The organism is Asticcacaulis sp. P2_C5 (assembly GCF_056404555.1).
In genome coordinates this window covers 1-44,736 of record NZ_JBFUDU010000023.1, presented here as the reverse complement: position 1 = coordinate 44,736, position 44,736 = coordinate 1, and the positions used below count along the sequence as shown (strand labels likewise).

The window sequence follows — 44,736 nt, the reverse complement described above, 5'->3', positions numbered from 1 at the left end:
CGTTAAGCCTTCCTGGGCCGATGGTACTTCGTCTTAAGTCGCGGGAGAGTAGGTCGTCGCCAGGTCTATTAAGCTCAGTCAAAATACCCTTCACTTACATCTCAAAGACCGGGCGGCCCCTAAAGCCCTCCGGTCTTTTTAGTTTCCAGCTGGCTTTTGGCGCGGGGTGGAGCAGCCCGGTAGCTCGTCAGGCTCATAACCTGAAGGTCGTCAGTTCAAATCTGGCCCCCGCAACCAAAGCGGAACCGCGGAAACACAAAGCGCCCCGGATAATCCCCGGGGCTTTTTTGCGTCTCAACCAGCGCCAGGCTCGCGAATGACGTCGCGGGTGGCCTGTCCCCCGAAGCCTTGGCGAAGGGGGAAGCAGACCGGTAGCTCGTCATGGCCGCTCGCCGCGCGATCATAACCTGAAGGTCGTCAGTTCAAATCTGGCCCCCGCAACCAAAATACCAAACAAAATCAACCGCCAAGCCCAAAAGCCTGGCGGATTTTTTGTGCCTGGCTGACGCACGCCATGGAAGGTGACCTTCACGCATGTGATTTTGCATTGCAGCCGGTTAACCGCGTTTTTACTCCCCCCGTTAAGCAATGAAGATCATAATCCACAGGTCGGCGCGTAAACTCCGGCTTTTACAGGTGCGTACCATGAACGCTTTAAATGCAGCCGCCGCTGGCGTCACAAACGCCATGCAGATGTTCGACCGCTCCGCCGTAAGGATAGGCCAAAGTGCCGCGACGGACATCACTGACGTGGCCGAAGCAATGATTGGACAGAAACAAGCCGAAGTAGCGCTGGCAGCCAATATTGCTGTCATGAAAAGCGCCAAAGAGGCGACCGGGAATCTGCTCGACCTGCTGGTATAAAGTGCCGCTGGGTCACGCTTTGCCGATTCGTATCATTGCGGCGGCGCCTTACGACTTGATTCATCCGCCATCACGCGATTGATCATTTCGGGATCGCATTGTTCACCTTCAAGGAAACCTCGGATACCGCCCTGCCAGGCCCGCATGTCTGCAAGGAGATCTTGGAGGCACTCGACCCCACCTCGCCCGGCCGGCGAAATATGATACAATCATGCGCATCAAACCACAAATGCGGGCATGACCATGTCAAACGCGCAAGCTAAACCCGAGATCGATAACGACAAGATCGACGACACCGTATTGGCCCTGTTCTACCTGACTTTGGGCGGCGACGGCCGAGCCTGGAAAGGCGCCGATTGGGATGTGACCAACCGCCTTTACGAAAAGGGGCTGATTTATGATCCGGTTGGAAAGGCCAAGTCGGTACGTTTGACGGCTGAAGGGATCGAAGCCTCGCGCCGCCTATTTTATCAACTTTTCGCCAAGCCTGCCTAGCGGGTTGCGGCCTGGGCCGGCCCTGGTTCTGTTTGGGGAAATGGGCGGAATATCAGCGCCATTACGACCGCACACATGCCGATGGCGCATGCGCCGATATAGAGCCAGCTATAACTGGCTAAGGAGTCATAGATCAGCCCGCCCACCACAGGACCGGTCGCCATGCCGAGGCTGCCGGCCATGGCCGTGCCACCGATGACTGTGCCCATCATGCGCATGGGGAAGTTTTCCCGCGCCAAGACGGCGTAAAGCGGCATGACGCCGGCATAGATAAAGCCGAACAAGGCCGCAACCGCATAGAAGCCGACCAGATCCCGCACCAGAACATAGGCCAGGGCGCCGAACGCCTGGACCAGCAGGCCCGAGACCAGCACACGCTTGGCGCCAAATCGATCGCCCAGAAAGCCGAAGGCGACGCGGCCGCCCAGACCGGCAAGGCCTTCGACACTATAGATCGAAACCGCTGCGATCAGCGGGATGCCGCAACTGACGGCATAGCTGACTGTGTGGAAGATGGGCCCGGAATGGGTGGCGCAGCAGAAAAAATTGGTCAGGAGCAGGATGATAAACTGCGGCGACTTCACGGCCTGGGCCACGGTCATCCCCGAAGGCGGCGCGTCGTCGGTGACGGAGGCGACGTCCGGCGCATCGATAACGGGTGATCGGCGGACCAGAAATGCCGTGGGTATCATGATGATCGCCGACAGACCGGCGACGATCAACAAGGTGGTTCGCCAGTCGTGGGTCGTGATCAGCCATGCCACCAGCGGCGACATGGTCATCGGCGCCATCCCCATACCGGCGGAGACCAGCGATACGGCCAGGCTGCGTTGGGTATCAAACCATCCGGTGACGCACGCCATCATCGGCGCGAAGATGGCGGCGGTCGCGCCGCCGACTGCCAGCCCGAAGACAAGCTGGAACTCGATCAGCGATGTCGCCCGGCTGGCCAGGGCCAGGCTGGCGGCCAGGATGACCGATCCACCCAGCACGACAGGGCGGGCGCCAACCCGGTCGGACAGCGTGCCCCAGGCCATACTGCCAAAGGCCATGGCGAGGAATCCGATCGTCATGGCGGCGGAGATGCCGGTGACGGACCATCCGGTGTCCCGCGCTATGGGCTGCAGCAGGACCGGCAGGGAAAACATGGCGCCGATGGCGACGCAGCCGAGAAGGCCGCCCGCGGCAACAATGATCCAGCGATAGTGCGACCTGTCCATGCCACGTCTCCGTTCTAGCTTGTAACGCCATATATTGCACTGATACGGCCGCCTGAAAGCGGCAGGATCTGACGCAATTCCAGGCTGTGTCGACCATGCGCCTTGCCAAACAACGGCTTGCCGTCGCCTGCGATCAGCGGATAGATGATCAGCCGCAACTCATCGACCAGACCGGCGTCGATCAGGCTGGTGGTCACGCTGGCGCCACCCATCAGAAAGATATCTTTGCCCGCCTGTTGTTTGAGGGCGGCGATATCGTCAGCACTACGCAGGAAGGTCGTATTCGGCCACGCTGCCGTCTGCAGACTGTTTGACAGCACATAGTGGGGCGTTCGGGCGGCGAACTCGGCCCAGGCGCGTTCGTCGGCCGTTGGCGGCTGGCCGGTGATCCAGACGGGCGTGTCCGGCGCAGTCCGGATGGCGGTCCAATAGTTTTCATAGCCTGGATACATGCCACCGCCGATGACGCAGGCATCGATCTGGGGCATCAGACCATAGTCGTCCGACCAGGCTTCGACCCAGTCGGCATAGCCGTCGGGCCCTTCGAACTTTCCGTCCAGCGACAGCTTCATGGCGGCAATCAATTTGCGCATGACAAGTCTCCTCAGGCCGGCAGGCGTTGATCGTAGTCGGCCTTCAGACGCGCCCAGCCGTCCCAAAACGGCTGCGGCGTCCGACCGTACATGCGGTCGGCCAGGATATTGAGATGCATGTGCCAGCCGGCGCCGACCATGAGCAGCATGTTGCGGTTGGGCAGACGGTTATGGATCAGGGTTAGCAGAACCTCGTCGCCTTTCGGTTCCAGCTCGAACACGACATCGCCGCTGCCGCCCCAGCTGATGGCCAGCTTGCGTGGCGGATCGAATTGCGTGATTTGGCTCTGCATGCTGTGCGACTCGGAAAAGCCTTCTGGCCGCTGGCTGGGCGGATCGTTAAGGTCACCGTTGCGCCAGGTCAGTTCGAAAGATGCGCCGTCCTTCATTTCCATTTCACCAGACGCCAACCATTGGCGGCGTAATTCGCTTTGTGTGAGATAGTCCCAGACGCGCTCGATCGGGCCGGGCAACAGGCGCTGCATTTTCACTGTGGCGGGCTCGATCATGACGCCATAGGCATCGGGTGTTGTGACTTCGTTCATCAGTCGTCTCCTTCTGTCGACGGGTTTGCTGGAGGGGAGGTGGGGGGACGCTTGTCCGCTTCGCGCAGCAACCGTTCGAGGTTATCAAGGCGGGTGCTCCAGTAGCGCTCGTAAAAGCCCAGCCATTCATGGGCGCTGGATAGCGGTCCGGGCGCGAGGCGGCAGATGTGGGTCCGCCCCTGGACTTCGCGGCGAATTAGCCGGGCAGTCTCCAGCACCTTGATATGTTTCGACGCGGCGGCCAGCGACATGGCGAAGGGCTCGGCAAGCTGGCCTACAGTTCGTTCGCCGCCGCTTAGCTCGCGCAACATGCGCCGCCGTGTGGCATCGCCAAGGGCGTGGAAGACTGAGTCGAGCTGGGGTGTATCTAATTCAACCATGTGGTTGAATGTATATCCGAGCTCCTAAATAGTCAACCATTTGGTTGAATAATTTCCAGGACGTTGACACATTGGCAATCGGCTGCGATGGCGAAGCGGATAGAGCGCAATCCGATAAAGTGTGCAGCACTTTTCGGTTAAATTGCGCGTTAAAACAAAAAATTAGAGCGAAATGACGATTCTGCCTAAAGTCATTTCGCTCTAGAAGGAGACAGGTCATGGCGCAGCGCACAGTGTTTTTTCTGCCGGGTGCCGGTGCCGATCCAAATTTCTGGCGGCTGATCGGCGACCAGCTGCCTGCAGACTGGAACAAGGTTTATTTCGGTTGGCCCGGCCTGGGCGACCAGCCGCACGATCCGGCAGTGCAGTCCTTCGACGACCTCATCGCCCTGGTTGAGACGCGGTTGGGCGACGAACCCGTCGATCTGCTGGCCCAGTCGATGGGCGGCGCCATTGCCATGCACCTGGCACTGTTGCACCCTGGCCGCATTCGTCGGCTTGTCCTGGCAGTGACGGCCGGCGGCATGGATGTCGAGGCGCTTGGCGCCAGCGACTGGCGGCCGGGCTATGCGGAGGAATATCCGCGGGCGGCCACGTGGATCTATGACGTGCGGCCCAACTATGAATCCGCCTTGCCACAGATCACCCAACCGACTCTGCTGCTGTGGGGCACTTCCGATCCGATCAGTCCGCTCGCTGTCGGACAGCATTTGCATGGCCGGCTGCCGAACGCTGAACTACGGATCGTCGACGGCGGTGATCATGGCCTGGTCCACAACCGGGCGGATGAAGTGTTACCCCTGATCCGGACGCATCTGGAGCTCTGATGGCAACGGTCCGCTCTTGACCGAAGCCAAAAACCGCAGATTTCGCCGATTAACGCAGATTTTTCAGAGATCTATCGGACAAACACGGGAGGCAGGCAGGTGACGCACGTCGATCGCGTAGCGATCATTTGGAGACAGCCACACGCCAATCTTAGCCTGTGAGCACAGAAAAAATCTGCGTTAATCGGCGAAATCTGCGGTTATAAACCTTGCAGCCGACAGGACCACTCTGCTGAGGTTATCCGTGGACCTGACTTATCAGCTCGCGCGCCCTTAGGACCACCTCATCGAACAGGCCGGCATTGACATAGATCGACAGCAACAGTCCCAGCAGCGCGACCAGCAGGTGCAGCCACAGCCAGAAATGATTCAGCCGGAAAAAGCGAAGCATGTGGAATCGCTTGCGATGTGACGCCTGGGCATTGTCGAAGATGTTCTGCAAAGGCTCACCGGGCAGCAGGCGGTCGACATAGTCCTGCGACTCCTTGATGATCGCCATGTGCAGCGAATAGCGCTCATAATGCTTGGCGCAGAAGGCAGCGCCGAACAGGCCGATAAACATCAGGAACAGGGTCAGCGGCAGATCGGCCTGGGTCAGTTCGTGGCTGGTGATAAAGCCGATCACTGCCGCCGAGATGGCGATGATGGCCCCGGAAACCGTCGAGCGCTGGACCTCGTGGTGACGCGCCTGGCGCCAGCTTTCACGGCCATATTCGCGGACGGTCTCGCCCAGTTCGTGCTCTACATCCATGCCCAACCCCGTGTCGTAAGCTGAAGACAGGCTAGCACGAAATTATTCGCCTTACTGATTTTTCCCCAGCAACGCGTCCTTGATCGGTGCAACCCACTGGTTCTTATCCGAATTGAAGGCGGTGAAGCCTTCCGGACCTTCGTCAAAATACCAGAAGGCGCGGGCGAATCCGCGATCCGCCGCCGCCTTGCTCACCGTGGCCGTCCAGGCGGCGCGTTCGGTCATGCTTTTGTTGACCTTGCCGTAGGTGCCGTATTCGCCGAGCAGGATCGGCCGGTTATTGGCCTTTGACCAGGCCACGACCCGGTCAAAGTCGGCGTTGATAGCCGCGACCTCCTCCGGCTTGCCGGTCCAGTGAACGTCATGAGCGGCCTGGGCCTCGGCGCCGGCCCAACTGGCGCCCTGGTGGGTGAACATGAACGGCTGATAATAGTGGTAGGTGACGATCAGATGATGATCGTCGGCCGGAAGCTTAAGCAGGGGCAGGTCGTCGAGGCTGTTCCAGTGGGTTGGGCCGACGATGATATTGCGCGTCGGATTGGTCTCACGGACTATGGCGATGAGGTCGGGAATCCAGGCGTTCCAGATGACGTCGTCCAGCTTTTCGTGCGGCTCGTTCAGCAGCTCGAACATCACAAGGTTCGACGCATCCTTGTAGTGCGTCGACAACTCGTACCAGATGTTCGGCAGGATAATGGCGCAGGCGTCGGTATTCTTCGGGCAGTCGTCATAATCATGTTCGTCGATAATGACGTTAAGACCTTCGGCGACTGCCGCATCGACGATGCGGTCCAGCTTTTTAAACACCGCCGGATCGAGATGGCCCTCGGCGTCCATATGGGCGAAGGTGGTGATCGGGATGCGGATCGTGCGAAATCCGGCCGCCTTGATCTCATGGATCTGCGACAGGCGGAATCGGCTGGGCGCGTCGGCCCAGTAAGGATCCCAGCCGGCGGCGATGTTGATGCCCGGCCCCATATCCGCCACCTGGTCTTCGGGCGAGATCGGCACATAGGCTGCGGCCGGAGCGGCCGGCGTCGTTTGCGCCAGGGCATGGCCGGCGGAGGCAAGGAGCGCGCCGGCGAGGGCGGCGGCAATGAGATTACGCATTTACTGGGCTCCAGGCGGGACGAGGGCTTGCAGGATGGGCTGTACGAAGGCCTGCTTTTTGAAATCATACAGTATGAAGTCGCTGGAAAACTGCCAGTAGGCCCAGGCAAAGCCATGGGCTTCGGCGGAGCGGGCAACCGTCGATGTCCACTTGATGCGACTGTCCATCGGCGCCTTGTCATAGGCGCCAAATTCACCCAGCAGGATAGGGCGGTGGTTGGCGGTGGACCAGGCCTTCACGGCGTCGAAATCGGCATTGATCTGGGCGACTTCGGCATCGCTGCCGAAGGTGATGTCGTGGCCGGCAGTGATTTCCGGCGGTGCCCACGACGCGCCCTGATGGGTAAAGCGGAACGGATCGTAATAATGGAAGGTGACGATCAGATGGGCGTCGTCTTCCGGTAGCTTCAACTGGCCGAGATCGTTGCGGCTGTTCCAGTGCGTCGGGCCCACGATGACATTGCGTTCCGGATTGGTCTGGCGCACGGTCGCCAGGATCTTCGGATACAGGGCGTTCCAGGCGTCACCGTTCAGCGTGTCGTGCGGCTCGTTCAGCAGCTCGAATATCAACTTGCTGGAATAACCCTTGTAGCGCTCCGCCAGTTGCGACCAGACCTTGCCGAGCCGGTCACTGCACACCGTGGCGTCTTTCGAACAGGTTTCGAAATCATGCTCGTCAATAATGACGTTGAGGTCGTATTTCAGCGCGGTGTCGATGACCCAGTCGAGTTTCTTTAGCCACGCCGGGTTCAGTTCGCCGTCAGGGCCCATATGATCAAAGGTGAACAGCACCACGCGCACCGTCGAAAAACCGGCGTCATGAATGGCTTTGAAGTGCTCGTCCTTATAATTGCCCTGGCCGCCTTCGCGCCAATAGGGATCGTAGCCGATGATATTGACGCCGCGTCCCATGGCGGCGACCTGGGTCGTGGCGGAGATGGGGGTGAAGCCGGCGTCTTCGAAGGCGACGGCCTGTCCGGCAGTCAGGGCCAGGGCGCACGCAGTGAGCGCCACCGATACCAGGCGTTTCATCGAATTCTCCCGCTATTTATTATATCAATTTGGCCGAACCCTACCGCCTGCGAATGCGGATTACAAGATCAAGGCTGGGCCGCTGCGGGTGCATCCGTCAAGGCCTTGACCAGATCGTCCTCTGCCTCGAAACGGGCGCGGATCGGCAGATAGTGCACGCGTTCGCGCCATGGCTGTGACAGACGCACCCAATCCTTTTCCGTGGTCACCAAGGGCGCGGTCGCGGCCAAAGCGGTCAGTTCGGCCTCGCTCGGCGACACGTGGTCGGGAAAGCTGTAGAATGCCACCAATTCGATACCCAGGCTGTTCAGGGTCGCTTCGAACTTCCATGGCTTGGCGATGCCGGCAAAGGCGATGACCGGCACATCAAAAGCCGGCGCGGCGGTGTTCAGGCGGGCGACGAAGACCGGCTTTGTGCTCAGGGTTGCCAGCAGGGTCGGATCGGGCGCGCGCTCGTCGGGCATCCACAAGACGACCAAGTCTGCCCGGGCCAGGCCGTCGTGCAGGGGTTCGCGCATCGGGCCGTAGGGACAGATACCGCCGTCGCCGAACGGCCAGGCGTCGTTCGTCGTATCTCCGTCGACGACCAGGATATGGATATCCTTGGCGATCTTCAGGTTCTGATGAGCGTCGTCGACAACGACCACGGCCGCGTCAGTGGCCTCGATCGCCCGCAGCCCTTCGGCGCGATCCCGGGCGATCCAGAAGGGATGGCTTTGCGCCAGCATGACGGGTTCGTCGCCTACCTCAGACGCGGCGTATCGTGCCGGGTCGACGCGGACCGGTCCTTCGAGCGTTCCGCCATGGCCTTTCGACAAGCCGACCGCCTGCCGACCCAGCAGGCGCAACAGTTCGGCGACGATCGGCGTCTTGCCTGATCCGCCCAGGGTAACATTGCCGACGCTGAGGACCTTCAGGCGTGAACGGTAAGGTTTGCCCAACCTAGCGGCCTTGACGGCATTGACCAGAAGCCACAAGCGCGACAACGGCCACAGCGCGAAACGCCACCATGGCGCGCCTGCGGCGTCCCTGCGATACCACCAGCCGGGCGTTCGCATCGCCATGTCACTCGGCTCCAGGCAACAGGGGAGCAAGCGCATGCCAGACGATATCGAGCGTACCGGCTTCGCGCCGGCTGACCTCCACGGCGGCCTGGTCGGCGGCGGTCATGGCCGCGGGATGATCGGCCAGTTGATTGACCATAAACCCCAGTTCTTCCGGCCCCATGACGCGAAAAGCGGCGCCGGCGTCCAGCAGGTCGTCGAAAATGCCTTGCCAGTTGGCGATGTCCGGTCCGGTGATCACGGCCTTGCCGAGGCGCGCGGCTTCGAGCGGGTTGTGGCCGCCGATGCCGCTCAGCAAGCTGCCGCCCATGATGACGATATGAGCCAGGCTGAAGAACAACCCCAGCTCGCCCAGGGTGTCCGCCAGATAGACGTGCGTGGCCTCGGTCAGCGGGTCTTTCAAGGAACGCTGTGCGACATGCAGGCCCAGGGCTTCGAGATCGAGGCGGATTTCACCGGCCTTGATCGGGTGGCGTGGCACCAGAATCAGCAGATCGCCGTCACGGACCCGCCCTTCCAGCGTCTTGGCGATGATCGAATCCTCGCCGTAATGCGTGCTGGCGGCCAGGATCACCCTGCGTGTACCCAGAATGGACTGCATGGCCGCCAGCGACGCCTCGCTGACCGGCAAGGGCGCGCCCAGCGTTTTGAGATTGGCGCGGGCGCCGGGTACAACGCCAATGGCGCGCAAGCGTTCTTCGCTGGCGGCGTCCTGGGCCATCACCAGGGCATAGCCGCCAAGCAGGCGCTTGATCGAGGCAGAAAACATAGTCCAGCCGCGAAAAGTCTTGGCGGTGATGCGCGCGCTGAGCAGAACATGGGCAATGCTGCGCTCTGCCAGTGTACGCAGCAGGGTCGGCCAGATATCGCTTTCGATAAAGACGGCCAGGCTCGGGCGCCAGTGATCGAGGAAGGCCGTGACCGCCTGGGGCGTATCGACCGGCGCATATTGGTGGATAGCGCCGGCGGGCAGGCGCTTGGCCAGGATTTCGGCCGAGGTCGTTGTCCCGGTGGTCACCAGGACGGTTATGTCCGGTCGCTCGCGGCGCACTGTTTCGATCAGCGGCAGGGCGGATAGGCTTTCGCCGACGCTGACGCCATGAAACCAGACGACGGGGCCCTCGGGGCGGACATAATCCGTGCGCCCTAGCCGCTCGTTCAGGCGGGCCACGTCTTCCTTGCCCTGGGTGGCGCGCTTTTTCAGCAGCCCCGGCGCAAACCCGTGCATGGCACTCATTAGGCGACGATAGAGCGACAGGGTGAAGGTCATTTCTGTGCGCCAGCCAGGTCGTCGGCCCGGTCCGTCACGGCGTTCAACGCCGCTTCGGCCTCGAGGCGCAGGACCTCCAGCGTCTCGGCGGACGCCTCGGCCGGCACGCCGGGCAGGATCTTCCACACCATGGCGCCGCGTGTAAAGGGCAGGGGCAGGCGCATGCGATCCCAGCTGCCGAGGCGGAAATAGTTCCTGGTCGACTGGCCCAGGCAAACCAGCACGGCGCCTGTCATTTGCGACAGTTTGAGGCTGCCCTCGGTCATCACCCGGGCCGGACCGCGCGGGCCGTCCGGAGTCGTCGCCGAGCATTTGCCGTCGCGCAACCAGCGTAACATGTCGCGAAAGGCCTGGGCGCCGCCTTTGTTTTTGGTCGGATCGGACTTCTTGGCCGACGAGCCGCGGATGGTGTGGCGGCCAAAGGCGACGTTAACGCGGGCGATCATGTCGCCGAACTTGTTCTGCGAACTGAGCACGGCCACGGGCTGGGCGTGTTCGCGCGGCCAACTGGCGTGGCCGAAATGCAGGCGCTCGTGCCAGAACATCAGCACGACCGGCGTTTGCGATGCCCACAGCAACTCCATCTCCTGCGTGCCTTCCTTGTCCCAGCGCGTCGTAGCGTAGCAAAGCTTGAGATAGGCGATCAGGACGTCGGCAAACAGGTTGCGCATCCACGGATTGTCGGTCAGTTTCTTCTTGTCTATCATGCGGTCTGCCTCACGCGACCGCTGCCGTGTCGAACTGACCTGCGGCCAACCGGGCATAGAGGCCGCCGGCCCGCAACAGGCTGTCATGCGTCCCGTGCTGGACGATTTCGCCGTGATCCAGAACCAGGATCTGATCGGCATGCCGTACCGTCGACAGGCGGTGGGCGACGACAAAGGTGGTGCGGCCGCGCATCAAACGCTCAAGCGCTTCCTGGACCTTGATTTCCGACTGTGTGTCGAGTGCCGAGGTGGCTTCGTCGAGCAACAGCAGGGGCGCGTCCTTGAGGAAGGCGCGGGCGATGGCGATGCGCTGTTTCTGGCCGCCGGACAGGCGCGAGCCCGCCTCGCCGACGCGCGTGTCGTAACCCTGGGGCAGGGTGCGGATGAAGTCATCGGCCGCCGCATCGCTCGCCGCCTGGCGGATGGCCTCGTCGGTCGCCTGCGCATTGCCATAGGCGATATTGGCCCTGATGGTGTCATCGAAGAGGAACGGGTCCTGGGTGACCAGGGCGATCCGGCTGCGCAGGCTTGTCAGGGCGACATCGCGATGGCTGATCCCATCGAAGCGGATATCGCCACCGGACAGATCGTAGAAGCGCGGCAGCAGGTTGAGCAGGGTCGACTTTCCTGAGCCCGACGGACCGACCAGGGCGATACTTTCACCGGCGCGGGCGGTAAAGCTTACCGCTTTTAATACCGGCGCGTCACCATAAGCAAAGCTGGCCTTGTCGAAGGTGACGGTGGTGAAGTCGCGCGGCAGTTCGACGGCGCCGTTGCGATCGGTGATTTCGGGCTGGATATCAAGGGCTGTGAACAGCCGGCGCGCCGCGGTCATGCCCTGGCTCAATGTGCCTTGCAGGCCGGTCAACTGGCGCAGGTTCTGGCCGGCGGTCATCAGGGCGGCGATGAAGGCGAGGAAGGCGCCGACATCCATGGCGCCCGATTGCGCGCGCCAGCCGGCATAGGCGATCATGCCGGCCAGCAGAAAGCCGGTCAGCAGTTCGGTTGCCGGCGCGGCCATGGAACGGGCATTGGCGCCCTTGATCAGATGACCCTGGCGGCGTTCGATGACCGCGCCGACTCGCGCTTCCTCGAAGTTTTCCTGATTGGCGACCTTGACGATGCGGATACCGTCCAGGCTTTCCATGATGGCCGTGGACAGGCTGGAGGTTTCGGACATGGCACCCTGGGCAGCCTTGCGCGTGCGCTTGAGGTAGCGGCTCATAACCACGGAAATGACCGGGCCGGCCAGCAGCACGACCAGGGTCATGGGCCAGTCCTTGAGGAACATCACCGCCACACTACCGATAACGGTCAGGGCTGCCTGGATATATTGCACGATACCGGTGCTGGACGCTTCACGCACCAGGTCGGCGTCATAGAGGACTGATGACAGATATTCGCCGGAATGGGCCTTTTGCAGCCGACCCAGATCGGCATGGACGAGGCGCGAAAACAGCTGTGACTGGATGCGCCCGACCAGACCATTGCCCATCCGGTTGATCGTCGTCGTCAGACCGCGCTGCGCCACAAAGCGGACGAGCGCCGCCAGGATGATCACGCCCGGTACCGCCAGCATCGGGTGCCGGGCGGCGAAATCGGGCAGGCTTACCTTGCTGGACGTACCGAACAACAGGGCGACCGCGGGATCCAGCCAGTAGGCGATCAGGCCGGTTGCGGCGGCCACAAAGATGGCGCAGACGATCGCGAAACCGAGCAGGCTCTTTTGCGGTGCGAGATATTGCGTCCACATCCTGCCCATGAGGGCGCGGGCGCTCATTTCGGCCGGGGGCGTTGCGGGGTCGGACATCGGGCGGATTAGCTCTGGCAAAAGGCGGCTCAGCGGTTATATAGGCATTTCCTGAAATATGTCGCCTGTTTATGTGTTAACGGCGGTCCCGCAAGTCGAGCCACCTTTTGAAACTGTTCCCCAAGAAAGTTCACGACAAGCCGTTCCCTACAGATACCGCTTGGGAACGGTTCCTGACGACCCTGCACTTCCTGTGGGCCGATCACGCCTATCTGCGCCTTGGGTTCACCAATGCCCACTGGATCGGGCCGGACATGGTGCGGACCAATCAGCCGTGGCCGTTCCAACTGGCGCACTGGAAGAAGATGGGCGTGAAGACCGTCATAAACCTGCGCGGCGGACGTGGCTCTTTCTATTACGTCGAGAAATATGCCTGCGACCGGTTGGGCCTGGCCCTGGAAGACTTCGGCCTGACGTCGCGTTCCTTGCCGACGGCACAGGAAATCCGCGACGCCAAGGCCCTGTTCGACCGGATTCACTATCCGGCCTTGCTGCATTGCAAATCAGGCGCCGACCGGGCCGGCATGATGAGCGTCCTCTACTGTCATTTTCACCTGAAACAGCCGATCGAAGAGGCCAGCCAGCAGTTGTCGTTCAAATACCTGCATATGAAGGCAGGGATGACCGGCGTGCTGGACTATCTGTTTGAGGTCTATCTGCGTGACGTGGCGCCGACCGGCGTTTCGTTCTTCGACTGGACGCAGTCACCCGACTACGATCCGGACGCCTTGAAGGGATCGTTCAAGGCGACGTGGTGGGGCACCATGTTGACCGACAAGCTGCTGAAGCGCGAATAGGCTCAGTCGTCGGAAGAGGGGGCGTCCGAAAACATGGCGTCGATATCGCGCAGCCCGGAGAGGACTGTCACAATGTGCACGGTATCGCCTTCGTAGCGGAACAGGATAACATAAGCCTTGTAGGCGACGCTACGCAAACCGGGCTCCAGTTCATCGCGCGATCGTCCCAGTGTGCCGCCTAATACACTCAGGGTTTCACATTTATCGAGTAGTTGGTCGATAAATCGGTCGGCTGTAATTCGGCTTCCGCTTTCCGTGGCAATATATTCCGCTATATCGGCAAAATCGGTCCAAGCCTGATCGCTTATCTTAAGCCGCTTCAAGATGCAGCCTTAGAACGGCTTTCCCAGGCATCTAACCGCGCCTTGACGTTTTGCCGTACGTCTTCCAGAGAGTGGTCGCCGCCACGCGCTATCGCCCCTTGCACATGCTCGCGCAGGGCTTTCAGCTTGGCTTCGCGTTCTTCGACCAGACGCAAGCCTTCACGCACCACCTCGCTGACCGAAGCATAGCGGCCGTCCTTGACGACCTGCTCGACAAAGCTTTCCCACCGCTCACCGACCGATACATTCATGACTGGCTCCTTTAGCGAAAGTATAGGCCGATAACAAAAATTGCACAATTCCTGTTATCAGCATCGCGCCTTTACAGATATGCGCCTCATCTCCTACAGCCCGCTTGCGACAGTTCGCCTAGTCTGTGCCCACACATAAGGGAACACCCACATGGCCGTAACCACGCAATCTTCCAGTAACAACAATATGCTCGTTACCATTCTCGCCGTTATCATCGTCGCGGTGGTGGCTGTCGCAGCCATCTACATGATGCAGGACCGCCGCACGTCAAGCGAGCGGGTCGGCGACGCTATCCAGGCCCTGCCGCAAGGAGTCGACAAGGCCGCCGACAAGCTGGGCGACCAGCCGCCAGCGCAGAATGTCGAACGCAACGTCGAAAAAGCCGTCAACTGAGTTTTTCAGATCAAGCGCCGCAAGGCTCCTCGCATAAGCTCGGGCGGGCGGTCGCCCTTGCCAAGCCGGGACGACTCGTCGTCCTCGCGGCTTGGAGAGCGCAAATAAAAAGGCCGGTACCTCTCGGTGCCGGCCTTTATTGCTACTCCAAACGCAAGTTTGGCAAGGGCGCCAGAAAACACCTTTTGGCCGCCGCCGCTAATGCGGCGAGCCATCGGGGCCGGCCATCCGGCGGCGTTTGAGCTAAATCAATGCTCGTGATCGTCGTCGTGATCGGGATCGATCAGCTTGTGGGCGTGAATCACGAAATAGCGCATCAGCGCGTTGTCGACCGTTGCCTGAGCCTTGGTGCGCCAGGCCTTGACCGCCTCGGCATTGTTGGGATAGGCGCCGACAAATTCGACCTTCTTCAGGTCCTTGAAAGTGGTGCCGGTCAGGTCGGTCAGTTCACCGCCGATGACAATATGCAAAAGTTGTTTGGATTCCATGGAATACTCGTCTCTCAGAGGGCGCTCAGATGGGCGCATCTCCGGATAATTTCCGGAAACAGTGCCGGACCCGAGCAGATCAGGCTGGGTTTAAGGCTGTCGATAGCATTGAATTCATAAGGATTGCCTAAATGGTCAGTGACCACGGCGCCAGCTTCCTGGGCAATCAGGGTGGCGGCGGCAACGTCCCAATCACGCTTGGGCGTCAGGGCTATGGTGAAGTCGGCGCGGCCGCAGGCGACACTGGCCATGCGGTAGGCCACCGATGGCCGCGAATGGACGCTTAGGCGCGGCCACGGCACGGGCCAGATATCCTTGCCGAACAGACGCGCGTCGCCCAGCACCTCGGCGTCCAGCAAGTCGGCGCGCGACGTCACCTGAATCATCTCATCATTCAGCCGCGCCCCTTCGCCCAGGGCGGCACTGAACATTTCAGACGCGTCCGGCGCATAGACGACGGCGGCAATCGGCTTGCCGGCCTCGACGACGGCGAGGGCGATGGTCCAGAACTGGCTACCTTTCGACAAGCCCATGGTGCCGTCGATAGGGTCCAGTACGAAGGTCCGCTTGCTGGTCAGCCGCGCGACATTGTCGGGCGATTCCTCGCTCTGCCAGCCATAGTCCGGCCGCGCCTCTTCCAGGGCCTCCTTCAGCCACAGATTGACCTCCGTATCGGCATTGGTGACAATGGAACCGTCGGCCTTGTAGCTGGTGATCAGGCCATGAGCTTTTACGTGTTGCGCCAGGGCACCGGCACGGCGCACCTTGTCGACGATCAGGCCGAGATCGGATGCCTGGATCGTCTGCGCCATCATTTACCCCCTACGCTCAGGCCATCAATCAGGATGCCGGGCGCGTCGATCGTGCCGCGTATCTCGAGGTCACTGGCGGGAATAAGGCGCGCATACATGTCGATCAGATTGCCGGCCACGGTGATTTCGTTGACCGGATACTGGATCTCGCCGTTCTCGAACCAGAAACCCGATGCGCCCGCCGACCAGTCGCCGGTATCGGAATTGACGCTGGGGCCGAACATCGACGTGACCACCACGCCCTTGCCGGCTGCGCCCATCAATTCGGCAGGGCTGCGCTCGCCGGCGGCCAGGATGACATTGTGCGTCGAAACACCCGATGGTCCGGCAAGCGAACGTGACGCATGGCCGGTCGAAGCCATGCCCAGCTGCTTGCCGGCGGCGGTATTGAGCAGCCAGGTCGTAAGAATGCCGTCGCGTACGATCTCGGTCCTTCGTGCGGTCACACCTTCGTCATCGAACAGGCACGACCCTAAGCCGCGCATGCGCCACGGATCGTCGATGATCTGGACATGGCTGCCAAAGACGGCCTCGCCCAGCTTACCCTTCAGGAAACTGGAGCCGCGGGCGATCATGGTGCCGGAGACGGCGCCGAGAAACTGGCTTATCAGCGACTTGGCTATGCGCCGGTCGAAAAAGACGGCGCACTTCTGGGTATCGACCTTGCGTGCGCCGAGCGCCGCCAAGGCGCGCTCGGCCGCCGTTCGGCCGGTATCGGCGACGTCCGGCAGGTCGGCGACGAAGCGTGTTGAACGGCCTTCGCCGTCTCGCTCCATATTGCCGTCGGCGTCGGTGGCGATGAAACGTCCCGACTGGAAAAACAGGCTGGTCGTATGCGCGCCTTCGAAACCGTCCGAGGTCAGCATATGCCATTGGCTCTGCGAATAGCCGGTGCTGGCCGCATCGCTTTGCAGGGCAGGGGACAGGCCGATGCCGGCAGCCTCTATAGCGAGAGCACGTTCCTGCAGGCTCTCGGCCGACAAGGTGGTCGGGTCGAATATCTGCAGGTCGACATTCGCCTGGCGGATCGGGCGGTAAACCAGGGCTGGATCCGCCAGCCAGGCATAGGGATCGTCGGGCGCCAGACGGGCCATGGCGATAGCGCGTTCGACCGCGCGGGTCAGGGTTCCCGGCGAAAATTCCGATATCGAGACGACAGCCTGCTTGCGACCGACGAAGACGCGCAGCCCCAGGTCCGAATTTTCATCGCGTTCGACAGTCTCTATCTCGCCCTTGCGCACACCGACACTGAGGGCGCGCGACGATGCAAAGACGGCCTCGGCGGCGTCTGCACCGGCGGTTTTCGCCTGTTCGAGGACCGATCTCAGCCGGTCGAGAGACTGTACACCCAGTCGGGAATCGGGATCGTTTCGCGTTTGCAACATGAAAGGGATATAGGCCTTCCGGGGGGGCGCGTGCAAGTCTCGTTTGTGACAATACCGTTACTATGATCGTTGCCAAAGACGGCAATTTGCGCCGCGGCCGTGCAAGCGCAATCAGCACACAGCTACCGGCGCATTTAGCGAATGTTTAGATGCCGATGGTAAGGTAGCGCAAACATCCCCGAAAATCGGGGCGCAGTCTGCAGGTCACGAAGCACCTATGCCGGAATTTACTCAAGATGCCACCCCGACCCCGGCGATACCACGCTACGCCCGCCTCCCGGTCGCAGCAGGCGGTCCGTGGCAGCGTATCTGGCAGGCCATATCCGGAGAAACCCCGTCGCCGTTCGACCGTTCTCAGGACGATCTGGCCGTCAGTTCGCACGACGAAGCGGTTGCCATGGCCCAGATTACGCGGCGCTACCTGCTGCTAGCCGGTCTGTTGTTCACCTATATGTTTGTATCGCGCTTTTTTCGCGAAACCGGCACGGCCATGTATATCATGGCCGGCGTCAGCGGTGTCACAGCGGTTGTTGCCTTGAGCTTGCAGCGGCTCAGCCTGCGCCGCCGCGACGATCCGCGCCTGCCCGAAGCCGGCAGCGCACTTGTCAACCTGCTGATGATCGCCAATCCGGTCGCCTTCCAGATCCTGCATTTCGACCAGAGCCGGATGATCTATTTCCTGTTCCTGTACATCATGTTCGCGGTGTCCGGGACCTCCGTGCGCGTCCTGCTGCTGTCCAGCATGGCCTGTTTTGCGGCCATGCTGGGATTGTCGATGTGGAAGACGCCCGATCAACTGCACGCCTACATCTGGACGGCCGTCGGCGGCCTGATGATGGCCCTGGCCATGGGCAGCATAGTACGCCAGACCCTGTATCGAGCGGTGCGGGCCCGCGTGGTCGCCGATCGCCTGCGCGAGGAGGCCCAGGTATTGGCCGACTGCGATGTCCTGACCGGCCTGCCCAATCGCCGCAGCTTCTTCCGAGAGCTGGAACGCAACCTCGCCGTGGTGCGCGCCCGCCGGACGCCGTTCGACCTGGCGCTTATCGACCTTGATGGCTTCAAGCCGATCAACGACCTCTACGGCCACAGCGTCGGCGACCACCTGCTGGTCGAAGTTGCCGAGCGCCTGCGCCACACCTGCGGCTATATCGGCTTTCCGGCCCGTATGGGCGGTGACGAATTCGCCATCCTGCTGCCCGGCGAGCGCTCCGACGAAGATCTGCGCGCTTTCGGTACCCAGCTATGCGACGCCCTGCGTCAGACCTACCATTTGTCGGGCGTCAACGCCAATATCTCGGGTTCGGTCGGTTTCGTCCATTGCGACGACGATGGCATTTCCGGCTCGCAACTGTTGGAACGGGCCGACTATGCCCTCTATTACGCCAAGCAGAACCTGCGCGGCGCCCCCGTTATCTTCACGGATCGCCACGAAGCCGAGATGCGCGACTTCAGCCTGGTCGACCAGACCCTGCGCAGCAGCGATCTCGATGCCGAATTGTCGATCGTCTTCCAGCCCCAGGTCGATATCACGGACAACCGCACGGTCAGTTTCGAAGCCCTGGCACGGTGGAACAGCGCCCGGCTGGGCCTAGTGCGACCGGATATCTTCATCAAGGCCGCGGAGCGTTCGGGCCTGATTACCCAGATCACGCTGATCTTGCTGGAAAAGGCCCTGAAACAGATTGCTACCTGGCCTACAGGCATGCGGGCGTCGTTCAACCTGTCGGCCCGTGATATTCGCTCGGCTTCGAACATTGCTGCCATCTGTGCTGTCGTCGAAAAAAGCGGCATCGACCCCCGGCGCATCGAGTTCGAAATCACCGAAACGGCTATGCTGAGCGATTTCGACCAGGCGTGCGAAGCTCTTTCGCGATTGAAGGTCATGGGGGCGCGCATCGCCATCGATGATTTCGGTTCGGGCTATTCCAGCCTGGGCTATCTGCACCGGCTGCCGGTCGACAAGATCAAGATCGATCGCAGCTTTGTCGTGCAATTGGTCAAGCATGGCACGACCTTGAAGATCATCAAGACCATCATCGACCTGTGCCGCAACCTGAATCTGGACTGTGTCGTCGAGGGCGTCGAAACCGAAGCCGAATTGCATAGCCTGCGCCAGATCCGCACGCGTTATGTCCAGGGTTATGTCTTCAGCAAACCGATGCCGGCGGACGAGGTCACCGACTATCTGGCGGCTGAACAGGCGCGTCTGGCTCTTGCCGGGTAATTCATACCTTCTTAACTCTGCGACTTAGCATCGTATTGACCGGCGTCTGATAGGCTGGGTTACGTGTGTTTGAGTAAAGAGTAATATGATGCCGGTGCCTTCCGCCCAGAGCAAATTCGCTTTCCCGGAAAAAGTTCAAAGCTATCTGTCTGGCCTTATGACGGACGCCCAGGGTCTGATGGCCGGACTGCGCAATCGGCGCGGCCCAGACGACGCCGTCATGGCCGAAGAAATGGCGGTCACCTTGCGGCCGGTGGTGCGTGGCTATCTGTTCGCCATCGCCGGCTATTATCTGTTTAACGGCCTGACCTATCGTGTGCCCGGCGACCCCGGTATTATTCCCGGTCTGGCGGCGATAACGGTGGTCATAAGCGGTTTCCTGCTGCACTTCACCCGCGAAACCCGGTCGGTGAAACGCCTGGAAGTTGCCGGCCACGTCGCGAATCTCCTTCTGTTCATCAACACGGGCATCGACATCGCGCTGGTCTATGATCCGCTGAAGCTGATCTATTTTGCCCTGTTGATGCCGATCTTCGCGGTTTCGGGTGCCGCCATGCGCGTGGTCCTGCCCGGCACGATTGCCAGCACAATCACCTTTTGCGTCATCGCCTTCAATCGCGAGCCGACGCACATCGAACAGTATTTCTGGATCGCTCTGACGGCGCTAAGCATCGGGCTCAGCATGAGCGCTATCCTGCGCGTCACCATTCGCCGCGCTGTCCGCGATCGCATCCAGGCCAACCACCATCGCGACGAAGCCCGCTACCAGGCTGACCGCGACGTCCTGACGGGTTTGGCCAACCGGCGCAGCTTCTTCCATCAACTCGAAACCCATCTGGCCGCAGCCGGGCGCGGCACGGCCTTCGATCTCGCCCTGATCGATCTTGATGGTTTCAAGCCGATCAACGACCTCTATGGTCACAGTGTCGGCGACACGCTGCTGGTAGAGGTTGCAAGCCGTATGCGCAGCCTTTGTGGCGACAACTTTTTTCCGGCACGCATGGGCGGCGACGAATTCGCCATCCTGCTGGCTGGCACGCGTTCGGAAGCGGAGTTGACGGCGTTCGGGGAGCAACTGTGCGACAGCCTGCGGCAGGCCTATCATCTGTCGTCCGTGGCCGCCAATATCTCGGCCTCGGTGGGGTTTGTCCGCTGCGCTGACGGAACGGCGTCTCCGTCGCAATTGCTGGAACGGGCCGACTACGCCCTCTACTATGCCAAACAGAACCTGCGCGGCGCGCCGGTGATATTCAGTGCACGTCACGAAACGGAGATGCACGATTTCAGCCTGGTCGACCAGACCCTGCGCAGCAGCGATCTCGATGCCGAACTTTCAATCGTCTTCCAGCCCCAGGTCGATATTATCACACACCGCGCGGTCAGTTTCGAAGCCCTGGCCCGGTGGAACAGCGCTCGCCTGGGCCCGGTCCGCCCGGACATCTTTATCAAGGCAGCCGAGCGGTCAGGCGTCATTTCGCGCATCACCCTGATTCTGCTCAACAAGGCCCTGTGTCATATGGCGTCGTGGCCCGACTCCGTGTGCGCCTCGTTCAATCTGTCAGCCCACGACATTCGCTCGACGGCGGCCATAGACCGGATTTGCGAAACCGTTGAAAAAAGCGGTATAGATCCGCGTCGCATCGAGTTCGAAATCACCGAGACGGCCATGCTGTGCGATTTCGATCAGGCGTGCGAAGCCTTGTCGCGGCTGAAGGCCATGGGCGCGCGCATTGCCATCGACGATTTCGGCTCGGGCTATTCCAGCCTGGGCTATCTGCACCGCCTGCCGGTCGACAAGATCAAGATCGATCGCAGCTTCGTCGTGCAGTTGGTGAAGCACGGCACGACCCTGAAGATCATCAAGACCATCGTCGACCTGTGCCGCAACCTCAACCTCGACTGTGTGGTCGAAGGTGTTGAAACCGAAGCGGAACTGCACAGCCTGCGCCAGATTCGTGCGCGCTATATCCAGGGCTATTTCTTCAGCAAACCCATGCCCGCGAATGATGTGGCTGGCTATCTGGCGAACGAGGAAGCGCGCGCGGTCCTGGCGAGTTAGGCTACTGACCGGTGGTGATTCGCGCACTTGCCGGCATCGTCATGCCATCGCCAAGATGAAAGCCCGTATGCGGAGGCTGGTTGTAGGCCGTGTTCTGCCAGGCGATCGATGCGCGGTACTGCGGATCCTGCATCAGGGTGACAAAGCCATAGCTCGTAGGTATGGGCGTCGAATAGATGCGCAAGGAGCGATTATCGGCGGCGCGCCACACGACTTCCTCGCGCCAGTCGCCCAGAATATCGGCCGACAGGGCAGGTGTCGACTTGGTGCCATTGTTCGACATCATGCCTTCGGCTACCAGCAGTGGCCTGGTGTCCTGCAGGGTCCAGTCCCACTTCGATATGGTATTGCCGTCGAGCATTTCGCGCAGCAGGTCGCCGTCCCACCAGACGGCGAAATTGACCTGGCGCGGGTGGATCGGTGCGATGACTTCGCCCTTGATATTATACAGGTTCGGTCCGTTCGATGCCCAGGCCTCATCGCCCGGATAGCGCGGATCGATGTCGAAGGCGACGCCGCGGCCGGTGTCCTTGTCGGCGTGAGTCGTCCACAAAACCTCGGCCGTGCGGGCATCGATCAGGGCCGAGCCGATATTGCCGTTATTGCCCATCTCCTCGTGGACGCCGAACTTTTCCAGACCCGGCCGTGATGGATCGAGATCGCCGACATGCATTGTGTCGCCGTGGAACAGCTTGGCCGTCCAAAGGGGCCTGCCGTTGTCGTCGATCGCCATCGAGCCATAGATGATCTCGTCGCGGCCGTCATTATCGACATCGGCAATGCTAAGCTGGTGATTGCCCTGTCCGCTGAAGCCTTCGGGCACGCCGGACGCCTTGGAATCAAATGTCCATCGCCGATGAAGCTTGCCGCCGCTATAGTCCCAGGCGGCCATGGTGGTGCGATCGTAATAGCCACGCGCCATGACGGCGCTGGGATGGACTCCGTCCAGCCAGGCAACGCCGGCGAGATAGCGCTCCGATCGGTTGCCGTAGCCGTCGTTCCACACCTCTTTCATCCGTTCGGGCGTCGCCGTATCGCCTTCCGGGACGCGTGACGGCCAGTAGGGCACCGTATCGACCACGCGGCCCTGGGCATCGAAGACGCTAAGATATTCCGGCCCGCTCAGGATACGACCCTGGAACTGCGCCATCAGCTTGCCGTCCGGCGTCTTGACTGAGCCGGTGCGGTCGGTCTGTTCCAGTTCGCCGCCCTTCGACACCCAGTCGGCGTTCGCATCACCGATCACCGTGCCGGCTGAATCGCGGCTGCCGTCGGCCGTCTTGACGATCATCTCGGCCTTGCCGTCGCCATCGAAGTCGGCGACCATGAACTGCGTATAGTGAGCGCCGGCGCGGATATTGCGCCCCAGGTCCACGCGCCACAGTTTTTGTCCGTCCAAGGTATAGGCGTCAATCAGGACCGGGCCGGTATAACCGCCCTGACTGTTGTCATGCGAATTGGTCGGGTCCCATTTCAGGATGATCTCGTAGCGGCCGTCGCCGTCGAGATCGCCAACGCTGGCGTCATTGGCGGTGTAGGTATAGGGCTGGCCGTCCGGCGTCGTCCCGCCGGCGGGTGTATCGAGCGGAATTGCGAGATAGCCGTCGCTCCATACCTTGACCGGCGCGCTCTGGTCGATGCGGTACAGCGACTGGGCCGTTCCTTCCGTGTCGAGATAGTTGCTGACGCCGCTGACCGTGGCAATCTTCTTGTTGTCGCGATAAACCCCGTGCTTCGCGCCGTCCGGATCGTCGGCCAGTATGCGCCAACTGACGAGAACCCCGCTGTCTCCCTTGACGGCGATGGCGCCACGATCGAGCTTTTCCATGTGACGCAGGGGCGTATCGGCCAGGGAGGCGCCCGACAGGGCGAGGCCGGCGACGGTTGTCAGCAGCAGACGATGGATGGATGAAATGCGCATAGACAGCCTCCCGGTGTGATCTGTCGATTTAACAGACCAGCAGGCAAAATCCGTCACATAAAGTCAAAATATTTCACATTCGATCGAATTTGATCGTTCTTTGAGGCAGGCTTGAACTGTTTCGGCTTTCCTATCTCGCGTATTTTTTTTCACACAGATGTCACAGATTTCACAGATGATTTCTGAGCTTCATTTGGGCAACGCATTGGATATCAGGACCTCGCAAAGCGAGGTCGATAATTCATTTTGCATAGCCGAAAGTCTGGCAAAAAATCATCTGTGAAATCTGTGACATCTGTGTAAAAAATGCCGAAAGCACAAAAATCGTAGAGGCAGAACTCCCGCGGAGTTACTTCCAGATCGTTTTCCCCGATCCCGGCAAACCCATTTCCGCCCACTTCGCTGAAACCCGATCGATCACCTCCTGCTCCATATAGAGCTTTTCGCCCCATTCGCGGTGGGTTTCGGGCGGCCATTTGTTGGTTGCGTCTAGCCCGATCTTCGAGCCCAGGCCGCTTTCCGGCGAGGCAAAATCGAGATAGTCGATCGGCGTATGCTCCACCACGGTAATGTCGCGCGCCGGGTCCATCCGCGTGCTCATCGCCCACATGACATCCTTCCAGTCGCGCGCATTGATGTCGTCGTCGACCACGATGATCCACTTGGTGTACATGAATTGGCGCAGGTACGACCACGCCCCCATCATCACCCGCTTGGCGTGGCCCGGATAGGCCTTCTTCATCGAGATGACGGCGATGCGATACGAACAGCCCTCCGGCGGCAGCCAGAAATCGACGATTTCCGGAAACTGCTGCTGGATCAGCGGGATGAAGACTTCGTTCAGCGCCTCGCCCAGAACACTGGGTTCGTCGGGTGGCCTACCCGTAAAGGTCGACAGATAGATCGGGTTCTTGCGCATGGTAATGGCTGACACCTCGAACACCGGGAACTTTTCGACGCTGTTGTAATAGCCGGTATGGTCGCCGTACGGCCCTTCATCCTCGTAGTCGTCGAGCAGGACATGGCCTTCCAGCACGATCTCGGCATGGGCCGGAACCAGCAGCGGCACGGTCTTGGCCTGGACCAGCTCGGCCTTTTCACCGCGCAACAGCCCGGCGAACTGATATTCCGATAGCGTATCGGGCACCGGCGTCACTGCCGCCAGGATCAGGCCAGGATCGGCGCCCAGCACGGCGCAGGCGGGCAGGGGCTCGCGTTTGCCGGCGCCCTTCCAGCGCCGGTGATGCTGCGCCCCGCCGCGATGGGCCAGCCAGCGCATGATGGTCCGGTTCTTCCCCAGAACCTGCATGCGGTAAATACCGAGATTGTAGTCGTCCTCACGGCTTTCCGACGGTCCCTTGGTGACGATCAGCGGCCAGGTGATCAGGGGAGCCGGTTCGCCAGGCCAGCAGCCCTGGATCGGCAGCTTCGTCAGGTCGATCTGATCTCCGGTCAGCACAACCTCCTGCACCGGGGCGGACTTGACCGTTTTCGGCCGCATGCCCATCACCGTCCTGGCCAGAGGCAGCATGTCCCAGGCGTCCTTCAGGCCCCGCGGCGGCTCAGGTTGGCGCAAAAAGGCCAGCAGTTCGCCGACTTCGCGCAGGTCCGACGCCTGGGTGCGCTCCTTGCCGTCCAGCGTAACCCCCATGGCGACGCGTTTCACATTGCCGAACAGATTGACCAGAACCGGCATATCGGACTTCGTGCCGTCGGCCAGGGTGACGTTCTCGAACAGAACCGCCGGCCCTTTTTCGGCCAGCAGGCGCAGTTGAATCTCGGTCATTTCGAGATGGGTCGACACCGGCGTCTTGACGCGCACCAGTTCTCCGGCCGCCTCCAGCTTCGCCATGAAATCCCGCAAAGATTTGTATGCGCTCATCTGATCCTCGTCGTTTCCCCGTCGATAGACCGGTTCCCGGCGCAAGGCCATAGTCAAAAAGGTCGCAACAAGGGGGCAAGCCCCCTTGACCCATAACCGGTACAGCGCCCAAGCTGGAACCATGAATGATGTCATCCCCGTAGCGCCCATAGAGGACAATCTGCTTGTTATAGGTGCGCGGACGCTGGTCGGCCGCCGGCTGCGCGAGATCATGCCCGATGCCACCTTTACTTCGCGCCAGGAACTGAGTGGAAAGACCCTGTATCTCGATCTAGACAGCCCCGAAGCCTTCCAGCCCGACACGCCCTTTGCCCAGGTCATTATTACCGCACCCATCTGGTTGGTCACCGAGCCCCTGCTGCAGCGCCTGCTCGAACTGGGCATGCGTCGGCTGATCGCCTTTTCCTCGACCAGTATCTTCACCAAGGACGCCTCTGACGAACCGGCCGAGCGCGAGGTTGCACACAAGCTCTTGACCGGCGAAAAGACGATCACGGCCTTCTGTGATGCGACCGGTGTCGCCGGCACGATTCTGCGTCCGACATTGATCTATGATGAAGGCGAGGACGAAAACATCAGCCGCATTCGCAACATGATTGAAAAGCTGGGTTTCTTTCCGGTCTGTGGTTCGGCGTCCGGCCTGCGCCAGCCCGTCCATGCCCGCGACCTGGCGACCGCCGCCCTGCTGGCCCTGCCGGCCGTGGCGACCCACGGCAAGAGCTATAACCTGAGCGGCGGCGACAGCTTGACCTATCGCGCCATGGTCGAAAAGATCTTCGCCGCCATGGGACGCAAGCCGGCAATTGTCAGCTTGCCGCTATGGCTTTGGCGGCTGGGCTTCGCAACACTCGGTATAGTCAGGCCAGACAAGGCGCTGAAACAGAATCTCTCCATGGCCACGCGTATGAATAAGGATCTGTGGTTCGACCACGGTGCCGCCACCCGCGACTTCGGCTACGCGCCGGGGGCATTCCAGCCGAAATTCGTCACAACACAAATTTGAGCGTGGATCGCATATTGTGGCCGGCGGCCTTGCGTGCCCAATCGGCTTTTTGCGTCAATGGAACGGGCCTGCCTAACAACTTGAAGGTGGCAAGTCCGAACCCATAACCCCTGGGCAGTTCCGTGAGGATAAGGCAATTGTCGACGTTACCATCGTTGTTCCAGTGACAGTCGACAGTTACTGTACCTTCAACCTCGTCCTCAAGCGCTCTTTCTGGATAGTCGGCTATCAGGCCGCCGAAGAGGTAATCGCCGACATCGGTTTCCTGGGTCGTACCGTCCGGCAGCTTGGTCGTTACTGTCCACGTTCCGCGTGGATCGGAAAACCAGCTGACGCGGCGCTGTGTCAGCCAGTCTTCGGTGATCTCGGAATGGGCGTCCAGCCAACTGCGCGCGGCGGCATTTCCGCCCTGGCCACTCAAATAATAGAGGCGTCCGGCCTCATCGGGTTCGGCCGCTGTGCCGAGCCCGCCCTCATACTGCCTGCCCAGCCAGTAAGTGGAGTCGACGTCGCCCTTCACCATGGCCCGCCGGAACAATGTCATGGAACGCTGGTAATCCTGTGCCGTCAGCTTACCCTCGAAATACACGACACCCAGGGTCCGGGTGGCCATCAAGACCCCCGCGCTGTCGGCCCGCGTCAGGTAGTCGATGGCCTTGGCGCCATCCACCGGCAGACCACCTGTCCCCTGGGCGTAAAACTCCCCCATGACGGCCAGACCAAACGGAATGTCCAAGGTGGCGGCGCGGGTGCAGGCCTTTGCCGTGGCCGCTATATCCTGGGCTGCGTCGCTTCGCTCGTAATAACCCTGGCAAACGGCGCCGATGGCCTGGGTGTGGCCCTGCGCGGCGGCTTTCTCGTACCAGGACAGAGCCTTCTCGGCGTTCGGTGGGCCGAGCCGGGCGCCACCGTAGAGTGTTCCCAGTTGGTATTGCGCCTCGGCGTTTCCCGCCTCAGCCGCCTTCAGCCACCACATTTCCGCCTGTTCGACGTCAGGATAGTACCCCGACATGGCCTGGCGTCCCATTTCGAACTGGGCTTGCGGATCGCCTTTTTCTGCCTTGCGCAATAGTTGATCGGCCGAGCCGGCCAGGACCGGAGTCGCCAACAGGCACAAAACCAACCCAAATATAAGACCCCGTTTCATGCCGCCCCCCTAAACGCGCGTCACTTGTCCGACCACACCGCCAATTCATTACCCGAAGGATCGGCAAAGTGAAAGCGCCGGCCGCCGGGGAAGGCGAAGATTGGGGCGATTATGGAGCCGCCGGCCTCGGTCACAGCCGCCAGCGAAGCTTCCAGGTCGTCGCTGTAGAGAATGACCAGCGGCTTCCCGGGCGCCTCGTCGGGATCGGCCTGAAACCCGCCGTCCAGACCGGCATTGACCGGCGCGGCATAGGTCGGGCCGTAGTCGGCAAACTCCCAGCCGAAAGCCTGGCCGTAGAAGGCCTTGACTGGCCCGGTTGCCTGGGCGGGGAACTCGACATAGTCGATGGTGTGATGGGTCTTGCTCATGCGCTCAGTCTCCAGACGCTGGCCGGCTTGACGGCAGAATCTTCGATATCGGGGTTGGTCTGAATGTCGTAACGGGCGCAGTGTTCGAACCCGGTGGCCGGGAAATAGGTGCGGTGCGGGTCGCCGACATAGACCTCGCAGCCTTGGCCCAGGGCGCGGCGCAAAAATGTCAGCATGGCCTCGGTCATCGGCTTTTCGTAGCAGATGTCGCCGGCCAGCACGATCTCGACGTCAGGGGCCGTCCCACCCATTAGATCACCGGCGATAAAACCCAATTGGACGCCATTAAGTTCGGCGTTCAAGCTTACGGCGGCTTCGGCGTGCAGGTCTATGTCGTTGCACACCACGTTCTGCGCGCCCGACAAGGCCGCCGCAATCCCGACCAGTCCTGAACCGCAGGCGAGATCGAGCACGCGGCGCTCCTGCACGATACGTGGATTTTCCATGATGTACCGCGCCAGGGCCTGACCGCCCGACCAGGCGAACGCCCAGAACGGCGGCGCCAGGCGTGTCTGTTCCATCTGCGCCTCGGTCATCAGCCACAGCGGCGTGACCTCGTCAGCCTGATACAGCCTTATGTCGGGCAGGCTCGGCACGATAAGCGGCCGCGTATGGGCAAGAATGAAAGCGCGATGGTCGGTCATGACCGATAAAGCCTTATTCGGCTTTGTCGTTATTGGCGTCCGGATCGGGCAGGGCGTTTTCGGCGATCGGATCGCCAGCGAACTGGTCGGCGAAATCCGGGTTGAGCGCGCTTTTGAACAGGCTTTGCGGTACGCGAATCTCGTAGGGCCCCTCGGCATAGGCGCCGACCTCGGACGGGGCGAACAGGGCGTCGACCGCCCCGACCTTGCCGCTGATCGTCGACGGGATAAGGATCAGACGCGCTTCGGTGAATTTGGGGCAGCCATCGCCGAAATCGGCCTGGCTGACCGGTTCGCCGGCGCGCTTCGATCGCGCCGTTTCAATCTGCTTGCACAGATAGCTGTCGACGCCGCGCATATCGGCGCCATTGCTGAACAGCTTTCCAGTCGGGATCAGTTCGCTGCGCCCCTTGTCCCACAACAGCGCCTGGAAGGTCTGCGACGGATGTGCGCCGCCCTGGAAGTCCTCTTCCTCGGCATATAGCGATACAAACCGCTGCGACTGGGCGGAGATCTTCCAGTTGATCGAGTGCGAATAGCTGGGCACCATAAAACCGTCGGCGCTCTGTTCGGCGCGATCCTTGCGCGCGGCATCCATGAAGGCCGTCAAGGTCGACTGTCCTTCATTGTAAAGCCGTGTATGCAGTTCCGGATACAGCTTGATCGGTTCAGGCAATGTCAGTGTGACCTGGGCGTCGCCATCGGTCTTGGCAAAACCCAGCGGCGCCACGGTGGCCGGCGGCGCGTCGCCCTTGGCCTGCTTGTCGGGCGCCTTGTGACAGCCGAAGACACCCAAACCCAGGTTCAGGGCGATGGCCAAGGCCGCCAAAGTCCTCAATCTGTTCGCCGCCATGGGATTATCCTTAGAAACTGAAGGCCAGTACCAGACCGAGGCACCACAAAAGGCCGGTGGTGCGGTTGGATTTGAACAGCCGCAGGGCAAGGGCGTTATCGTTGAATCGCAGCCGAATGACCTGCATGACAAGATGACCGCTCACCAACAAAAGTCCACCAAAAAAGCGCGGATCGAGGTGCGCCAGCGCGGCACCTGTTGCCGTCAGGACAACGGCCAGACCATAGAAGACGGCGATTCCGGTTTTTGCATGTCGGCCCAGTGCCCGGGCGCTCGACTTGACCCCGACAAAGGCGTCGTCCTCGATGTCCTGCAAGGCATAGATGGTGTCGTAGCCGATGGTCCAGAAGATCAGCCCGGCATAAAAGACCCACGCCCCCCAATCGACGTCTCCCGTCACCGACGCCACGGCCATGGGGAAGCCCCAGTTGAAGGTGATCCCGAGCCAGGCCTGCGGCCACCAGGTGATGCGCTTCATGAATGGATAGGCAGCGACTAGCCCCAGGGATACGAAGCCCAGTATGATGGCGAAGGTCCCCAGTAGCAGCAGGATGAGAAAGCTGATCAGGGCGCAGCCGGCGACAAAGGCGAGGGCCTGTTTGGGCGTGATCTGGCCCGACGGAATGGGCCGGCCGCGCGTCCGTTCGACCTGGGCGTCGATATCGCGATCGACGAAGTCGTTATAGGCGCAGCCCGCCGCGCGCATCAACGCCGAACCGATTGCGAAGAGCACCAGGTTCAGGAACGGAAATTGCGCCGGGTAGTAGGTGGCGAAGGCCAGGCCCATGGCGCCGGGCAGGAACAGCAGCCAGATACCGATCGGCCGGTCGAACCGGCCCAGCCGCAGCCAGGGCTGCAGCACGGCCGGAGCGTAGCGGTCGACCCAGTTGCGGCTACTGGCGTCGGGCAGGGGATTGACGGGATCGGTCATGGGCTCTCCATGATCCCGGTCGCCGCAAAAGTCAAAGGTTGACTAAGCTCTACGTTTTACGACTAGGCTGCGGTCCTTGCGGACTTCGCGCGCCGGAATGATCCGGGCAAAGGGACGCAGGCCGAACAGCGACATTTCCATACCGGTCTCCAGTATATCGCCACGCTTCGGCGTCTTGAGGAACAGGTCTTCCGTCGGCGTGATGACATGAACGCCTTCGGGCGCATAGATCAGCACCAGGCCCTCGTTCTTCGGCATCACTTCCGACCAGATCTTGAGCTGTTCGTAATAGTGCGGCTGGCGCCAGGCGGCGGGCCGATCAGGATCGACATCGACGGCCAGGGTCGTGCCATTGGGCTCCAGCCGCAGAACGAAACCGCAGATATCAGGCCGCCACAAGGCCTTCATATCGTCGTGCTTCAGCCACAGGCATTTGAAATCCTGGCAGATTTGTGGATGCAGGCCCCAGATGCCGCAACCGGTGCCGGCGCGCTGATGATTGCAGTTATGTCCGGCTTTTTTGCCCAGGTCATCGATGTCGTAGACCTTGCAGCACAGGGTGCAGTCGCCGCAAACCTTGAGATTTGGCCGTTTAGACGGCACGTGTTGGTCAGGTTTCGAAACTTCGGCGCTTGGCGTCGTGGCGGTCATTCTGTCACCCAGGAACATTTTGTTCAGAGCGAAGCGTGACCGATCAGAGTCAATATTCCGTTACTTTTCGAGTTTTTTGTGGCCGGCAATGACCTCGTCATAGCTGAAAACAATATCGGGATCTGGCGCCTCGACCACCTGGCTCATTTCAGGACAGGCCAGGACGTTGAGCACATGGCGCACGATCGCTTCGCGCGCCTTGCGCTTGCTGTCAGTGGCGACGCAGTACCACGGTCCGTCCGCATGGTGGGACCGGCGCAGCATATCGTCACGCGCCTTGGAATAGTCGCCCCATTTATCCTGGGCGACGGCGTCGAGCGGGCTGACCTTCAGCCGTTTCAGCGGATCGGAACGACGGTCGTCCAGCCTCTGCTTCTGTTCGTCGCGTGAGATATCGAGCCACAGCTTGATCAGGGTGATGCCGCTGCGCACCAGCATGGCTTCGAAATCGGGCACGTCGCGGATAAAGGTTTCCTGCTCTTCGGGCGTCGAAAATCCCATTACCTTCTCGACTCCGGCGCGGTTGTACCACGACCGGTTATAGAGGACCCATTCGCCCGATGTCGGTAACTGATGGACGTAGCGCTGGAACCACCAGGCGCCACGGTCGAAATCGGACGGCTTGGGCAGGGCGATGATGCGCGTATTGCGCACCGACAGGGTCTCGGAAAGGCGCTTGATGGCGCCGTCCTTGCCCGCGGCATCGCGGCCTTCGAAGAGGATGCAGACCTTGCCTCCGTTCTTCATGGTCCAGATCTGGGTATCGACCAGGGCCACCTGCAGCTTTTCGAGGCGTGCCTGGGCTTCCTCGGCTTTTGACTCGGACATGATGGCGCACTCCTGATGAAGGCGCACCTCGCTACAGATTGTGTGAAAAATCAAGCCCGAGAAGACTTAAGCGATATTCCGCCCCTCGACGGCGACCAGACGCAGATGCGCGGCGCCGACGCGTCGATGTGGTTCATAAAGACGCGACGATACTAATGTATAGCGGCCGATCGAGCCCTTGGTGTTTTTGGGCGCTACCGATAGGGTCTGATAGATTCCGACGAAACGATCGACCACGCCATCGCGGTTCATCATGGGACACAAACATATCTCGAGTGTCACCGTTTCGCTTTGGGACAAGGCGGCCTCATCCTCGCCATGCGGCACCCAGGGCGCCGATACGGTCATGATCACGGGCTGTTCGCGACGCAGGCTCATCTGCATCGCGGTCTCGACTGTGTTGGCAAACGGCGAACGGAAGAGGCCGAGAAATGACGTATCTTTCAGCTCATAACCGTGCAGAGCCACGAGAAATCCGCCCGACAGGCGAAAGCGATAGCTGTGATCCAGTGTGGAGATCATGATCATCTGCGGGATCAGGCTTTTCAAACGCGCAGGGTCGAAACGGTCGCGCGACGGTGCCCGTTCGGGCTGCGTCTGCAGGCCTCGCCAGTAGCTCAGAAATGAAACTGTGCTGGAATGGGGCACGCGGCTCTCCTTCTGGGGTGAAAGAGGCAAGATTGCTGCCGTAAAAGGCTGCCCAACGGTAATTTATGTGGACAGGCTTAAGAAAAGGGCAAGTTTGGCGCGGTATGGTTCTTGCTTGCCGGGCTAGAAAGCCAAAAAGGAGCGTTCTATGCGCGCAGTCATGAAAAAGTTAGTCCTTGCCGTCTTGAGCATCGGCGCGCTGGCGTTTGCCGGCGAAGCCCTGGCCTGCAAGACCGGCTGTTCGCCGCCCCCGCCGGCCCATCCCCCGCATAATCCGCCCCCGCCGTCCTGCGGTGGTGGTTGCGGTGGTGGCGGTCATCATGGCGGCGGCGGTCATCATGGTGGTCACGGCGGCGGCGACATTAATGTCAATGTTAACGTCAAGAACAGTTCCAGCTCCAGCTCCAGGGCGTCCGCCTTCGCTTCAGGTTCGGGCAGCGGCGCTGTTTATGGCGGCGGCTACGGCAACTGGTCGCAAACCCCAGGCTACCCGCAAGGCGTCGGCCTGAACGTCGACACCGGCCAGGCCGCGGCGCAGTTCGAATCCTATTCCGAAGAACAGACCTTCACCAAGACGACCATTATACAGGCGTCGTGTATCGATGATACGGGCGTTCCGCACCCGGCGTCGCAGCTGTTCCCGGACCGCAACATCAACAACGACTATTCGGGCGAAATCTACCGCTGCATCGCCGGCACCCACATGCAGTGGGTCTATGCAGACTATAACGGCCACGACATCAATTTCGACGGCGGCAAGTCGACCAGTTGCCAAAAGGGTGAAGCCCTGTGGTTCGAGCACGGCCTGTTGACCTGCCGCGTCCAGCATCCGGAACGCCAGTGCAACGAGCGTTCGCTGCTGCGCCGCTTCGGCGTCGGCGTGAAGATCCTGACCCTGACCCGCACCGAGACGGTCAGCCGTCAGCGTCAGGTCGCTGTCCAACAGCAATCTTCGGGCTCCAGCTATATGGTGTTCGACGGTGGTGTCGGCGGCTTCGTCCAGTAAATCGCCAGAGCGCAATCCGACAAAGTGTGCAGCACCGCACGGGCGGCCCCGTTTTCGGTTAAATTGCGCGTCAAAAAAATTAGAGCGAAATGACGGTTCTACCTAAAGTCATTTCGCTCTAGCGTTTCAATAAAAAAGTAGCGCGCACCAACTTAAAATCCCGCCGGTTTTTCGGCGGGATTTTTGATTCGGCCGGCCACAATCAGGTAAACTGCAGCGCCAATGTCAGATCGCCCGGAGCCACGCCGCCGGCCGCCATCATTGCCTCTTCGCGCTCACGCAAACCCGGCAAGGTCTCAAGCCCGAACCGGCGAACCAGGAAGCGCGAGATCGAACCCGTATCGTACAGCGTATGATCGACGTGACCCTTCTTCGCAAAGGGCGAGATAATGATGGCCGGGATGCGCACGCCGGGCCCCCAGCGATCACCCTTCGGCGGCGCTACGTGATCCCACCAGCCGCCATTTTCGTCAAACGTCACAATGACGACCATGTTCTTCCACTGCGGGCCGGACTGTAGAGCGTGGATGATGTTGGCAATATGCCGGTCGCCATTTTCGATATCGGAATATCCGGCGTGCATGTTCAGATTGCCCGGTGGCTTATAATAGGTGACCGTCGGCAAGGCGCCCTTTTCGATATCCGCCAGGAAGCGATTGGTGCGCGGGCTGTCCTCGACCCCGCCGTCGCGCAAATGCCGCTCCCGGTCCACCGTCGCCGGCGCGAAACGGGCAAAATAGTTGAACGGCTGATGATGTTCCTGGAAGTTGGGCCGTCGGGCATATTCCGGCGGCTTCGTTTCGCCCGGCACGGGCGCCGGCGCCCTCAAGGCTACGTCCCAGCCGCCGGCATACCATGCCCAGTCGATACCCTTGTCCGACAACCGGTCACCGATCGTCGCATGGGTTTGCGGCACAATGGTCTTGCCATCGTTGAAGTCGGCCAGGAGAGGATTATGCGGATCGCGGGTTGGGCTGGGCGCATAGGGCGGATTGACGGTGTTGACGCCATAGAAGTCGGGAGAATAGTTGGTGCTACCGAATTTCGGTGGTGCATCCATCGAGCTGGCGGCCAGGCCAGGCTTGGGCCGCAGACTAATGCCCGTGGGATCGCCCTCGATATCGGCGATCAACTCACGGGCTGCAGTATGGTCGGCATTGGGATAGTGCGGCGGCCGCGCCGCGATCAGATACTGGTGATTGATGCAGCTGCCGCCGAAAGCCCCCATGAAGAAGTTGTCGCACAGCGTATAGTCGCGGGCGATGCGCCACAGCCGCATATTGACGTCGTTATCGCCGTAATGGCCCATGACCATGGCGCCGGTATCACCCCAGGCGACGAAGCGATCCATGCGTCCGCCATTGATCTGCATCTGGCTGCGATAGAATTCGTGCACCAGGTCCCGCGTCACCACGCCCTGGGGCAGAAAATCGCCTTGCGGTGTCCGCAACGCGAAAGGCTGGTTGGGCAGTCCGGTGATGGCGTCTTCACCGATCAGGTAGGTTTGATGATTGACCACCTGTTCTTCCTTGACCATCCCGCTCCATATCTTTGGCAGGTTGGCAAGAAGGCTTCCGTCGCGGTCGCGTTGTACGTAGTGCTCGGGTTTCAGATCCTTCAGCGGCGCCTGCAAGCCGGGAAAATGGGCGAAGAGATTGTTGAAGCTGCGGTTCTCGGCATAGATAACGACAACGGTCCGGACGTTTTCGCGCAGGGCGTCGTCTACGCTCTGCCTGTGCCGGTGAGGTTTCGCTTCACTGACCGAGGGCGTCCCGCCTAGCAGCCCGGCGATACCCAGCGCACCCAGCAATTCGCGGCGGTTCGCGCCTTTGGGAGCCATCGCCGCATCGTCTGGGGTTTCCGTCACCTTTTTAGCCATGTCTGTCCTCCTGGGCTATCCTATTACGCACGGCTGCGCGGGTTACGCCGGCAACTCGACCGAAAAGGCGAAGTGCGCTTTTTCCCCTGGCTGGAGACTGAGGCTATACGGGCGCTTGGCCAGGTCGTCCGAGCCGCCCGCTTCAGCCGCCAGACCGTGCCAGGGCTCGATACAGATAAAGGGCGCACCGGGTTTTTGCCACAGCGCCAGATTGGGCAGGTTCTCGAAGAAGAATTTCAACGCCGGCCCGCCTTCCGCGGCGTAGGTAAGGCCAGTGCCTGCGCCCTCGGGGAAGACAAGCGCGTCCGCGACGAACAGGGCCTGGTCCAGGGCAAGCCTGCCGCTCTTGAAGGATGAAGCAAGTTTTCCGGGCTTGATCAGCCCTTCTTCCAGTCCGGCGCGCGCCGGTTCTGCGCCATTGTCGAGGGTCACTGTGTGACGCTTGCCGGCGGCGTCCGGCAGTGGCCAGACAAAGGCCGGATGGAAGCCGAGGCCGAAGGGCATGGGCTGGCTATCACGGTTTTCGACTTCGGCCGAGACTGTGAGCCTGCGACCGTCCACCCGGTGGATCAGGCTGAGTACGAAGTCGAACGGGTAGGCGACCCGGCTCGTCTCCGACGCCCTCAGTTCGAAGCGGCACATGGTGTCGTCCTGCGCCGCCAATACAAATTCGCTGCGCCGGGCAAAGCCGTGCTGAGCCATCTCATAGGACTTGCCGGCAATATGCACCCTGTTGTCAGGTGCCCTGCCGACCATGGGAAACAGGATTGGCGATCGTCCGCTCCAGAACCGGGCGTCGCCATCCCAGAGCCAGGCCTTGCCGTCCGATGTCGTCAGGCTCTGCATTTCCGCGCCGAGCGAGGATACTTCGAGAGCGAGATAGGGATTGGCGATACGGGTTATGACTGGCATGGACGATCTCGTGGCAGGTTGCCGAAGCAGGGGGAGGAAATAGCGATACTACGTCATGCTATCGAAGCTGACCTCACTTTTCGTTGCCAATTGTCGTAGACTGGACTAAACTAATCAGACTTAGTTCAGGTGTGCCATGAAAGCTGTCAATATTCACGAAGCCAAGACTCATCTGTCGCGTCTGGTCGATCAGGCGGCCAGGGGCGAGCCCTTTATCATCGCCAAGAACGGCAAGGCCTTGGTGAAGGTCGTGCCTCTCGACACGCCACATTTTGCCGTACCTCAACGCCTGGGTTTCATGGCTGGACAATTCAGTGTGCCGGACGATTTCGACACGATGGGACAGGACGAGATCATCAAGATGTTTAACGGCGAAGCATGAAATATCTCCTGGATACCCATCTGCTGCTGTGGGCGGCGTTGTCGCCGCAGCGTCTGTCAAAACAAGCCACTGACCTGATTGTCGACCCTGAACACGAACTTTATTTCAGTCCGGTCGGTCCCTGGGAAGTCGCGATAAAGAATAGTCTCGGGCGCCCGGATTTCCAGGTTGACCCGCACCTGCTGCGGCGCGGTTTGCGCGACAACGGCTATATAGAGCTGCCAATTCTTGGCCAGCACGCCGTTGCCGTGGCCAATCTACCGCCGATTCACAGAGATCCCTTCGACCGCATGTTGGTGGCTCAAGCCACCGTCGAAGGCATGACGCTGCTGACATCCGACGAGACCGTGGCGTCTTACCCCGGTCCCGTCCGTCTCGTCTGATCTTACTGTGCCGCAGGCTTGATCTGGATCATCAAAGCCTTGCCCATATCGAGATAGGTCGTGGCCAGGGCCTGGATATCCTGCGGCGTCACGGCCATCAGTTGATCCCGACGCGACCGGATGGCGTCCAGCTTGCGCGGATCGCTCATTGTGCCGGGCAGGACCCGGGCCCAGTAGGCATTGGTCTTCAGGTCGTTTTCGAGACGATCCAGCACTGGCTTCCGGGCGCGCAGCAATTCATCGTCGCTGATCGGCTTCGCCTTGAGGTCGGCGACGATGGCGGTCAGCGCCGTCTGGAAGGTCTCGGCATTTTCCGGCTTCACCGCGGCCGACACGCTGAAATAACCGTAATGGCTAAAGGCGTTCGAGGCGTAGCTGTCGGCATTGGGGCTGTAGGCCAGGGCCTGCTTTTCACGCACCTCGTCGGTCAGGCGCAAGGTCATGACATCGGACAGCATTTCCAGGCCGCGCGACCGCTTCATATTGCTGAAGAAGTCGTCGGACGGCCAGGCGACATAGGTCAGTCCCTGGTCGGCGCGGCCGTGGTGCTCGAAGGTCTGTGAAAGATTGGTGGCCGGGAACTTGACCGTATCGGAATCGGCAGGGATGGGGGCCGCCGTGCGCGGGGCCAGGGTGGCGAAGGTCGCCGCGATCTGCGCCTTGGCTTCGTCCTCGGTCACATCGCCGACAATGGTGATTTCCACCGGCTCGGTCTTCAACTGCGTATCGATCAGGGTCTTGATCTGGTCGTTGGTCGTGGCCAGGAATTGGTCCTGGCTGGGAATGCCGAAACGCGGATCGCCGGAATGCAGGACGGAAGACGCCTTCATCTGGAACACGCCGTTGGGCGTCGAATCGAGCGAGGTATAATAGTTCGGCACAAAAGCCTTCAGTCGTTCCCAGGCATCGGCCCGATAGGCGGAATCGACGGTAAAGGCCATCAGGACCTGCATCTGGGTGGCAAAATCCTGGCTGGTCGTGCCGCCGCGCAGTGTGGTCGAATCCTCGCCGATATCGAAGTCGAGGCCGTAGATCTTGCCGGTCAGGCTGTCCTTGATTTCGGCCGCTTCCAGCTTGCCCAGACCGCCCTCGAACACACCCTGTGCCGAGGCCTGGAACACGGGCGGCTTGGCGCCCGGCGACAGGCTGTCCAGCCCGCCGGCAAAGCGCACCGTGATGCCGATCTCGTCTTCCTTGAACTTGGTCGACTTGATGGTCGCCTTCAGGCCGTTGGCATAGGTCAGTTGCACGATGCCGAGATCGGGGACTTCCTCGCGCTTGACGATGGCCGCCGGGCTGCCGAAATCGGTATAGGGCCAAGTCTTGTTGGCGTGGCTTTCGGCGGCAACGACCTTGGCCGCCTTGATCGCCGCGTAGCTGGCGCTGAGCGCCGGCTTGTCGAGATCGCCCAGGGTCTCGCCGCTGTGCCAGATCAGCGGGCCGTCGCCGGCAAACAGCGGTTTCACGCCGGCATTGACCGCGGCCAGGGTGATCTTCGGCTTCAGGCTTGCGAAGAAATCATAATCCTGCTGCGGCGAAGTGAAGACCTCGCCATTGTCGACGGAATCGACCAGTCCCTCGGCCAGGTTGCGGCTGTTGCGCGTATTGGCGCCTTGCAGCGCTGCCTTGTAGGCCGCTTCCATGTCCGCCAGCACGCGGTCCAATTCGGCCTGGTCGGCGCCATACTGTTCGAACTGGCGCAGGGTCGTGTAGGCCTGCTCGAAGGCAGCCTTGTCCTGGCCCGGCTTGGGCGTGACATTCAGTTGCGTCATCTCGGCCGTATGCTCGATGTCGAAATGGCCGACACCGGCGGAGGCGAAGGCGGTATTCGGCAACTTGGCCTGACGCTCGAAGCGCTCATTGAGGATCGCCGTACGCACGCCGTCCAGCGTATCGTCGGTCGCCGTGCCCAGGGTCTGGTAGCGGTCATCGTATGGCGTCGACCACGACATGGCTATGCCGTCGGGCAGGCCCTTTTCGACATAGGTCTCGATGATCGCGCCCTTGTTCTTGTAGGCGCCGAAGTCGGTGGTGCGCAGGGGGCCGGGCGCCGCCGGCTTCCAGTCGGAGAACTTGGTCTTGATCCGCGCTTCCATGGCGTCGAGGTCGAAATCGCCGACCGCGACCAGGGTCGCCTGTTCCGGACGGTAGAAGGCGTTGTAGAAATCGCTGAAGGTTTCGCGTGGCGCCGTCTTGATGATGTCGGTCAGACCGATGGGCAGGCGTTCGGGGTATTTCTGGCCGGCAAAGGCCTTGCCCGACCAGGCCATGAATTCGTGCATGCCGGGATTGTCGCGCAGGCGTTCTTCACCCAAAATGACGCCGCGCTCGCTGTCGATCGCCTTGGCGTCCAGCAGCAGGTTGCCGGCCGTTTCGCGCAGCAGGAACACGCCGACATCGAGGTCGTCATCGGCGACCTTCGGCAGGTCCAGTTCATAGACGGTTTCATCGAAATTGGTGAAGGCATTGGTGTCGGGGCCGAATTCTAGGCCGTGACGCTGCAGGATCTTGACCATCTCGCCTTCCGGCACATTGGTCGATCCGTTGAACGCCATATGCTCCAGGAAGTGGGCCAGACCGCGCTGGGTCTCGTTTTCCATCATAGATCCGGCATTGATGCGCAGGCGCAACGACGCCGTACCCGGAGGCGTGGCGTTCTTCATGATAATATAGGTCATGCCGTTGGGCAGCTTGCCGAACCGAATGGCGGGGTCGGCCTTGATATCGGAGTGGTTCTGGGCGAAATCGACGGGCTTCGATGCGTCCGGCGCCGCGGCGGCGGTCGCAGCCGGAGCCGTCTTGGCCAGGACGACGACCGGAGCCAGAGTCGTGGTAAGCGCCGTGGTGGCCAGGGCCAGTGCCGCCAGCGAGGGCAGGAAGGTCGAAACGAGGGTCTTGCGCGATATCATTTATGGGCTCCGCATCAGCAATGCGGCGAACCTGACGCATGTTCGCGCCGGAATAAAGGCCAAAGTGCAAGGTTACAGTTTGTTAAGGTGCCTTGTCATTGTCCAGGCTTGACTTATCGCCCACCCGCGTTGGCTGCCGCCGAGGCCGGGAGGGGCGCTCCCTACTCTAACTAATGCCCTGAACCCGACACATAATAGGTCGCGCTGTTGCCCGTGGCGCGGGCTGTCGACACGATCGAGCGCCCTTTGGCGACGGTTGCGGCAGCGGAGGCCGTCACATCCGAATTGTTGACCTGGCTGTTGTTGGCACCCAGATCGCCGCCGCAGTCGGCGCAGGCATAGCCCAGGGCCTGATTGCCGACTGCATCCGCCGTGACATAGGCGTCCCAGCCGGTCGTGCCTTCGAAGGACGCGCTGACATCGACGCCACCACTCGACACCTGATCGTTATCGATACGGACATAGATGTCGTTGTTGCCGGCCGCCATATTGTTGCCGATGCCGGTTGCCGTGGCATGGGCCTCGCCATATTCATAGGACTGGACGACAGATTGCGCCTGAACCGCGCCGGCCTGGACCTGGCGATTGTCGACGACCAGAGAACCACCCTGGTTCTGCAGGTCGACATTATTGGCGATTGCTGTGCCGCTGCTCGACACCAGCCACATATTTCCGCCATAGACTTCCGAGCGCGCCTGGGTGTCCCCCGTCGTGCCCTGATTGGTCTCGTGCTCCTGCGAGCCGCGGTCGTCGCTAAAAGACGAATAGTAGTTGTTGGTCGCGCTGGCATTATAGGCGTTGGGCGAGGGCGAATAATGCACGATGGCCGACACATTGGCCTTGGAATCGGTGGCTGAGGCCTGCCATGACGACGCGTCGAGCCGTCCGTTCGTCACCTGATAGGCCGTGTGATTGACCTCGGACGTCGCGTTACCTTCGCCACTTACATAGATGGCGTTGTTGGGCGAACTAATGTGCGTCGTCGCCGAGACGGTCGCAGCCTGCGACACCTGACGGGTATTCATGGCGCTCAGGTCGCCGTTTTCGGCGACGAAGCTGGTATAGTTGCCGATACCCTGGCTGGCGGCATAGACCGGGGTGCCCAGCGACAGATCCTCGTCGCCGGTATTGGTGCCATTAATGTGCACATCGCCCGAGATATTGCCGCGTACGAACTGATAGTTATAGAGGCTTGCGTCGACGGCCTGGTTGCCGCCGGTCAGCGCATTACCGGTGGCAAAGGCTTCTCCCTTGGTCAGGCCGTCGTTCTCAACCACGTTCAGGGTCTGGGAGGCGAGCACGTCGCCTTCCTGGTCCTGGACGTTGTTGATGGCCTCTTGCGCGAAACTGCTAGTAGCGAGAGCCGCCGGAAGAACGGCCGCCATTGCCACGGCCACGAGAAGACGTCGAGACATCCGTCCAGCGGTTCGGATCGGCGCGGGTACCGGCATTGTTCGTCTCCAGATTATTATAGGCAGGGGTCAGGCCGCCGGTGGCGCCGATGGTGTCATTATAAAGAAAGTCATTGGACGGATCGAGGCAGACCTCGGGACCCGACACGCCGTACAGATTGGCCATGAATTCCAGCGTCGCGCGCTCGATCATGGCGCGGACCGCCAGTTGCATGGGTTCCAGGGCGCCCTGGCCGCCGGAGATGTCGAAGATATTGCCGTTCAGGATGTCGAAGACACCAGCCTTCACTTCGCGGCCGACGATCTGCTTTTGATACGAGATGACATCGACGACTTCCAGCGTACGGGTGTCGACCAGGCGCAGGTCCAGCGCCACATTCATCACATAGGTGCGGCCGGTGAACAGGCCCTTGACGCCGCCGTCGGAGACTTCGCCGGCATAGGCATCAACGCCCGACGAGCGGATATTGTAGTTCAGCTCGGTAATACCGCCGACGATGAAGAAGTCGGAACCGGCGACCGAGCCAGCATTGATCTTGCGGAAGTCGCCCGGCGCCGTCGGATTGGCGCTCGGTGCATCGGTGATCAGCTTGTTATTGGCGTATTTCAGTTCCATTTCACCGACGCTGGTGTCGAAACGTTCGACCTGGCGCGCTCCGGACTTCGCCAGGGCCGTCATCGCCATCAGCGAGGCGCCCTGGGTGATTTCGCGACCGCCTTCCAGCGACACCTTGCCGGTGTAGTCCGAGATACGGCCGACGGCCAGACGCGGCGAAGCCAGGCGATGCTGGCGGGCAAAGGAGCCCAGGCAGACGAGGGCGTCGGAATAGGCCGTCGCATTGGCGGTGACCGGCGCCTTGCCGATCGGGTCTTTATAGACGCCGGCCGAGTTGACGCTGGGGGTGGTCATACAGCCGGTCAGGGTCATGCTCAGGGCTGCGGCGCTGGTAAGCAGTGCGGCGAACCGTTTCAGGCCTTTGCGAGGCGCGTGAATTTGGGTCTCAGAAGCCATTGAGGTTTACCTGTCCGTTCAAAGAGGAATCCGTCGACGATGTCCCTGTGGCGCCTTGCGCCGTACGGCCGTTGCTTGTGGCCGTGACATTGCCGTTGTTGGTTTGGGTCGAGTGAATGATCACCGTGTTGTAATTGCCGTTGACGACGACCGAGAGGTTGTTGCCAATGGCCGTTGCCCCGCCCAGCGCCCCTGCGCCGGAAAAGGAATCACCGGCACCGAGCGATTTCGAATAGGAGAAGACGCTGTTATCGCTGCCGATCGACATGGAACCGTCGACCATGACACGATTGCCATTGGCATCGCGCGTCGACGGATCGACCGCGTTCTGCATCTGGTTACGGGCGAGACCGTAGCCGGTTTCGAACGCGGCGGCCTTGGTCGACATGGTCTGGGCCATGCCCGGCGAGGCCGCGAGGGCAAGCCCTGCAAGACCCGTCAGGATAGCGACTTTAGTTAACGACATGGCACACGCTCCGGTGTTGACGACACGGTTCTGTCAGCAAATCAGGTGCCAATGTGGTTCATAACCTTAAAAAATACGTATATTTTTACCCGCGGACGGGATTAAATTCTGTTTTTAAAGGGGAATATGACGGTTTCGCTTAACGCTTGAGGTGTAAAAAAAGCGTCGCACGTGCAACGGGATGCCAGTTTGGGGCAGGGTTCTCCTGAAAAGCGTATCAAAATAAGCCAGGTCCCAAATAAGCCAGATAAGGTGAGCTGTGAACAAACCTGAATTTCGCGAACCCATTTTCGGCGCGCCGCTGGCCACGCTCGTCCTGCCGGCGATCATCGTGGCGGTGCTGGTGCTGGAACTTACGCTCAGCAAGAGCGGCATGGCCGCCCTGTTCGACGCATTTGGCCTCAACCCGCTCTTGCTGCGGCAGGGCAGGGTGGAGCTTTTGTTCAGCTACGCCTTTCTGCACGGCAGTCTGGTGGGCGGGCTGGTCAATGCGCTCATTATAATGCTGTTCGGTGTGCCGCTGATCCGCGCCTTCGGCGGTGGCGGATGGGGCTTTGTATCGTTTCTGCTGCTGTTCGAAGTGACCGCCGTCACGGCAGGCTTGGCGTTCTGCTTTCTTCATATGTATGAGAACCTGACGGTCGTCGGCGCCTCGGCTGCCGCTTCGGGCATCATGGGGGCGGCGGTAAGGCTGCCCTGGCGGGGCGGGGATATCAAGTTGCTTCCCTTTACGAATCCGCAGGTCGTGGCCCTAAGCGCAATTATTGTCGTCTTTCACGTGGTGTCATATTTCTCCCATAAGGGCGCCTTCACCGATATGGCGTGGGAAAGCCACCTGTCGGCCTATGTAATCGGCCTGGTGCTGATTTCGCCCTGGCTGCATGTCTTCCACGCGCGATATTTCACAACAAGTTGAACTGTCGCAGGTACGCGTCTTTATTGCAATTTTATGCGCATCGCGAGACCATCACCTTTTAAGGCTCATAACATAAGAGCCGATCCGGGAGGGTGAGTTATGCTGATCAACCAGTTGCTTAACACCAAAGGCCGTCAGGTATTTACGGTCACGCCGGACGACACCTTGTCGTCAGTGGCGGCACTTCTCTATACGCGCAAGGTCGGCGCCTTTGTGGTGACGGACCGGGTCGACCGTGTGGTCGGCATTATTTCCGAACGCGACATTATACGCGCCATTGCCCAGACGGGCCACGACTCGCTCAGCCAGCCGGTCAACAAGTTCATGAGCAAGGATGTTGTATCTGCCCATCTCGGTGAGACGGTCGAGACGCTGCTGAGCCGGATGACGGATCGCCGGATTCGCCACCTGCCCGTCATGGAAGGGGCGCGGCTGGTCGGCATCGTATCCATCGGCGACCTGGTCAAGGCGCGCATCGCTGCGACAGAACACGAAGCGCAGACGCTGAAGGCCTATATTACAGCCGGCTGAGCCGCGCGTTTTCGCACATTCTAAAAAAGTTCATATTTCTGAATTTAAGGCTTGCGACTCCTGTCGCAAGCCACTAGATACCGCGCCTCGCTGTTGAGGTTCTGCCGATCCAGCGTCCGGCGAAAATTAAGTTTGTAAAAATCTAATTAACGCTTGATGCAAAATCGAAACGGGATTAAGACACGCAACCTTCTGATTCAGCTTAAGAGAGCCAGGGATTATCCCACAAAGATAGTCCGGCGAACTTTTGTTGTCTTCGTTAAAAACGGCCTTAAACACGCTGTGGATAAAGAAGAAAATCAGTTGACACGAAATCGGCGCTTAGCTAAATACGCGCCTCCTTCGATGACTTGGATATAAGTTGTCACCGCCACCGGCTCGGTCGGCAGCGGTTCGGTCTTTGACATTGTATATATTGGAAAGAGAAACGCAGGCGGCGGTGTTCTGGCGTAGGCTTGAGATAGCCTACTTATGACACTTGATGTTTGCGGTCTCTTTAATAGACAACCATTCGACATTTTGACTTCGGTTAGAATGTCGTGTGGGAACTCGTTAATGAACGTAAACTTACGCAGTGATTTGAAGAAATGACTGAGTTTAAGTGTCAAACCAACCTGAGAGTTTGATCCTGGCTCAGAGCTCAGAGCG

The 44,736-nt window shown here is 60.6% G+C and carries 46 protein-coding genes and 1 tRNA gene; 14 read left to right on the top strand and 33 right to left on the bottom strand.

Features of this window, described 5'->3' with window-relative positions; translation table 11 throughout:
* Positions 1-160 precede the first annotated feature (160 nt).
* The 3 genes from AC1DXO_RS25545 (at position 161) to AC1DXO_RS25535 (ending at position 1,359) form a co-directional block, all read left to right on the top strand.
* Positions 161-237, top strand: a tRNA-Met gene (locus AC1DXO_RS25545).
* 408 nt (positions 238-645) lie between these two features.
* Positions 646-864 (top strand): flagellar hook protein FlgE, encoded by a 219-nt coding sequence (locus tag AC1DXO_RS25540; protein ID WP_476981042.1) that lies wholly within the window; start codon positions 646-648, stop codon positions 862-864.
* Between the two features lie 243 nt (positions 865-1,107).
* Positions 1,108-1,359, top strand: a complete 252-nt coding sequence (locus AC1DXO_RS25535; RefSeq protein WP_476981041.1) for a DUF6429 family protein — start codon at positions 1,108-1,110, stop codon at positions 1,357-1,359.
* Here AC1DXO_RS25535 and AC1DXO_RS25530 read toward each other — a convergent pair.
* From AC1DXO_RS25530 to AC1DXO_RS25515, 4 genes are read right to left on the bottom strand one after another with little or no spacing between them, the layout of a single operon-like run.
* Positions 1,356-2,579 (bottom strand): MFS transporter, encoded by a 1,224-nt coding sequence (locus AC1DXO_RS25530; protein WP_476981040.1) that lies wholly within the window; start codon positions 2,577-2,579, stop codon positions 1,356-1,358. The two genes, AC1DXO_RS25535 and AC1DXO_RS25530, sit on opposite strands and share 4 nt — an antisense overlap.
* A 14-nt stretch (positions 2,580-2,593) precedes the next feature.
* Positions 2,594-3,172 carry a dihydrofolate reductase family protein gene (locus AC1DXO_RS25525; RefSeq protein WP_476981039.1) on the bottom strand — a complete coding sequence of 193 codons (579 nt, stop codon included), beginning with the start codon at positions 3,170-3,172 and terminating at the stop codon, positions 2,594-2,596.
* Between the two features lie 11 nt (positions 3,173-3,183).
* A complete protein-coding gene (locus AC1DXO_RS25520) occupies positions 3,184-3,717 on the bottom strand; it encodes an SRPBCC family protein (RefSeq protein ID WP_476981038.1) in 534 nt (177 codons plus the stop codon).
* A complete protein-coding gene (locus AC1DXO_RS25515; protein ID WP_476981037.1) occupies positions 3,717-4,097 on the bottom strand; it encodes an ArsR/SmtB family transcription factor in 381 nt (126 codons plus the stop codon). The genes AC1DXO_RS25520 and AC1DXO_RS25515 overlap by 1 nt, the downstream gene beginning before the upstream one ends.
* Positions 4,098-4,315: 218 nt before the next feature.
* Here AC1DXO_RS25515 and AC1DXO_RS25510 point away from each other — a divergent pair, with 218 nt between their 5' ends.
* Positions 4,316-4,924 carry an alpha/beta fold hydrolase gene (locus tag AC1DXO_RS25510; RefSeq protein ID WP_476981036.1) on the top strand — a complete coding sequence of 203 codons (609 nt, stop codon included), beginning with the start codon at positions 4,316-4,318 and terminating at the stop codon, positions 4,922-4,924.
* Positions 4,925-5,162: 238 nt separating this feature from the next.
* On the opposite strand, the gene AC1DXO_RS25505 is transcribed toward AC1DXO_RS25510, so the two are convergent.
* The 7 genes from AC1DXO_RS25505 to AC1DXO_RS25475 form a co-directional block, all read right to left on the bottom strand.
* The gene (locus tag AC1DXO_RS25505) at positions 5,163-5,675 is read right to left on the bottom strand and encodes a hypothetical protein (protein WP_476981035.1); all 513 of its coding nucleotides are present in this window, start codon (positions 5,673-5,675) and stop codon (positions 5,163-5,165) included.
* A gap of 51 nt (positions 5,676-5,726) precedes the next feature.
* A complete protein-coding gene (locus AC1DXO_RS25500; RefSeq protein WP_476981034.1) occupies positions 5,727-6,785 on the bottom strand; it encodes a glycoside hydrolase family 5 protein in 1,059 nt (352 codons plus the stop codon).
* Positions 6,786-7,817, bottom strand: coding sequence for a glycoside hydrolase family 5 protein (locus AC1DXO_RS25495; RefSeq protein ID WP_476981033.1), 1,032 nt, complete (start codon positions 7,815-7,817; stop codon positions 6,786-6,788). It lies immediately after the preceding gene.
* Between the two features lie 68 nt (positions 7,818-7,885).
* Positions 7,886-8,881 carry a tetraacyldisaccharide 4'-kinase gene (gene lpxK, locus AC1DXO_RS25490; protein WP_476981032.1) on the bottom strand — a complete coding sequence of 332 codons (996 nt, stop codon included), beginning with the start codon at positions 8,879-8,881 and terminating at the stop codon, positions 7,886-7,888.
* A gap of 1 nt (position 8,882) precedes the next feature.
* Positions 8,883-10,151: a 3-deoxy-D-manno-octulosonic acid transferase gene (locus AC1DXO_RS25485; RefSeq protein WP_476981031.1), complete on the bottom strand. Its 1,269-nt coding sequence runs from the start codon at positions 10,149-10,151 to the stop codon at positions 8,883-8,885.
* Positions 10,148-10,858: a lysophospholipid acyltransferase family protein gene (locus AC1DXO_RS25480; RefSeq protein ID WP_476981030.1), complete on the bottom strand. Its 711-nt coding sequence runs from the start codon at positions 10,856-10,858 to the stop codon at positions 10,148-10,150. The genes AC1DXO_RS25485 and AC1DXO_RS25480 overlap by 4 nt, the downstream gene beginning before the upstream one ends.
* Positions 10,859-10,868: 10 nt before the next feature.
* Positions 10,869-12,668 (bottom strand): ABC transporter ATP-binding protein, encoded by a 1,800-nt coding sequence (locus tag AC1DXO_RS25475; protein ID WP_476981029.1) that lies wholly within the window; start codon positions 12,666-12,668, stop codon positions 10,869-10,871.
* Positions 12,669-12,775: 107 nt separating this feature from the next.
* Between AC1DXO_RS25475 and AC1DXO_RS25470 the strand changes: the two genes are divergently transcribed.
* Positions 12,776-13,465, top strand: coding sequence for a protein tyrosine phosphatase (locus AC1DXO_RS25470; RefSeq protein ID WP_476981028.1), 690 nt, complete (start codon positions 12,776-12,778; stop codon positions 13,463-13,465).
* A gap of 2 nt (positions 13,466-13,467) precedes the next feature.
* On the opposite strand, the gene AC1DXO_RS25465 is transcribed toward AC1DXO_RS25470, so the two are convergent.
* A complete protein-coding gene (locus AC1DXO_RS25465; RefSeq protein WP_476981027.1) occupies positions 13,468-13,788 on the bottom strand; it encodes a type II toxin-antitoxin system RelE/ParE family toxin in 321 nt (106 codons plus the stop codon).
* On the bottom strand, positions 13,785-14,039 hold the full coding sequence (locus AC1DXO_RS25460; RefSeq protein WP_476981026.1) for a type II toxin-antitoxin system ParD family antitoxin: 255 nt from the start codon (positions 14,037-14,039) through the stop codon (positions 13,785-13,787). Before AC1DXO_RS25460 ends, AC1DXO_RS25465 begins: the two co-directional genes overlap by 4 nt.
* A 151-nt stretch (positions 14,040-14,190) precedes the next feature.
* Here AC1DXO_RS25460 and AC1DXO_RS25455 point away from each other — a divergent pair, with 151 nt between their 5' ends.
* Complete coding sequence (locus AC1DXO_RS25455; RefSeq protein WP_476981025.1) at positions 14,191-14,433, top strand: hypothetical protein; 243 nt, start codon at positions 14,191-14,193, stop codon at positions 14,431-14,433.
* A 248-nt stretch (positions 14,434-14,681) separates the two neighbouring features.
* Here AC1DXO_RS25455 and AC1DXO_RS25450 read toward each other — a convergent pair whose 3' ends face one another.
* Genes AC1DXO_RS25450 through AC1DXO_RS25440 form a run of 3 tightly spaced genes read right to left on the bottom strand, consistent with a single transcriptional unit; the run spans position 14,682 to position 17,118 of the window.
* A complete protein-coding gene (locus tag AC1DXO_RS25450; protein ID WP_476981024.1) occupies positions 14,682-14,921 on the bottom strand; it encodes a DUF4170 domain-containing protein in 240 nt (79 codons plus the stop codon).
* A gap of 14 nt (positions 14,922-14,935) precedes the next feature.
* Positions 14,936-15,733: an inositol monophosphatase family protein gene (locus tag AC1DXO_RS25445; RefSeq protein ID WP_476981023.1), complete on the bottom strand. Its 798-nt coding sequence runs from the start codon at positions 15,731-15,733 to the stop codon at positions 14,936-14,938.
* Positions 15,733-17,118 (bottom strand): TldD/PmbA family protein, encoded by a 1,386-nt coding sequence (locus AC1DXO_RS25440; protein WP_476981022.1) that lies wholly within the window; start codon positions 17,116-17,118, stop codon positions 15,733-15,735. The genes AC1DXO_RS25445 and AC1DXO_RS25440 overlap by 1 nt, the downstream gene beginning before the upstream one ends.
* 217 nt (positions 17,119-17,335) lie before the next feature.
* On the opposite strand from AC1DXO_RS25440, the gene AC1DXO_RS25435 reads away from it, so the two are divergent.
* On the top strand, positions 17,336-19,345 hold the full coding sequence (locus tag AC1DXO_RS25435) for a putative bifunctional diguanylate cyclase/phosphodiesterase (RefSeq protein WP_476981021.1): 2,010 nt from the start codon (positions 17,336-17,338) through the stop codon (positions 19,343-19,345).
* Between the two features lie 88 nt (positions 19,346-19,433).
* Positions 19,434-21,404, top strand: coding sequence for a putative bifunctional diguanylate cyclase/phosphodiesterase (locus AC1DXO_RS25430; protein ID WP_476981020.1), 1,971 nt, complete (start codon positions 19,434-19,436; stop codon positions 21,402-21,404).
* Between the two features lies 1 nt (position 21,405).
* Here AC1DXO_RS25430 and AC1DXO_RS25425 read toward each other — a convergent pair whose 3' ends face one another.
* Positions 21,406-23,325: a rhamnogalacturonan lyase gene (locus tag AC1DXO_RS25425; protein ID WP_476981019.1), complete on the bottom strand. Its 1,920-nt coding sequence runs from the start codon at positions 23,323-23,325 to the stop codon at positions 21,406-21,408.
* Between the two features lie 349 nt (positions 23,326-23,674).
* Positions 23,675-25,207, bottom strand: a complete 1,533-nt coding sequence (locus AC1DXO_RS25420; protein ID WP_476981018.1) for a UbiD family decarboxylase — start codon at positions 25,205-25,207, stop codon at positions 23,675-23,677.
* Between the two features lie 121 nt (positions 25,208-25,328).
* On the opposite strand from AC1DXO_RS25420, the gene AC1DXO_RS25415 reads away from it, so the two are divergent.
* Positions 25,329-26,210 carry an NAD-dependent epimerase/dehydratase family protein gene (locus AC1DXO_RS25415; protein WP_476981017.1) on the top strand — a complete coding sequence of 294 codons (882 nt, stop codon included), beginning with the start codon at positions 25,329-25,331 and terminating at the stop codon, positions 26,208-26,210.
* On the opposite strand, the gene AC1DXO_RS25410 is transcribed toward AC1DXO_RS25415, so the two are convergent.
* From AC1DXO_RS25410 to AC1DXO_RS25375, 8 genes are all read right to left on the bottom strand, one after another.
* The gene (locus AC1DXO_RS25410; RefSeq protein WP_476981016.1) at positions 26,194-27,357 is read right to left on the bottom strand and encodes an energy transducer TonB; all 1,164 of its coding nucleotides are present in this window, start codon (positions 27,355-27,357) and stop codon (positions 26,194-26,196) included. The genes AC1DXO_RS25415 and AC1DXO_RS25410 overlap by 17 nt on opposite strands.
* 20 nt (positions 27,358-27,377) lie before the next feature.
* Entirely contained in the window at positions 27,378-27,725 is a 348-nt protein-coding gene (locus AC1DXO_RS25405) for a VOC family protein (protein ID WP_476981015.1), read from the bottom strand.
* The gene (locus AC1DXO_RS25400; protein ID WP_476981014.1) at positions 27,722-28,369 is read right to left on the bottom strand and encodes a class I SAM-dependent methyltransferase; all 648 of its coding nucleotides are present in this window, start codon (positions 28,367-28,369) and stop codon (positions 27,722-27,724) included. The genes AC1DXO_RS25405 and AC1DXO_RS25400 overlap by 4 nt, the downstream gene beginning before the upstream one ends.
* 13 nt (positions 28,370-28,382) lie before the next feature.
* Positions 28,383-29,222 (bottom strand): PdaC/SigV domain-containing protein, encoded by an 840-nt coding sequence (locus AC1DXO_RS25395; RefSeq protein WP_476981013.1) that lies wholly within the window; start codon positions 29,220-29,222, stop codon positions 28,383-28,385.
* Positions 29,223-29,232: 10 nt separating this feature from the next.
* A complete protein-coding gene (ubiA, locus tag AC1DXO_RS25390; RefSeq protein ID WP_476981012.1) occupies positions 29,233-30,153 on the bottom strand; it encodes a 4-hydroxybenzoate octaprenyltransferase in 921 nt (306 codons plus the stop codon).
* 42 nt (positions 30,154-30,195) lie between these two features.
* Positions 30,196-30,804, bottom strand: coding sequence for a hypothetical protein (locus tag AC1DXO_RS25385; protein WP_476981011.1), 609 nt, complete (start codon positions 30,802-30,804; stop codon positions 30,196-30,198).
* A gap of 60 nt (positions 30,805-30,864) precedes the next feature.
* A complete protein-coding gene (gene ppk2, locus AC1DXO_RS25380; protein WP_476981010.1) occupies positions 30,865-31,632 on the bottom strand; it encodes a polyphosphate kinase 2 in 768 nt (255 codons plus the stop codon).
* Positions 31,633-31,698: 66 nt separating this feature from the next.
* Positions 31,699-32,280, bottom strand: a complete 582-nt coding sequence (locus AC1DXO_RS25375; RefSeq protein ID WP_476981009.1) for a PAS domain-containing protein — start codon at positions 32,278-32,280, stop codon at positions 31,699-31,701.
* A 160-nt stretch (positions 32,281-32,440) separates the two neighbouring features.
* Between AC1DXO_RS25375 and AC1DXO_RS25370 the strand changes: the two genes are divergently transcribed.
* Positions 32,441-33,286 (top strand): hypothetical protein, encoded by an 846-nt coding sequence (locus AC1DXO_RS25370; protein WP_476981008.1) that lies wholly within the window; start codon positions 32,441-32,443, stop codon positions 33,284-33,286.
* 202 nt (positions 33,287-33,488) lie between these two features.
* Here the strand turns inward: AC1DXO_RS25370 and acpA are convergent, their stop codons facing one another.
* Together acpA and AC1DXO_RS25360 are read right to left on the bottom strand one after the other, a co-directional pair.
* On the bottom strand, positions 33,489-35,165 hold the full coding sequence (gene acpA / locus AC1DXO_RS25365; RefSeq protein ID WP_476981007.1) for an acid phosphatase: 1,677 nt from the start codon (positions 35,163-35,165) through the stop codon (positions 33,489-33,491).
* A 42-nt stretch (positions 35,166-35,207) separates the two neighbouring features.
* A complete protein-coding gene (locus tag AC1DXO_RS25360) occupies positions 35,208-36,077 on the bottom strand; it encodes an aldose 1-epimerase family protein (RefSeq protein ID WP_476981006.1) in 870 nt (289 codons plus the stop codon).
* 136 nt (positions 36,078-36,213) lie between these two features.
* On the opposite strand from AC1DXO_RS25360, the gene AC1DXO_RS25355 reads away from it, so the two are divergent.
* Both AC1DXO_RS25355 and AC1DXO_RS25350 read left to right on the top strand, forming a co-directional pair.
* Positions 36,214-36,459 (top strand): type II toxin-antitoxin system Phd/YefM family antitoxin, encoded by a 246-nt coding sequence (locus AC1DXO_RS25355; RefSeq protein ID WP_476981005.1) that lies wholly within the window; start codon positions 36,214-36,216, stop codon positions 36,457-36,459.
* Complete coding sequence (locus AC1DXO_RS25350; protein ID WP_476981004.1) at positions 36,456-36,842, top strand: type II toxin-antitoxin system VapC family toxin; 387 nt, start codon at positions 36,456-36,458, stop codon at positions 36,840-36,842. Before AC1DXO_RS25355 ends, AC1DXO_RS25350 begins: the two co-directional genes overlap by 4 nt.
* 2 nt (positions 36,843-36,844) lie before the next feature.
* Here AC1DXO_RS25350 and AC1DXO_RS25345 read toward each other — a convergent pair whose 3' ends face one another.
* From AC1DXO_RS25345 to hfaA, 4 genes are all read right to left on the bottom strand, one after another.
* Positions 36,845-39,751 (bottom strand): M16 family metallopeptidase, encoded by a 2,907-nt coding sequence (locus AC1DXO_RS25345; protein WP_476981003.1) that lies wholly within the window; start codon positions 39,749-39,751, stop codon positions 36,845-36,847.
* A 170-nt stretch (positions 39,752-39,921) separates the two neighbouring features.
* The gene (hfaD, locus tag AC1DXO_RS25340; protein ID WP_476981002.1) at positions 39,922-41,136 is read right to left on the bottom strand and encodes a holdfast anchor protein HfaD; all 1,215 of its coding nucleotides are present in this window, start codon (positions 41,134-41,136) and stop codon (positions 39,922-39,924) included.
* Positions 41,102-42,175, bottom strand: coding sequence for a holdfast anchoring protein HfaB (hfaB, locus tag AC1DXO_RS25335; protein WP_476981001.1), 1,074 nt, complete (start codon positions 42,173-42,175; stop codon positions 41,102-41,104). Before hfaB ends, hfaD begins: the two co-directional genes overlap by 35 nt.
* On the bottom strand, positions 42,165-42,641 hold the full coding sequence (gene hfaA / locus AC1DXO_RS25330) for a holdfast anchoring protein HfaA (RefSeq protein WP_476981000.1): 477 nt from the start codon (positions 42,639-42,641) through the stop codon (positions 42,165-42,167). The genes hfaB and hfaA overlap by 11 nt, the downstream gene beginning before the upstream one ends.
* Before the next feature lie 259 nt (positions 42,642-42,900).
* Here hfaA and AC1DXO_RS25325 point away from each other — a divergent pair, with 259 nt between their 5' ends.
* A complete protein-coding gene (locus AC1DXO_RS25325; RefSeq protein WP_476980999.1) occupies positions 42,901-43,557 on the top strand; it encodes a rhomboid family intramembrane serine protease in 657 nt (218 codons plus the stop codon).
* Positions 43,558-43,656: 99 nt separating this feature from the next.
* Positions 43,657-44,088 carry a CBS domain-containing protein gene (locus AC1DXO_RS25320; RefSeq protein ID WP_476980998.1) on the top strand — a complete coding sequence of 144 codons (432 nt, stop codon included), beginning with the start codon at positions 43,657-43,659 and terminating at the stop codon, positions 44,086-44,088.
* A 299-nt stretch (positions 44,089-44,387) separates the two neighbouring features.
* Here AC1DXO_RS25320 and AC1DXO_RS25315 read toward each other — a convergent pair.
* Positions 44,388-44,736, bottom strand: a 349-nt coding sequence (locus tag AC1DXO_RS25315; RefSeq protein ID WP_476980997.1) for a hypothetical protein, incomplete at its 5' end; no start/stop codon positions are given.

What these genes read in the sequence shown, in the direction of transcription:
- hfaD (WP_476981002.1), bottom strand. Translation starts at nt 41,136, where the DNA reads ATGGCGGCCGTTCTTCCGGCGGCTCTCGCTACTAGCAGTTTCGCGCAA.
- AC1DXO_RS25360 (WP_476981006.1), bottom strand. Translation starts at nt 36,077, where the DNA reads ATGCCAGTCATAACCCGTATCGCCAATCCCTATCTCGCTCTCGAAGTA.
- AC1DXO_RS25420 (WP_476981018.1), bottom strand. Translation starts at nt 25,207, where the DNA reads ATGAGCGCATACAAATCTTTGCGGGATTTCATGGCGAAGCTGGAGGCG.
- AC1DXO_RS25370 (WP_476981008.1), top strand. Translation starts at nt 32,441, where the DNA reads ATGAAAAAGTTAGTCCTTGCCGTCTTGAGCATCGGCGCGCTGGCGTTT.
- AC1DXO_RS25455 (WP_476981025.1), top strand. Translation starts at nt 14,191, where the DNA reads ATGGCCGTAACCACGCAATCTTCCAGTAACAACAATATGCTCGTTACC.
- AC1DXO_RS25505 (WP_476981035.1), bottom strand. Translation starts at nt 5,675, where the DNA reads ATGGATGTAGAGCACGAACTGGGCGAGACCGTCCGCGAATATGGCCGT.
- AC1DXO_RS25500 (WP_476981034.1), bottom strand. Translation starts at nt 6,785, where the DNA reads ATGCGTAATCTCATTGCCGCCGCCCTCGCCGGCGCGCTCCTTGCCTCC.
- AC1DXO_RS25440 (WP_476981022.1), bottom strand. Translation starts at nt 17,118, where the DNA reads ATGTTGCAAACGCGAAACGATCCCGATTCCCGACTGGGTGTACAGTCT.
- AC1DXO_RS25410 (WP_476981016.1), bottom strand. Translation starts at nt 27,357, where the DNA reads ATGAAACGGGGTCTTATATTTGGGTTGGTTTTGTGCCTGTTGGCGACT.
- hfaB (WP_476981001.1), bottom strand. Translation starts at nt 42,175, where the DNA reads ATGGCTTCTGAGACCCAAATTCACGCGCCTCGCAAAGGCCTGAAACGG.
- AC1DXO_RS25395 (WP_476981013.1), bottom strand. Translation starts at nt 29,222, where the DNA reads ATGGCGGCGAACAGATTGAGGACTTTGGCGGCCTTGGCCATCGCCCTG.
- AC1DXO_RS25510 (WP_476981036.1), top strand. Translation starts at nt 4,316, where the DNA reads ATGGCGCAGCGCACAGTGTTTTTTCTGCCGGGTGCCGGTGCCGATCCA.
- AC1DXO_RS25445 (WP_476981023.1), bottom strand. Translation starts at nt 15,733, where the DNA reads ATGGCGCAGACGATCCAGGCATCCGATCTCGGCCTGATCGTCGACAAG.
- AC1DXO_RS25320 (WP_476980998.1), top strand. Translation starts at nt 43,657, where the DNA reads ATGCTGATCAACCAGTTGCTTAACACCAAAGGCCGTCAGGTATTTACG.
- AC1DXO_RS25355 (WP_476981005.1), top strand. Translation starts at nt 36,214, where the DNA reads ATGAAAGCTGTCAATATTCACGAAGCCAAGACTCATCTGTCGCGTCTG.
- ubiA (WP_476981012.1), bottom strand. Translation starts at nt 30,153, where the DNA reads ATGACCGATCCCGTCAATCCCCTGCCCGACGCCAGTAGCCGCAACTGG.
- AC1DXO_RS25540 (WP_476981042.1), top strand. Translation starts at nt 646, where the DNA reads ATGAACGCTTTAAATGCAGCCGCCGCTGGCGTCACAAACGCCATGCAG.
- AC1DXO_RS25460 (WP_476981026.1), bottom strand. Translation starts at nt 14,039, where the DNA reads ATGAATGTATCGGTCGGTGAGCGGTGGGAAAGCTTTGTCGAGCAGGTC.
- AC1DXO_RS25535 (WP_476981041.1), top strand. Translation starts at nt 1,108, where the DNA reads ATGTCAAACGCGCAAGCTAAACCCGAGATCGATAACGACAAGATCGAC.
- AC1DXO_RS25485 (WP_476981031.1), bottom strand. Translation starts at nt 10,151, where the DNA reads ATGACCTTCACCCTGTCGCTCTATCGTCGCCTAATGAGTGCCATGCAC.
- AC1DXO_RS25495 (WP_476981033.1), bottom strand. Translation starts at nt 7,817, where the DNA reads ATGAAACGCCTGGTATCGGTGGCGCTCACTGCGTGCGCCCTGGCCCTG.
- lpxK (WP_476981032.1), bottom strand. Translation starts at nt 8,881, where the DNA reads ATGGCGATGCGAACGCCCGGCTGGTGGTATCGCAGGGACGCCGCAGGC.
- AC1DXO_RS25350 (WP_476981004.1), top strand. Translation starts at nt 36,456, where the DNA reads ATGAAATATCTCCTGGATACCCATCTGCTGCTGTGGGCGGCGTTGTCG.
- ppk2 (WP_476981010.1), bottom strand. Translation starts at nt 31,632, where the DNA reads ATGTCCGAGTCAAAAGCCGAGGAAGCCCAGGCACGCCTCGAAAAGCTG.
- AC1DXO_RS25405 (WP_476981015.1), bottom strand. Translation starts at nt 27,725, where the DNA reads ATGAGCAAGACCCATCACACCATCGACTATGTCGAGTTCCCCGCCCAG.
- acpA (WP_476981007.1), bottom strand. Translation starts at nt 35,165, where the DNA reads ATGGCTAAAAAGGTGACGGAAACCCCAGACGATGCGGCGATGGCTCCC.
- hfaA (WP_476981000.1), bottom strand. Translation starts at nt 42,641, where the DNA reads ATGTCGTTAACTAAAGTCGCTATCCTGACGGGTCTTGCAGGGCTTGCC.
- AC1DXO_RS25385 (WP_476981011.1), bottom strand. Translation starts at nt 30,804, where the DNA reads ATGACCGCCACGACGCCAAGCGCCGAAGTTTCGAAACCTGACCAACAC.
- AC1DXO_RS25525 (WP_476981039.1), bottom strand. Translation starts at nt 3,172, where the DNA reads ATGCGCAAATTGATTGCCGCCATGAAGCTGTCGCTGGACGGAAAGTTC.
- AC1DXO_RS25475 (WP_476981029.1), bottom strand. Translation starts at nt 12,668, where the DNA reads ATGTCCGACCCCGCAACGCCCCCGGCCGAAATGAGCGCCCGCGCCCTC.
- AC1DXO_RS25480 (WP_476981030.1), bottom strand. Translation starts at nt 10,858, where the DNA reads ATGATAGACAAGAAGAAACTGACCGACAATCCGTGGATGCGCAACCTG.
- AC1DXO_RS25415 (WP_476981017.1), top strand. Translation starts at nt 25,329, where the DNA reads ATGAATGATGTCATCCCCGTAGCGCCCATAGAGGACAATCTGCTTGTT.
- AC1DXO_RS25400 (WP_476981014.1), bottom strand. Translation starts at nt 28,369, where the DNA reads ATGACCGACCATCGCGCTTTCATTCTTGCCCATACGCGGCCGCTTATC.
- AC1DXO_RS25430 (WP_476981020.1), top strand. Translation starts at nt 19,434, where the DNA reads ATGCCGGTGCCTTCCGCCCAGAGCAAATTCGCTTTCCCGGAAAAAGTT.
- AC1DXO_RS25450 (WP_476981024.1), bottom strand. Translation starts at nt 14,921, where the DNA reads ATGGAATCCAAACAACTTTTGCATATTGTCATCGGCGGTGAACTGACC.
- AC1DXO_RS25520 (WP_476981038.1), bottom strand. Translation starts at nt 3,717, where the DNA reads ATGAACGAAGTCACAACACCCGATGCCTATGGCGTCATGATCGAGCCC.
- AC1DXO_RS25345 (WP_476981003.1), bottom strand. Translation starts at nt 39,751, where the DNA reads ATGATATCGCGCAAGACCCTCGTTTCGACCTTCCTGCCCTCGCTGGCG.
- AC1DXO_RS25425 (WP_476981019.1), bottom strand. Translation starts at nt 23,325, where the DNA reads ATGCGCATTTCATCCATCCATCGTCTGCTGCTGACAACCGTCGCCGGC.
- AC1DXO_RS25435 (WP_476981021.1), top strand. Translation starts at nt 17,336, where the DNA reads ATGCCGGAATTTACTCAAGATGCCACCCCGACCCCGGCGATACCACGC.
- AC1DXO_RS25515 (WP_476981037.1), bottom strand. Translation starts at nt 4,097, where the DNA reads ATGGTTGAATTAGATACACCCCAGCTCGACTCAGTCTTCCACGCCCTT.
- AC1DXO_RS25530 (WP_476981040.1), bottom strand. Translation starts at nt 2,579, where the DNA reads ATGGACAGGTCGCACTATCGCTGGATCATTGTTGCCGCGGGCGGCCTT.